This window comes from Pseudarthrobacter sp. CC4, assembly GCF_048957775.1.
In the GTDB taxonomy this organism is placed as follows: domain Bacteria; phylum Actinomycetota; class Actinomycetes; order Actinomycetales; family Micrococcaceae; genus Arthrobacter.
The window spans coordinates 1-57,671 of sequence record NZ_JARCCZ010000001.1 but is presented as its reverse complement, the minus strand read 5'-3'; the positions used below and the strand labels follow the sequence as shown (position 1 = coordinate 57,671).

The window sequence follows — 57,671 nt, the reverse complement described above, 5'->3', positions numbered from 1 at the left end:
CGCCGATGTCGAACACCACGCGGGCGGCGCGCATCCGCTGCATGTCCAGCATGCCCATGTGGTCGCCCGGGTCGCTCAAGTAGCCAAGTTCCTGCATCAGCTTCTCGGCGTACAGCGCCCAGCCTTCGCCGTGGCCCGAAGTCCAGCACACGTTGCGCCGCCACTTGTTCAGCAACTCGCGGCGGTAGGTGGCGGTGGCCACCTGGAGGTGGTGGCCCGGGACGCCCTCGTGGTAGACCGTGGTGGTTTCGGCCCAGGTGGTGAACGTGTCCTCACCGGCGGGGACTGACCACCACATGCGGCCCGGCCGGCTGAAGTCGTCGGACGGGCCGGTGTAGTAGATGCCGCCCTCGTCGGTGGGGGCAATGAGGCATTCCAGCGTCTTCATGACGTCGGGGATGTCGAAGTGGACGCCGGCAAGCTCGGCCACGGCTTTGTCGGAGAGTTCCTGCATCCACCGCCGCAGCGCGTCCTTGCCCTTCAGCTGGCGGGCGGGATCGTTGTCCAGGATCTCCTTGGCCTCGGCGATCGTTGCGCCGTCCTTGATGGTGTGGGCCACCTGTTCCTGCTCGGCGATGAGCCGGTCCAGTTCCTCCACGCCCCACGCGTAGGTCTCTTCGAGGTCCACGGCGGCGCCGAGGAAGGACCGGGAGGCGAGGGCGTAACGGGCCCGGCCCACGGCATCCTTTTCGGGCGCTGCGGGCAGCAGCTCTGCGCGGAGGAAGTCCGCCAGCCCGGCGTAGGCTGCCCTGGCGGCGGCAGCGCCGGCGTCGAGCTCTTCCCGGATGGCTGCGGGCAGCGGCCCGGCGGCAGTGGCTGCCCCCGCCGCCAGCTTCGCGAAGAAGCCATCGTCCGCGGCGTACTTCGTCACCTGCTCAATGACGATCTTCACCTGGCGGGCGGCGGCCACCCGGCCGGCGTCCTTCGCCTGCCGCAGGGATTCTGTATAACCGGCGATGGCGCCGGGTACGTTGGACGCGCGGCCGGCAATATGCCGCCAGTCCTGCTCGGTCTCCGTGGGCATAAGGTCGAAGATCGCCCGGATGTCCTGCGCGGGGGAGGCAATGTTGTTCAGGTCGGCGTAATCCCATCCCGAGGCGTGGATCAGCAGCTGCAGGCCCAGCCGCTCCCGCATGGCGTCCAGGGTGACCGCGTCAACGTCGTCCTCCGGCTCGAGGCCTTCGAGGTCAACCAGGGCCTTACGGGCAGCCTCCGCGAATTCGGCGATGCCTGCGGGGGAGAAGTCCTGGTATTCGGTTTCGTGTCCGGCAAGGCCAAGGGTGGTGGCGAAGGACGGATTGAGCCTGATGAGCGTCTCGGTGTAGTCGTCTGCGACGGCGTCAATCCGGGTGTGCGGGCGGGCGGCAGGAGAAGTGTCTGTAGTCACACTCCGAGACTAGCGCCCGGAATCCGGGAAGGCCTGCCTTTCAGCCGCGGCTTCGCTTCCACGCTCCGGGGCCGGGGGTGGGCTCCAGCCTCAGCTGCTGGCGGCGGACCCAGTGCCGCACCGGCGGCTTCTCCGTCTCCGCCTGTTCTGCACCGCCCAGGGAAAGTACGACGGCGGTCAGCGCCGCCAGTTCCTCGGCGGTGGGCTGCCCCTTGACGATGGACAGCAGGGGTTCAGCGGGTGCCTCGGTTTCGGCAGCCTTGGCCACCGGCTTTTCCGCGTTCACAGCGGGATGTTCCCATGCTTCTTGGCGGGGAGGCTGGCGCGCTTGTCGCGCAGGGCACGCAGGCCCTTGATGATCTGCAGCCGCGTCTCGGACGGGGCGATGACGGCGTCAACGTAGCCGAGCTCAGCCGCCTGGTAGGGATTGAGGAGCTCTTCCTCGTACTGCCGGATGACCTCGGCGCGCCGTGCTTCGACGTCGCCGCCGGCCTCCGCAACCGCCGCAAGGTCGCGGCGGTACAGGATGTTGACGGCACCCTGGGCACCCATCACGCCGATCTGGGCGGTTGGCCAGGCGAGGTTGAGGTCGGCGCCGAGCTTCTTGGAGCCCATCACGATGTAGGCGCCGCCGTAGGCCTTGCGGGTGATCACGGTGAGCTTGGGAACCGTGGCTTCGGCGTAGGCATACAGGAGCTTGGCGCCGCGGCGGATGATGCCCTGGAATTCCTGGTCCTTGCCGGGCAGGAAGCCGGGAACGTCCACCAGGGTAATGATGGGAATGTTGAACGCGTCGCAGTGGCGGACGAACCGGGCAGCCTTTTCCGAGGCGGCGATGTCCAGCGTGCCGGCGAACTGCAGGGGCTGGTTGGCGACGATGCCCACCGTGTGGCCCTCCACCCGGCCGTAGCCGATCATCACGTTCGGCGCGTAGAGGGCCTGCATCTCCAGGAAGTGGCCGTCGTCCACGATCTGCTCAACCACGGTGCGCATGTCGTAGGGCTGGTTGGCGGAATCGGGGACCAGCGCGTCCAGGGCGAGGTCGTCGTCGTCGAGCTCCAGTTCCTGCGTGTGCTCCAGGACGGGTGCCTCCGAAAGGTTGTTGGACGGCAGGAAGTCCAGCAGTTCGCGCACGAACTCGATCGCGTCCGCTTCGTCCGAGGCAAGGTAGGTGGAGGTGCCCGTGGTGGCATTGTGCTGCCGCGCACCGCCGAGGGTTTCCATGTCAACGTCCTCTCCGGTGACCGTCTTGATGACGTCCGGTCCGGTGATGAACATGTGGGAGGTCTTGTCCACCATCACCACGTAGTCGGTGAGCGCGGGGGAGTAAGCGGCGCCGCCTGCCGACGGGCCCATGATGAGCGAAATCTGCGGGACCACGCCGGACGCGTGGACGTTGTTCCGGAAGATGTCCGCAAACATGGCCAGCGAGGCAACGCCTTCCTGGATGCGTGCTCCGCCGCCGTCCAGGATGCCCACCACGGGGCAGCCGTTGCGCAGCGCAAACTCCTGCACCTTGACGATTTTTTCGCCGTTGACCTGGCTCAGCGACCCGCCGTAAACCGAGAAGTCCTGGCTGTACACGGCCACCAGGCGCCCGTCCACGGTGCCGTAACCGGAAACCAGTCCATCACCGAGCGGCTTCTTCTTCTCCATGCCGAACGCCGTGGAACGGTGTACAGCCAGGGCATCGAATTCAACGAAGGAGTCCTGGTCGAGGAGGAGCGCAATGCGCTCCCGGGCCGTGTTCTTGCCGCGCGCATGCTGCTTTTCGATTGCTTCGGGACCGGAGGGCTGTTCGGCACGCGCCTGGCGGTCGCGGAAATCGGCGATCTTTCCCGCTGTCGTTGTCAGATCGTGGCTCATCAAGTATCTCCGGCTCTGTAGCAGATTGATTCTGTGGTGCTGTGAATGCTGGCGGGCTGTGGCACTGAGGTTTAAGTAGCTTCCACACAACAGGCGAACCCTGCTGGCAAGTCTAGTGACGCTTCCGGCGGCTGCGGCTGTAGGGAACCTACAATTTTCTGCGCCGTCATCAGCAGTAGCGCAATGTTACTTGCCGGTAACTTAGTTGGGTTACAGTGGTGCCATGACTTCGAGCAATGACGCTTCGCGTGCCCTCGGCGGACCCTACCAGGCTGCCGGTTCACTCAAGGGAAGGACCATCCTCATCTCCGGCGGGAGCAGGGGTATCGGCCTGGCAATCGCCCTGCGCGCGGCGCAGGACGGCGCCAATATCGTGCTGATGGCCAAGACGGGGGAGCCGCACCCAAAACTGGCCGGGACTGTCCACACAGCTGCCCGGGAACTGGTGGAGGCGGGCGGACAGGCGCTTCCCCTGGTGGGTGACGTCCGGAATGACGACGACGTCGCGGGCGCCGTGGCGGCAGCAAGGGAACGGTTCGGGGGCATCGACGCCGTCATCAACAATGCTTCCGCCATCGACCTTTCCCGGACCGATGACGTGGACATGAAAAAGTATGACCTCATGCAGGACATCAATGTCCGCGGGACGTTCCTGATGTCCAAGCTGGCACTCCCGGCGCTCCGGGCCTCCGACCAGGGCCACATCCTTACGCTCTCCCCGCCACTGAACCTCGATCCCCGCTGGGCGGGAAAGCACCTTGCCTACACCATGGCAAAGTACGGGATGAGCCTTACAACCCTCGGCCTTGCAGAGGAGCTGAAGGCTGACGGAATCCGGGTTAATTCGCTCTGGCCGCGCACCCTCATTGATACCGCTGCCATCAGGAACATGCCGCACGGGGAAAGGATCGTCCAGGCCGCCAGGGGCGCGGAGATCATGGCGGACGCAGCCCATGCCGTGCTTACGGGCTCCAACCTCACGGACGGCGGCCGGCCAAGCGGCAACTTCTACACGGATGAGGAAGTGCTCGCGGCAGCCGGGGTCACCGACTTCCGGCCGTACAGCCTTGGCGCTCCCGAAGACCAGTTGGTGCCGGACATTTTCCTCTAGCCTCCGCTTCCCCTGGCCTCCGCCGTCGTCCTTCCGGTTCCCGCGGGCCGGCACGCCGGGCTGCCAGGACTAAGCCGGGTCGGTAGAGTTTAGCTATGGATGACGCACATGCCCCCGGCACGCCACTGGACCGGAGGGCCCTCGCGGACCAGCACTTTCTGTCCGCGGCCGGCATCCCGCGGCTCGACGTTGTTAACTCCACCGGCTCCACCAACGCCGATCTCCTTCGCTCTGTCACCGTGGAGCCTTCGGCCTGGCCGGACATGTCAGTGCTGACCGCGGAGTACCAGACGGCGGCCCGCGGCCGCCTGGACAGGCGCTGGGAAGCGGCGCCCCTGAGCTCTGTCTCCGTTTCCGTCGTTCTGCGGCCGGCCAACGCCGAAGGAAGGCCGCTTCCCACCCAGAGCTATTCCTGGCTTTCCCTCATCGGCGCCCTCGCGCTGCGGGAAACCCTCCTGGAAACGGCCGGCCTGCCTGCCGAGTTGAAGTGGCCCAACGACGTCCTGGTGCGCGGCAGGAAGATCGCGGGAATCCTGGCCCAGCTGGGCCCCATGGTGGACGGCTCCGCGCCCCCGGTCATCCTGGGAACCGGTTTGAATGTCACCCTCCAGGCGGCCGAACTCCCGGTCCCCACCGCCACGTCGGTGGTGCTGGAGTCACCGCGCACTGCGGACCGTACGGAGCTGCTGAAGAGCTACCTTCTGCACTTCGCCGTGCTCTACCGCGGCTTCTGCAACGCCGACGGCGACCCGGCGGCAGGCCTGGCCGGCGGCCCTTCGCTGCACAAGCGGGTGGAAGCCGTCCTGACCACCCTGGGCAAGCAGGTGCGGGCGCAGCTGCCGGGCGACCACGAAATTATCGGCCACGCGACCCGCCTCGACGAGTATGGTTCACTGCTGGTGGTGGACCGCGAGTCCAAGGAGCATGTGGTAACGGCCGGCGACGTTGTGCATTTGCGTCCGTGGCATTCCCCGGAGGGTTCCGGCCAGGGCGGTTATGCGTAAAGACCTCGTTCCGGGCGAGCAGGTGATTGTCACCACCCGCCCGCAGCCGAGGAAGCTGGCCGGGGCAGCTGCGGCCTTTATATTTTCACCGGCGCTTGCCGCGTTCGCTTCCGCCTGGGCAACCCGCGGGGAGGCGGCCAAGCTCATTCCCGCGCTGACTCCCCGGTGGACGCCGTGGCTGGTGGCCGGGTTTGCCTTGGCGGTGGCGGGGGTCTGGCTGGGTTATTGCCTGCCCCGGCTGCTGCGGTGGCAGGGCACCAGGTACACGCTCACCAGCCGGCGGCTCGTTGCCCGGTCCGGCATCCTGCGGCGACGGGACCAGCAGGTGAACCTGGCTTCGGTGCGCAATCTGACTGTCCATGAATCGGTACTTCAGCGCCTGTTGCGTTCCGGGAATATATCCTTGGAAACCGGGTACCAGGGCGTGGTGACATTCCAGGACGTGCCGGAGGTTGCCACGTTCCGGGATTTCATCCTTGATGCCATCGAGGAATTGCCCGACGAACATGACAGCCAGGCCGGCGGAGCAATGGACGATCCGGCCGGAGCTTTGCCCTGGGAATTGAGAGAAGGTGGACGGGATGAACGATGAGGACCAGCAGGAGCGCGTGGGCTCCACCACACCCCCGCCCGCGATGGAGTCCCACCCCGCCACCGGCACCATGTCTGCCGAGCGGCTCGCCATGAAGGCTTTGGAGGCCAGGCTGCTGGGCGGCGAACGCAAGCTCCGGCGCCGCGAAGTCGCCGCCGGCGCCGGGCTGTCCCTGCTGTCCGCACGCAAACTGTGGCGTGCCCTCGGCTTCCCCAACTTCGGCGACGAGGACGTCGCGTTCACTGAACGCGACCAGGCCGCGCTCTCCACCGTGGTGGACCTGGTCCGCTCGGGGAAACTGACCGAGGAAGCCGCCATCTCCGTCACCCGCTCCATCGGGCAGATGACGGACCGGATGGTGGTGTGGCAGATCGAAGCCCTGGTGGAGGACATGGTCCATGAGCAGGGTGTTACCGACGCCGTCGCCCGCAAGCGCCTGGTCAATGAGCTTCCCGCACTGGTGGACGCCCTGGAAGAAATGCTGGTCTACTCCTGGCGGCGCCAGCTCAACGCAGGCGTCCAGCGGCTCGCGGTCCGGGCCGAAGCGGGCCTGCAGGCGAGCGAAGAGGGCCGGGAAGGCGACGAGGACGATGCCCCGCTTCCGCTGGCGCGCGCCGTCGGCTTCGCGGACCTTGTTTCGTATACCAGCCTGTCCCGTCGCATGAACGAAAAAACCCTGGCCCGGCTGGTCCAGCGCTTCGAGAACAAGTGCGCGGAGATCATCTCCGTGGGCGGCGGCCGGTTGGTGAAGACCGTGGGCGACGAAGTCCTCTACATCGCCGAAACCCCGGCCGCCGGTGCCGAGATCTCCCTGGCTCTTGCCCAGGCCTTCACGGAAGACGAAATCCTTCCCGAAGCACGGGTGGCCATGGTGTGGGGAAGGATCCTGTCCCGGCTCGGCGACATCTATGGCCCCACCGTGAACCTGGCCGCCCGCCTCACCACCCTCGCGGATCCCGGCACGGTGCTGGTGGACTCGATGACCGCCTCGGCACTGGAACACGACGAACGGTTCGTGCTGGAACCGCAGCCGCCCGAAAACGTCCGCGGATTCGGCGAAATCCGGCCCGTGCGGCTTAGCCGCGGGCTCGGCAAAGGCTTGGTGCTGGACTAAGGCCTGGGAAAGGCCGGAGGTTTATCCATTTGTTAGCCAATAGGGCTATATTTGTTGTGCCCGGCTGTTAAAGCCGGAAGCCGGCCGTCGCCGGGGTCTACTTGGGGGAACCGATCCATGAATCTTCGCGGGAAAGCACGCGCAAAAGGCGCCGTATCCGCACCCGCGTTCCGCCACAGGCTCTTCCGTTCCCGCCTTTTCGGCAGCACCGCATTTGGGCTGGCGCTCATTGTGCTGGTGGTTGGCGCGGTGCTGTATCCGGGGTTCAAGACCACCGAGGTGGAGTTGAACGACGGCGGGGTGTGGGTGGTCTCGAAGTCGAAGAATGCGGTGGGCCGGCTTAACTACCCCTCCCGCGTTCTTGATGGGGCTGTGACGCCCGCTTCGACGACGTTCGACATCCTGCAGGATGCGGGGGATGTGTTCGTCGATGATGAGACCGGGTCAACACTGAACCAGGTGTCGCCGGCGAACATGCGGCTGGGCGGGGATAAGCAGTTGCCGGGATCGGCGGACGTGAGCTTCGGCTCGGAAGTCATCTCCGTGACGGACGCGGCGTCGGGCAAGGTGTGGGCTGTGTCGCCGTCCACGGTCAACGGTTTTGACGAGGAAGCGTCGGAGCCCGTGATGGTCGGTTCGGAGGGCATTGTCTCGGCGGTCGGGGATGATGACCGGATTTACTCGGCGGACCCCAAGTCCGGCGCGGTGACGGTGACGGCTGTTGACGCCAACGGCGAGGTGACGGCCTCGGAGTCGGAGACCTGGGCCGAGCTGAAGGGTTCGGGGGATCTGCAGATCACGGTGGTGGGGGACAAGCCGGTGCTTTTGGATGCGGCGGCCGGGAAGTTGTTCCTGCCCGGCGGGAAGCGGCTCCAGCTGGAAAATGCGCGGGAGGCGAAGCTGCAGCAGGGCGGCCCTGCCAGCGGTTTCGTGGCCATCGCCACGCGGAAGGCGTTGCTGAAGCAGCCCCTGGACGGATCCACGGCGAAGACGGTGGCGTTCGACGGCGAGGGCGTGCCGGCTGCCCCGGTCCAGTTGGGCGGGTGTGTGCATGCGGCGTGGTCCGGGGCTAACAAGTATGTGCGGGACTGTGTCAATGATGGTGATGACAAGAACGTTGACGTGCCCAAGGCGAGTGCCTCGCCGTCGTATGTCTTCCGGGTGAACCGGGACCTGGTGGTCCTGAATGACGTGAACTCCGGGAACGTGTGGCTAGTGAACCAGAACATGCAGCTGGTCAACAACTGGGACGACGTCATCCCGCCCAAGAACGAATCCGACGAGCAGGACCAGGAATCCGCGGACAACAACACCATCAACGTCCTGCCGGACCGCACCAAGCCCAACAGCGCTCCGGTTGCCAAGCCGGACACTTTCGGGGTCCGGGCCGGCAAGACCGCTGTGCTCCCCGTCCTGGACAACGACACTGATCCGGACGGCGACATCCTCACCGTGCGCGCCCCTGACCAGCTTAAGTCCGGCGTTCTCGCCCCGATTTACGGGTCCACCGGCTTCCAGGTCGCCATCCCTGCGGACAAAGCCGGTTCCGAGACCTTCAAATACTCAGTGGACGATGGCCGGGGCCTCACCGCCTCCTCCGACGTCACGCTCAACATCATCCCGGCAGGGGAGAACTCCGCCCCGCGGCAGAAGCCGAACCGCAACACCACGCTCGTTGTGCAGGCGGGCAAGATCGTCAGCCAGAACGTGCTTCCTGACTGGATGGATCCGGACGGCGACGATCTGTACGTGGTCAGCGCTGCGGGCAGCGATCCCCGCGACCAGGTCAAGGTCCGACCGGACGGCCTGCTGACCTTCCAGGACGCCGGAACGGAGCCCGGCCGCAAGGTGGTCACCCTGACCGTTTCCGACGGCCAGTCCACAACGGAAGGCAAGGTCACGGTAGACGTCCGCGCCCCCGGCGCCCTGCCCCCGATCGCCAACGCGGATCACGTGGTGGCCGTCGCAGGCGTCGACGCGGTGATAGCACCCCTCAAAAACGACTCGGACCCCCAGGGCGGCGCCCTCCGCCTGGCACAGGTCACCCCGGACGGCAACGCCACAGCAACCCTGCGGGCGGACCAGCAGACCTTTACGTTCAACTCCGCGGCCCAGGGACCGCACTACGTCACTTACCTGGTAACCAACGGGCCGGCCAGCGCCCAGCAGCTGGTCCGGGTGGACGTGGTGTCCGGCGACGGTGACGGCGCCCCCGTCGCGGTGCGCGACACAGCCCTGCTGCCAAGCGGCGGAACTGTGCTGGTGGACGTCCTGGGCAATGACTCGGACCCGTCCGGCGGGGTCCTGGTAGTCCAGTCCGTCACAGCTGCCGACGGGTTGCCGGTCAGCGTTTCAGTGCTGGACCACGCGGTCATCCGGATCACCGACATCCGGGCGCAAGGCCAGCTCAACGTCAAATACACAATCTCGAACGGCTTGGCCTCGGCCAGTGGCGACATCGCAGTGCTGGTGGTGCCCGCCCCGGCCAAGCTCCAGGCCCCCCAGGCGAAACCCGACGAAGTGTCCGTCCGGGTGGGCGACGTGGTGACCATCCCGGTCCTCGCGAACGACTCCGACCCCAACGGCGGGAAACTCACGCTTGAGCCCGAACTGGCGCAGAAGCCCGACGACACCGACGGACGGATGTTCCACGCCGGGGACACGTTGCGTTTTATCGCCGGAGACGTGCCCAAGACCGTCTACGCAATCTACAAAGTCACCAATGAATCCGGCCAGTCGGATTCGCAGCAGGTCACCATCCGCATCCGCGCCCGGGACGACGAGCGGAACACCCGTCCCGAGCCGAAGAACCTCACCGCCCGCGTGGTGTCTGGAATGGTGGTTCGGATCCCCGTCCCGCTGGACGGCATCGACTCCGACGGCGACTCCGTGCAGCTCATCGGGGTGGACAAAGCCCCCGCCATGGGAACAGCCGTGGCCAGGGACGGCTACCTCGAATTCACCGCCACGGGCACGGCGGCCGGCACCGATACCTTCACCTACCGGGTCAGGGACAGAATCGGCGCCGAGAACACCGGCACGGTCATTGCGGGCATCGCGCCACCCGAGGCCAACAACCAGAGACCCATCGCAGTGGACGATTCCGTGGATGTCCGTCCCGGACGCAAGATCGCCGTTGACGCGCTCAGCAACGACTCCGACCCGGACGGTGACCCGATCGGGCTCGTCAGTAACGCGTTTGAAGCCCGGCCGGAACTCGGTGTCGAAACCGCTGACGGCAGGGTGCTGCTTACTGCGCCCGGCAACGCGGGCAATGAGAACGTCAGCTACAAGATCCAGGATGACAAAAAAGCCCAGGGCAGTGCAGTGATCCGGGTCAGCATCTCTCCCGACGCCACGCTGAAGGCGCCGGTTGCGAAGGACGATGTGATCACCCCCGCCGAGACGCTGGGCAAGTCCGCTGTCGACGTGCCGGTGCTGAAGAACGATTCAGACCCCGACGGCGTGGCCGCCGAACTCAAGGTCAGCCTGCCGGACGGCAACCCGAACGCCCGCGTCGGCGGCGACGGCAACGTTGTGGTCGGCCTTGCCGCGGGGGACCAGCTGGTTCCATACACTGTCACCGACGTGGACGGCCAGAGCGCCACTGCTGTCATCTGGGTGCCCGGTCAGGGTGAACAGCACCCCAGCCTGGCCAGGACCGACGTTGTGGAAGTGATGGCCGGCAAGGAAATCACCTTCGCCCTGAGCGAATACGTGCGGGTCCGGGAGGGCCGATCTCCCCACATTACGCAGGCAGACAAGGTCCAGGTCCAGGGCGCTGACACCCAGGGCGTCATCGCCGGAAACGGCGACGCCCTGCGCTATGCGGCGCTCAAAGACTACGTCGGCCCCGGCTCCGTGACGTTCGAAGTGACAGACGGGTCGGGTCCGGAAGATCCGCAGGGCCTGAAATCCACCCTGACCATCATCACCCGGGTCATTCCGGACCCGGCCGCGAACCACGAGCCCACCTTCAGTGGAACCGACCTTGACGTGCCGAAGGCCGAAACTGCTGCCCTTGAACTGGGCACCCTGGCCAGGGACGTGGATGCCGGGGACCAGGAGAAGCTCAAATTTGAGTTTGACGGGACCACGCCGGAGGGCTTCACTGCCTCCCTCGAGGGGCAGACACTCAAGGTCAGTGCTGCAGCAGGCTCGCCCGCCGGACGGAAGGGAAACATCCCGCTGAAGGTCACCGACGGCCGATCCGAACCGGTCAAGGCCTCGGTAACAGCCACGGTAGTCGCCTCCAACCGGCCCCTCCCCACAGCCGGGGAAGACGTCATCGAAAAGGCCAACGCGGGCCGGGCCGAGACCATCAACGTCCTCGCCAATGATTTCAACCCCTTTGCCGACACCCCGCTGGAAATCGTTTCAGTGGCGGTGGAAACGGGGTCCGCAACAGGGCAGCCGGTGGTCGCCGGGGACTCGCTCACGGTGACTCCCGCAGAGGGATTCAAAGGCGTCATGGTGCTCCGTTACGTCATTTCGGACAAGACCGATGACCCTTCCCGCCATGCTGACGGCCGGGTGCGCATCACCGTCCGGGATAAGCCGGACCCGCCCTCGGCCCCCACCGCCACGGACGTGCGCAGCCGGACGGCTGTGCTCAAATGGGCGCCGCCGTCAGACAACGGCGCCACCATCACCGGCTACACCGTGCGCTCCAACACCGGATTTGAACAACAGTGCGCCACCACCACGTGCACTTTGAGCGGTCTGACCAACGACGTGAAGTACGTCTTCACTGTGACCGCCACCAATGAGGTGGGCGACTCCCAGGCGTCTGCGCAGTCCAACGAGATCCGGCCCGACGAAAAGCCGTCCCCGCCGGAGGCGCCCACGGTCAAAGCCGGCGACAAGAACATGGTGATCGACTGGCCCCCTGCCAGGACCGAGGGTTCGGCCGTCAAGAGCTACAACCTGGAGATCTCGCCACCGCCAGCCAGCGGCATCGCCGTGAAAAACGGGGTCACGGGCCTGACCTACACCTGGCCTGGCCTGACGAACGGCGTCCGCTACAAGGTGCGCGCCCAGGCGGTCAACGAGCTGGGCCCGTCCGACTGGGGCATCTACTCCTCCGAAGACAACCCTGCCGGCGTGCCCGCTGCGCCCGCGGCACCGACCTCCGCCGTGGCGTCTGCTGTGGGGAGCACCAACCAACTGCGCGTGAACTGGACCGAACCCGACACCAACGGTGACGCGATCAGAAACTACTACGTCACCATGAGCGGCGGCGGCGGCGCGCCGCAGACCCAGGCCATCCCGGGCACGGTACGGACGGCCAACTTCACGGCCAACAATTCCGAAGCCGAATACACCTTCACCGTCCAGGCGGAAAACAAGGCCGGCAAGGGCGCCGTCAGTCCCGCTTCGGCACCCCGGCGCGCCACCGGCAAGCTGGGCCAGGTCTCCGGAGTGACGGCCGCCGCGGCAGACACCGGCGGCGCTGGGCGACAGGTGACCATCAACTTCAAGGAACTAACGGCGGCTGAACGCAACGGGTCGGCGTATGGCGAGGTCAGCTACAGCTACAACGCCAGCACCGGGCAAACCGGTCCCATCAGGCCCGGGCAAACAGTGGGTGGCTTCACGAACGGTACGCCCACGTCCATCACGGTGGTGGCCAACTCAAGTGTGGCACCGAGTTCAGACGCCAGCACGGCCGCAACCACCACGCCGCACGGCGCACCCGGCACACCCTCTGCGACAGGGCAGAACGGCGGGCAAAACCAGAAGTCGCTGAGCTTCAGCTGGACCTCGCCGTCCACGGCCACCAACGATGTCGCCTACACGCAGATCAACATTGACGGCCGGGGCTGGGAAAGGGTGGCGGCTTCGGGAAGCCGGACAGTGAACACCGGCGGCTTCGACGAGCCCCACTCGATCCAGGTGCAGACCGTGAATTCCATAGGGAACGGCGGAGGCGTCGCCGAGGCGACCGCCAGGTCCGGGCCGGCCAAGACGGAGTGGGGCAACTCAATCGTTGGCTACCGGACGTGTACTGATGCGCCTGCCTCAGGCCAGACCTCGTGGCGGTCGCCGACGGGCGCGGAACACACCTGCGATGGTGTGGTCAGCGGCTATCCCTGGATCTACGGCTCCGGCCCAACCTTCACCGTCAACTGCTTTATGTGGCGGACCGTCCCCGACGCCCGGGGCACCTACAAGTGGTACCGCATCAGTTCGCATCCTGATGGGCGCTACGTTGGCCGCACCGTCCAGGTCGGCAACACCACCTTGGGTGAGCCTGAGGGACATGGAATCCCGCAATGCTAGAAGTAACGGGCAGCGCCACAGGTGGCACGGCGGGGGAGCGCTCCCCATCGCGGCCGCCGTCCTGCTTCGGTAGGCTAACCCGGGAACAGAGAGCCCTATACCGGGTCTTTGGACGGGCTGGCCTGGGGGCCGCCACAAATTTCAGGGGAAAAGTAAAGCTGTGACAACTCTGCTGGGGAAGCTTGGGCTGAAAAGACGCCACAAAAAACTCGTCACGGGCACTGCCTTCAGTGCCGTCGTCGCTGTCCTGGTCACCGGTGCCGTGCTGTATCCGGGGTTCAAGACCACCGAGGTGGAGTTGAACGACGGCGGGGTGTGGGTGGTCTCGAAGTCGAAGAATGCGGTGGGCCGGCTTAACTACCCCTCCCGCGTTCTTGATGGGGCTGTGACGCCCGCTTCGACGACGTTCGACATCCTGCAGGATGCGGGGGATGTGTTCGTCGATGATGAGACCGGGTCAACACTGAACCAGGTGTCGCCGGCGAACATGCGGCTGGGCGGGGATAAGCAGTTGCCGGGATCGGCGGACGTGAGCTTCGGCTCGGAAGTCATCTCCGTGACGGACGCGGCGTCGGGCAAGGTGTGGGCTGTGTCGCCGTCCACGGTCAACGGTTTTGACGAGGAAGCGTCGGAGCCCGTGATGGTCGGTTCGGAGGGCATTGTCTCGGCGGTCGGGGATGATGACCGGATTTACTCGGCGGACCCCAAGTCCGGCGCGGTGACGGTGACGGCTGTTGACGCCAACGGCGAGGTGACGGCCTCGGAGTCGGAGACCTGGGCCGAGCTGAAGGGTTCGGGGGATCTGCAGATCACGGTGGTGGGGGACAAGCCGGTGCTTTTGGATGCGGCGGCCGGGAAGTTGTTCCTGCCCGGCGGGAAGCGGCTCCAGCTGGAAAATGCGCGGGAGGCGAAGCTGCAGCAGGGCGGCCCTGCCAGCGGTTTCGTGGCCATCGCCACGCGGAAGGCGTTGCTGAAGCAGCCCCTGGACGGATCCACGGCGAAGACGGTGGCGTTCGACGGCGAGGGCGTGCCGGCTGCCCCGGTCCAGTTGGGCGGGTGTGTGCATGCGGCGTGGTCCGGGGCTAACAAGTATGTGCGGGACTGTGTCAATGATGGTGATGACAAGAACGTTGACGTGCCCAAGGCGAGTGCCTCGCCGTCGTATGTCTTCCGGGTGAACCGGGACCTGGTGGTCCTGAATGACGTGAACTCCGGGAACGTGTGGCTAGTGAACCAGAACATGCAGCTGGTCAACAACTGGGACGACGTCATCCCGCCCAAGAACGAATCCGACGAGCAGGACCAGGAATCCGCGGACAACAACACCATCAACGTCCTGCCGGACCGCACCAAGCCCAACCGTCCGCCGGAAACCAAGCCCGACGCCGTCGGCGTGCGCCCCGGCCGCACCACCATCCTCAGCGTCCTGGACAACGATTCGGACCCCGACGGCGATGTCCTCACTGCCGCCGTCGGGGATTCCGGACCCCAGGCCGGCAGCCTTGAGAACATCTACGGCGGCACGGCCTTCCAGATCTCCGTTCCGGCCGGCGCGAAGCCCGGTACGGAAACATTCAGCTACAGCGCCTCCGACGGCCGCGGCCTTTCCGCCACCGGGCAGGTCACCCTCAGCGTGGTGGCCCCCGAAGAGAACGAGCCACCCCGGTTCAAGCGCGGCGACAACACCACCATGCTCGTGGAACAGGGCAAAACCGTCAGCCAGAACATCCTTACCGACTGGATTGACCCCGACGGGGACGACCTGGTGCTCCTTGACGCCAAAGCGGACAACGACCAGGACCAGGTCAAAGTCCGCCGCGACGGCCTGCTGACCTTCCAGGACTCCGGTGCGACAGCCGGCAAGAAGGCCGTGGAGGTGACCATCTGGGACGGCAGGGCCACTGTCACCGGAAAAGTGGTGGTCAACGTCCAGCCGCCGGGAGCCCTTGCACCGGTGGTCAACGCCGACCACGTCACGGCAGTGGCAGGCCAGGACCTGGTCATCTCGCCGCTGAAGAACGACGTGGACCCCAACGGCGGCGCCCTCCGCCTTGCCCAGGTGGAGGCCAGCGGCCCCGCCGAGCTGGGTCCCGTGACCGACGGCGGCACCTTCACCTTCCGCAGCACCACCCCCGGCCCCGTCTACCTCACCTACATCGCCAGCAACGGGCCGCAAAGCAGCCAGGGGCTGATCCGCGTTGACGTTGAGTCCGGGGATGAAACCGGCAACCCCGTCGCCGTCCACGACGTTGCGCTCATGCCCACCGGCGGAAGCGTGCTGGTGGACCCGCTGGCCAACGACTCCGATCCCTCGGGGGGAGTCCTGGTGCTGCAGTCCGTGAAGCTGCCGGAAAATTCGACCGCATCCGTGAGCGTGATCAACCACAGCGTCCTGCGGATTACCGACATCCTCGGAACCAAGGACCCGGTCCTCTTCGAATACACCATGTCCAACGGCAAGAAGTCGGCCACCGGCAGCGTATCGGTGGTGCCCGTCCCGGCCCCCGCCGTCCTGGAAGCACCCCAGCCCAAACCCGACGAAGTGAACGTCCGGGTCAACGACGTCGTCACCATCCCGGTGCTCGAGAACGATACCCACCCGCAGGGCCAGGAGCTCACCGTGGACCCGGTTCTTCCGCAGGGCGTTGATCCCGTGGACGGCAAGAGCTTCGTCTCGGAGAACACGCTCCGGTTCATTGCCGGCCCGCAGCCCAAGACCGTCCGGGCCATCTACAACGCCGTGGATCCGCAGGGCCAAAAGAGCGCCGCAGCGGTGACCATCCACATCCTTCCCCTGGAGGGGGCCGAAAACTCACGCCCGCAGCCGCGCAATCTGACGGCACGCGTAGTGGCCGCCGGCACGGTCCGGATTCCCGTCCAGCTGGACGGCATCGATCCCGACGGCGACTCCGTCCAGCTGACCGGCATCGACAGTACGCCCGCGATGGGCATGGCCACCGTGGGCAGCAACTTCATCGACTTCACGGCTGCCGGCAACGGCGCCGGGACAGACACGTTCCGCTATAAGGTGGTGGACCGGCAGGGCGCCGTCAACACCGGAACCGTCACCGTGGGCATCGCCCCGCGCGGCGAGGTCAACCAGAAGCCCACTCCCGTGGACGACGAAGTGAGGGTTCGCCCCGGCCGCCAGATCGCCGTCGACGCCACCGGCAACGACACCGATCCCGACGGCGACCTCATCCGCATCCTCAGTGACGGCATCGAGGCCGACGCAGCGCTGCAGGCCACGGTAAGCAAAGCGAGCGGCCGGATCATCCTGCTGGCTCCAGCAGAAGCCGGAACCGTCAACGTGCGCTACACCATTGCAGACGACCGCGACGCCTCCGCCCAGGCCGCAATCCGCGTCGTGGTGGACAACGAGGTTCCCCTCAAGGCGCCCATCGCCCGTGATGACAGGGTGACGTCCGCGCAGACCATGGGCAAAACCGCAGTGGACGTCCCTGTCCTGAAGAACGACGAGGACCCGGACGGCGTAGGGGAAAACCTCAAGGTCAGCACCGAAGCCACCACCGCCCGGCCCGGGGCGGACGGCAACATGATCGTGGACCTGACTGAGCAGCCCCAGCTCATCCCCTACACCGTGGAGGATGTGGACGGCCAGAAGTCGACGGCGGTGATCTGGGTACCGGGCCTCGGCCAGCAGGTGCCCACCCTGGCCAAGGACGAAGTGCTTGAGGTAGTTGCCGGCCAGTCCGTGGATGTTGACCTGGATGAGTGGGTCAGGGTCCGGGAGGGCCGCTCGCCGCGGCTCACCCAGACGGACCGCATCAGGCTCATCGGCGCCGACGGCAGCGACCCCGTGACCGGCGACGGCACGGGACTTAAGTACACCGCCGGCGCGGACTACGTGGGACCGGGTTCCCTTACCTTCGAGGTGACCGACGGGACCGGCCCGGATGATCCGGCCGGCCTGAAGTCCACCCTCAGCATCCGCACCAAGGTGCTGCCGGATCCGAACAAGAACAACCCTCCGGAACTGCTGGGCGCAAACCTGGACGTGCCCAAGGGCGACTCCGCGAGCACCGACCTGGGCAAGCTGACGGCGGACCCTGACCGGGACGACGTCGAAAAGATGAAGTACGAGCTGGTGGGAGGATCGCCTGCCGGTTTCAACGCCGGCATCGACGGCAAGACCTTGAAGGTTTCCGCGGCAGACTCGAGCGGGGCCGGGACGACGGCCGCCGTCCAGGTCAAAGCCAGGGATCCCCGCGGGCTCGAAGCCACGGCCACCTACCAGCTGAAGGTGACGGCTTCCAACCGGCCGAAGCCGGTGGCGAACGACGACGTGCAGGACAACGTTGCCGCCGGTAAACCGGTGACGGTGAACGTGCTCGCCAACGATGCCAACCCGTTCCCGGAGACCGCACTCAAAATCATTGCGGCCGCTGCGGAAACCGGCAGCGGCAACGTGGACGTGAACGGCGATTCCATCACAGTCACCCCTGCGCCTGGATTCACCGGCACCATGGTGGTGTCCTACACAGTGGCCGACAAGACCGGCGATGACTCCCGCAATGCCACCGCCCGCGTCCGGCTGACAGTCAAGGACAAACCCCAAACCCCCACCACCCCGCAGGCGCAGAGCGTGGGGGACCAGACGGCACTCCTGACCTGGACGGCGCCGGCGGACCGCGGTTCAGCAATCACTAAATACACCGTGTACGGAGAGTCCGGCTTCCGGCAGGACTGCCCGGCCAACACCTGCACCCTCAACGGGCTGGCCAACAACACCAAGTACCACTTCCAGGTCACGGCCACGAACGAGTTCGGCGAGTCCGACCGCTCGCCTGCGTCCGCCGAGGTGCGACCTGATGTGAAGCCCGATACCCCGCTGGCACCGTCGCTGAAGTTCGGCGACAGGGAGCTGTCCGTCAACTGGACCGCTCCGGCCAGCAAGGGCTCACCGGTGAAGTCCTACGACCTGGAGATCTCGCCTCCTCCCGCCGGCCAGAACGCCCAGATCCAAAACCTGACGGGCGTCAGCTACGTCTGGAAGGGCCTGCAGAACGGCGTCTCCTACAAGGTCCGGGTCCTGGCGCGCAATGACGCCAAGGAACCCTCCGAGTGGAGCCCCTATTCAGCAGCCATGGTTCCGGCAGGCGTACCGGCCACGCCCGCGGCCCCCGCCGCCACAGACGCAGGTTCGGTGGGTTCGCAAAGCCAGCTGAAGGTGAGCTGGACCGCGCCGAACAACAACGGCGATGCAGTCTCCGCCTACACCCTGACCACCCTCCGCGGCGGTGCCGTGGTGTCCAGCCAGCAGGTGGCCGGAACCACCCAGAACGTCACCGTGGACAACTCGGAAACGAACTACACGTTTACGGTGTCAGCCACCAACAAGGCGGGTACCAGCGGGACGAGCCCCCAGTCGGCTGCCATCCGCGCTGCCGGCAAGCCCGGCCAGGTCAGCGGTGGAACGGTGGCGGAAACGGGGAACAGCGGGCAGCTCAAGGTCACCTTCACGCCCCTGACGGAAGCCCAGCGCAACGGCTCCACGGCGAGCGAGATCGCCTACTCCTACCGGGCTTCAAACGGCCAGGCCGGGCCCATCAGTGCCCCCGGCGGCAACATCAACGGCCTGCCGAACGGCCAGGACATCACCATCAACATCATTGCCACGTCCACCAAGAACAACGTGTCCGGTGACGCCAAGGCCATCGGAGCCGGCAACCCGTACGGACCGGCCAATGCACCCAACGTGAACGGGGGCACATCACCGAAGGGCGATGGCCAGGTGCACTGGACCTGGAACAACCCGAACACCAACGGCCGTCCGCTGAGCCATTACGAGGTCAGCATGGACGGCGGAGCCTGGCAGAACGTCAACAAGGCCAACAGCTTCGATGCCGGCGCCGGCGGATGGAGCCAGAGCCATAGACTGCGGGTCCGTGCCGTGACGGTGGTGGACGGCGCCATCGGCGGGCCAGCGACCTCCACATCCGGCGCCGACCCGACGCCTCCTCCGGCACCCACAAAGGTCCGGGTCGAGGCTTCGACCGTCAACAGCTGCCCCGGAAAGCCGGGCGTTCCAGACCGATACAGCAATGTCAACGGCGATGCCCGTTGCGGTTCCAGCGACGCCAACTGGGTGTCCTTCTCGGACGGCTGGATCGACAGCGCCTGCTGGATGAACATCTACGGTTCGCCAGAGTCGGATCCCGGCTACTACAAGTGGTACCGCATGGATGGCGGCCCCTGGCCCGGCTGGTACGTCAAGCGCGCCACGATCGATATCAGCGGTCCGGACGTTCCCCGATGCTGACCGTTCAAGCCCACCCCCCGTTTCCGCCCCGCCTAACCAGCAGCCTCACCAAAGGACGTACATCATGACCATGACCATCGAGCAGGCCGCGTGGTTTGCAGACACCTTCGAGAAACTCGTTGCCAATGTGGGGCAGGCCGTCCTGGGCAAGGAGCACGTCATCCGGCTCACCTTCACCGCCATGCTCGCCGAAGGCCATGTGCTGTTCGAGGACGCCCCCGGCACCGGTAAGACCTCCTTGGCCCGGGCCCTGGCCGCCACGGTGCAGGGGTCCAACAACCGCATCCAGTTCACCCCGGACCTGCTGCCCTCGGACGTCACCGGTGTGACCATCTACGACCAGAAGACGCAGAAGTTCGAGTTCCACAAGGGCCCGATCTTCAACAACATCGTCCTGGCGGACGAAATCAACCGTGCTTCGCCGAAGACCCAGTCGGCTCTGCTGGAGGTCATGGAGGAGTCCCGGGTCACGGTTGACGGCGTCACCTACGAGGCCGGGCGCCCGTTCATGGTGATGGCCACGCAGAACCCCATCGAGCAGGCAGGCACCTACCGCCTGCCGGAGGCACAGCTGGACCGCTTCCTGATCAAGACCTCCATCGGCTACCCGGACCACGCCTCCACGGTCCGGCTGCTGGGCGGCTCCAACCTGAAGGACCGGTCGCAGGATCTCTCCGCCGTCATCACCACCCAGGCTGTGGCCGACATGGCAGACCTCGCCGCCACGGTGCACGTGGACACGGCCGTGCTCGAGTACATCTCGCGGCTCTGCGAGGAGACCCGCAACGCCCCCGAAACCCGACTGGGCGTCTCGGTCCGCGGGGCCCTGGCCATGGTCCGTGCAGCAAAGGTCTGGGCGGCCGGGCAGGGGCGGAACTTCGTGCTGCCGGATGACATCAAGGAACTGGCCCCGGTGGTGTGGACCCACCGTTTCGTCATGGATCCGGAGGCAGAGTTCTCCGGAGCCACTCCGGAAGCCGTGCTGACGCGGATCCTGGCGGATGTCGCGGCTCCCCAGCAGCGCACCAACGCTTGACGGTCCCGGCACGGACCCCACCACGTCCACGCAACAACGAAGGCACACATATGTCCACCGGCACCCCGTTGACCCGGCTCGCGGAGCGTCTCAAGCAACCCTTCCACAGGGATGGCCGGCCCACGCAGCTGCACCCGTCGGCAGTCTGGGCCGAGGCGCGGAACACTGCAGCCATGGCGCTGGCGCCAGCCTGGCGTACCGTCCGGACTGCATGGCTAAAGTACGCCTGGCCCGTGCTGTCCGTGGTCAGCGTCCTGGGCTGGTCCGTCCTGGCTGCCGCCATCCTGCTCTGGACCACCGGGCAGGCGTTCGGCTGGCAGGAGTCGAAGGCTGCGGCCATCGCGGCGTTCGTGATGTTCCTGATTGCCATCGCCTTTGTCCTGGGCCGCTCTTCCTATGGAGTGATCCTGGACCTCGCCCGCACCCGGGTGGCCGTGGGGGACAGTGCCGTTGGCAGCATCGCCGTGTCCAACACATCAGCCCGGCCCCTGCTGCCGGCAGCACTGGAACTTCCGGTGGGCAGCGTCACGGCTGTGTTCCACCTGCCCCGCATGAAGCCGCAGCAGGTGCACGAGGACCTCTTCACCATTCCCACCGCCCGCCGTGCCGTGATCGTCGTCGGACCTGTCCGGTCGGTCCGGGCAGACCCGCTGCACCTGCTGCGCCGCCAGGTCCTGTGGACCGAACCGGAAGACCTTTTCGTCCATCCGCGCACGGTGGCCCTGGCCGGTTCGGCCGCCGGCTTTATCCGCGACCTGGAAGGAATGCCCACCACGGACCTGTCCAGTGCGGACGTGTCCTTCCATGCGCTTCGCGACTACGTGCCGGGGGATGACCGCCGGCACATCCACTGGAAAACCACCGCGCGGACCAACAAGCTCATGGTGCGCCAATTCGAGGAAACACGCCGGGCCCACCTGGCCATCTCGCTGTCCATCAACACGGACGAATACGCCTCCGAATCCGAATTCGAAATGGCCATCTCCGCAGCCGCATCGATCGGCCGGCAGGCCATCCGCGAGCAGCGTGAGCTGGACGTCCTGACCCAGAAAGGCCCGCTCCGCTGTGAAACCGGGCGGAACATGCTCGATGACATGACCAGGATTGTGGGAGCTCCCATGCGGCGGACCGCCGTCGACCTCGCCAGGACCCTTGCGGACACCGTCCCCAACGCCTCCGTGGTTTTCCTCGTGGTAGGCAGCAACGTGACGGCCACCCAGCTGCGCTCCGCGGCCGCGTCCGTGCCGCCCGGCGTCCGCAGCCTCGCGGTGCGGGTGGAAGCCGGCGCTTCGCCCGGCCGCGCCAACATCGCAGACCTCACCGTGCTGACGCTCGGCGACCTGAACGACCTTGCCATTGTGCTGAGAAAGGCCGCAGCATGACCTCCACGGAAGGCCTGCGCCCGCGCAGCACGCGCCCGCGCAGCGAACCAACCGGCACCAACCGCGGTGCGTCCGGCAGCGGCCGTAACCAGGCCTCCGCCTTCGCCGACGGCCAGCCGGCCTGGCACTTCGTGCTCGACGCCGGCGCGCTGACGGTCCTGCTGGGGCTTGGCCTGCTCGGCTTCGGCCTCAGCTTCGGCGGCGACCCGTACTACCTGTTCTCCGGCTTCGGCGGCATCCTCCTGGGCCTGGCCATCGGCGCGCTCAACGCGCACCTGCGGCTCGGACTGCTCATCACCACTGCGGTTGCCCTTGGCGCCTACCTGGTCCTCGGCACGTTGCTGGCGGTGCCCGACGCGGCAATCGCAGGTTTTGTCCCCACCCTTGACTCACTCCGGACCCTCCTCCTGGGGGTGGTGTTCGCCTGGAAGGACATGCTGACGGTCGGTGTCCCCGTGGGCACGGCAGGCGGCGTGCTGATTGTTCCCTTCCTGAGCTCCCTGGTCACCGCCCTGGCGGCCGGTGTCCTGACGTGGCGCCTTCGAAGCCCCTACTTTCCGCTCCTGCCGGTGCTGGTCCTGTTCGTTACCGGGATCGCCTTCAGCACCAACGCCGCCTTCCTCACCCTCGAACGCGGCATCGGCCTGACGGTCCTGGGCATCGCCTGGGCCACCTTCCGCCGGGACGCCCTCAGGAAGAACTCCACGCGAAAGGTATCCGTCAACAATCCGCAGACGGATACCGCCACCGCGCAGCGGGCGAAGATCCGGAGGCTGGGAATGGCCGCCGGCGTCATCGCCGTCAGCGTGGCCGTTACGGCGCTTTCGGCGCCGCTGGTTACCGCGGGCAATGACCGGAAGGTCCTCCGGAACGTGGTGGTCCCGCCGTTCGACCCCAAGGACTACATCACGCCGCTGGCCAGCTTCCGCACGTTCGTCAAGGACAAGAAGGACGACACCCTCTTTGTGGTCAAGGGCCTTCCCCGTGATGGCCGGGTCCGGCTGGGGGCCCTGGACGCCTTCAACGGAACCAACTACACCATGGACCCCAACGGCTCGGGAAACTTCAGCAAGGTCGGCGATACCGAATCGATCAACACCCTGGCGGACACCTCCGGTGTTGTTCCCACCAAGGACTACGCCATCAGCATCACGGTTGAGGACTACCAGGGATTCTTCGTGCCCGGCGGGCGTAAAACCACGGGGCTGAGCTTTGATGACAGCGCCTCGGCCGCGGCGTCCGGCCTCTACTTCAATGCCGGCACGGATACCGCCGTCACCACCAACGGGCTCTCCCGCGGAGATTCCTACAAGGTCCAGGTTTCGGATCCCGTGAAACTCGAACACGGGCAGCTGGCGCAGTACGACTTCGCGAAACTGTCCCTGCCCGACGCCACGGAAGTGCCCCCGGTGGTGGGGTCGCAGGCCAATGACCTGTCCACTGACGCCCCCACCGCCATCGACCGGGTCCGGCAGATTGAGGCGCATTTCCAGAAGACCGGGGCATTCAGCAACGGGCTGGTCAGCGAAGGCCAGCTCCCCAGTGTGTCCGGCCACGGTTCTGCCCGGATCAGGAATCTCCTCACGGCCAAGCAGATGCTGGGCGACGACGAGCAGTACGCGGTGGCCATGTCCCTCATGCTCCGCCACCTGGGCATCCCGTCCCGCGTGGTGATGGGCTTCTACCCCGAACCCACCAGTCCGGAAAACGGGGCAGGCGAAGTCAAGATCACCGGCAAGGACGTGCACGCCTGGGTGGAAGTGGCCTTTGAACGGGTGGGCTGGGTGAGTTTCGATCCGACGCCGCCCAAAGATAACATTCCCATCCCGCCGGACCCGGAAAACAAATCCAAGCCCAAGCCGCAGGTGCTGCAGCCGCCGCCCCCGCCGCAGGAACCCGCGGACCTGCCGCCGGACTCGTCGCCCGATGCACTGGATGCGGACCAGAAGAAAAACAACCCGTGGCTCTTCTGGGGCGCCCTGTTGGGCGCGCTGGGCATCGCCCTGATACCGCTGTCCGTCCTTGCGCTGCCGCTGCTGCTGGTCGTCCTGTTGAAATCACGACGGCGGAAGTCGCGGTTCAGCGAAGGCCATCCTGCGCAGCGCGTAGGGGGCGGCTGGAGCGAGGTGGTCAGCCTCGCCACGGACATGGGGGCCGCCGTCGACACCCGGGCCACCCGCCGCGAAAGCGCCGCGGTCCTGGCCGAGGCGTTTCCGGCCGCGGGCGGTACCACCACGATGCTGGCCCGCCGCGCGGATGCGTCGATCTTCGGTGCCGGCCAGCCCAGCGAGGACGAGGTGCGGGAGTACTGGACCATCGTGGACAGCTCGCTGAAGGAGATGACCTCCACGGCAGGTTTCTGGCAGCGGCAGCAGGCAAGGTTCTCCCCGCGGTCGCTGCTTGCTGACGCGCGCGGCGCCCTGGCCCGCCGCAGCCCGCTGGCCCAGCGTGGCCGGCTGGCTTTGCCGGCCCTGTCGGCACTCAGGCCGTCCACCCGCCGTCGTACTGGCGCGGACGGCGAACACTCCGCAACGCCTGCACCGGAAGCAACGGCGGTGCAGGCAATGCCGCTGCAGGACCGGCAGGCGCCGGAACCGCCAAGGCAAGGACCTCCGGCGCCGTGACCGCGGAACTCCAGACATGCCCCCGCTGCCAGCGCTCCATCCGGGCCGGTGCGGCCTTCTGCACCTCCTGCGGAGCGCCCCTGCCCAACAGGGCGGCGCGCAGCAACCGCAACCTGCACACCGGCGGCCATGCCGGCAGTGACCCGCCGCCCGGAGCTGTGACTGCCCACCGTGCAGCGATTCCCGGTACTATCCCGGTAGTACAAAGCCCCCCGGCGCTTCAGGCCGCGGGGTTCGCAAACGCAGGCACGGGGCGGGGGCGCGCCGGCGGTTTCACCGCGCAGTCGGGGGCCGTCCCAGGGGGAGGAACGGGAATGGCAGTGAACCTTCAGCTTGTGCCGGCCACGGCCGGCAAGCGGCTTGGCGCTGCCGTCATTGACTGGCTGCCGCCGCTAACCGTGCTGGTGCTGACGCTCACCGTTGGCTTTGCCGGGATTACCCGCACCCGCAACGGCCAGTACATCACCTATGACACCGCCTCCCTGGTGCTGTTCGGCAGCATCGGGCTGGGCCTGACGCTGGTGTACCTGTTCGTGGTCATGGGGATTGAAGCGAGGACAGGCAAGACACCCGGCAACCTGCTCATGGGCATCCGCAGCGCGGACAACGACGGCTACGCGCCGGGCGCCGGCGCCGTCTTCCTCCGCGGCCTCTTTACCGGTGCCGGCATGCTGGTGGCGCTGCTGGCGGCGGTCCTGGTGGTGGTGTTCAAGTGGTTCGGACCGGCCCTGTTCATCCTTGCGCCGCTGCTTCTTGCGGGTGCCGCCTGGGCCGTGCTGGTGGTGGTGTCCAATACCTGGGACCGGAACGGCCGCCTGCGGGGATGGCAGGACAAAGCCGCCAAGGCCCTCGTTTTCGATGTGAAGGCCGGGCGCGACCCCATCACCACCGGCGGCATCCAGGGCCCGTACAGCTTCGCGCCGCTGGACCTGCCGCCGGTGCAGCAGGTGCTGTCGCCGGTGGCGGGCATTCCCGCCGCGTCCCCGCCGGTGCAGCCTTCCCCGCCGGTGCAGCCTTCCCCGCCCGTTCAGGCGCCCTCGCAGACGTCGCCGTCCCAGACCATGCCCTACACGGCACCTGGGTCCTTCGCGCCGCCGTCCGCCGCGCCGCCGGGTACGTCTGCCGCCGCCGGTGGACCCGCTGGTGCGTCCGTGCCGATGCGCGGCGCGCAGCACCACGTGGACGACGACGTTGAACGCACCCAGGTGCGCCCGCAGGCAGGCGGGCCTGCACCCGTCGCCGTCCTCCGGATCCGCCTGGACGACGGGCGCGACTTCCAGTTGGACCGCAGCGTCCTGGTGGGCCGCAATCCCGTGGGCCAGTCCGGTGAACAGCATGCCCAGCTCCTGGCCGTCGACGATCCCGGCCGGTCCATCTCGAAAACCCACCTCCACCTGCTGACCGACGGCGCGGGGATCTGGGTGACGGACAGGAACTCCACGAACGGCAGCGCCGTGACCACCCCGAACGGCGCCAGGACGCCACTTGCGCCGGGTGTCCCAACTTTTGTTACGCCCGGATCCAGTGTCCACTTCGGAGACCGGACCTTTTACCTAGGACAGGCATGAACCAACAGCCCGCCAGCGTTCCCTCCACCGTCCAGCCGGGCCTCAGCCTGAGCTACGGCTATGGCACGGACCGGGGACTCCGCCGGGAGCTGAACGAAGATTCCTACCTTGCTTCCGATCCTGTGTTCGCCGTTGCGGACGGGATGGGCGGCCACGAAGCAGGCGAAGTGGCAAGCGGCATGTGCGTGCGGGCCCTGGCAGGGATTCCGCAGCTCGCAACGGGGGAACGCACCGTCACGGCCGCGGCGCTCCAGCAGTACCTGCTCCGGGCGGACTCGTCCATCCGGGAGGCTACGGGTGCCAGGGCGGGGACCACCCTGACCGGTGCAGTGGTGGTGGAACAAATGGGCCTGCCCTACTGGCTGGTCATGAACATCGGCGATTCCCGTACGTACCGCCTCAGCCAGGGGCGGTTTGAGCAGGTCAGCGTGGACCACTCCGAGGTGCAGGAACTTGTGGATGCGGGCGAGATCACCGCCGAGCAGGCCACCGTCCATCCTCGGCGCCACGTTGTCACCCGCGCCCTGGGCACCGGGGACGAGACCGAGGCCGACTACTGGCTGCTCCCCGTGGAGGAAGGCGACCGTGTCCTGGTCTGCTCGGACGGACTCACCGGCGAAGTGGCGGACGAGGACATCCTCCGCATCATCAGCACGGTGGGCCACCCGCAGGACGCCGCCGATGCCCTGATCCAGGCTGCGCTGCGGAACGGCGGCAGCGACAACATCACGGTGATTGTGGTTGATGCCCGGAACGTCCTGAACGACGCCGGCGCCGCCACCACCGCGCCGCGGCACGGTCCGGACGCAGAAGAGGCAGACACGCTGCCCCGCTCCCATGGGAGCCAGGCTGTAACGCAGCCCTTGCCCCAACAAGATGGCGGACCTTCGGCGCACGAGAGCGGGGAACCCCACGATGACCGGCACTAGCTACGTCCCGGGCACCTGGCTGGGCATCCTCCGCTCGCGCACCGCCGTCCTCCTCGGCCCGGACACGACGCAGGCCACGGCGGGTGCGGTATGGGAACTCCTGGAAAGCAAGCCGGCGGTCCACGAAGTACTCCATGCCATCACCGGCAGCTCTGGCGGCTCACTCACCCGGATCCCGCCATTTGGCATCCTCGATTTCTCCGGTCCTTTGCGGGTGTTCCTCCGCGGCGACCTCGACCTCGCCGTGGAACTCCCGGACGGCCGGGTGGAACTGGACGGGCGGGATGTCACCACCTGGAACGAGCGCCGGTTTGCCCTGTCCGGAGCCTGCCGGATCAGCATCCCGGCCGGCGGTTCCGGAGACCAGCCGGAGTTGCCGCTGGGGGAGGGTGTGGTCCTGCTGCAGTCCCTGGTCCTCGGGCTTGGCCCTGCCCGGCCGGAACTGGCGCCGGCGCCGGCGGCTGCAGTGGCGGTCGATTCCGCAGGCGTAGCGGAACGGCGCGAGGCGGCGCCGGGAACGGACGAGCCGCGCGAGATAACAATCGTCCCGGAGCCGGAGCCGGAGCCGGAGCCGGAAGCCTCAGCCGAGACTGTTCTCGCCGTGCCCGACGATGACGCGCAGGTCGATGCGTACATAAGTGCGTACGTAGATGAGGGCGACGTCCAACCGGCAGGGGCCGGGCCCGGGATGGAGGCGGGCGCAGGCACAGAGCCGTCCGCCCAAGCCGAAACAGCTGAATACCAGCCGGCGCAAGTGGCAATCATGGTGAGCGACCAGACGAGCTCCTACGACCACCTGTGGGAGCGGACGGTCATCCGGAGTATCGAAGACGCCGCAGTGCGCGAGGAAGCGGAGGTTGCCGATGCCGGAAACTTCACAGACTCCGCCGGCGCCGGGACTGCCGACGCCGTGCCTGGAGCGGAAGAACACAACGCGCCCGTAGTCCTCGATCCTGGCGGAGATGCGAAGGAGGCAGTAACGGAAGCCCCGTCCGTCGTCGAACACGCGCCTGGCGTGGCGGCGGCGCCCGCCGTCGGACACGCGCCTGGCGTGGCGGCACCCGCCGTCGAACACCCGCCGGCAGTGCAACAGCCCGCCGGGGTACTCATCGATTCTGTGCCGTGGAAAAAGGTCCCCGGCACCGCCGCCGCCGCGGCCGATGCCGCGCCAGGGCCTGCACCCGTGCCGCCCACCGTCCCCGCGACCCCGCCTGCAAACGCGGCCTTCGACAACGACCATGACGGACAGACGGTCATGAAGGGCAGCATCGGAGCTTCACCGGCGCAACCCGCCCCTGCGGCGGTTGCGGACCCGCAGGCCGGGCCGACCGTCCTGGCCCGGGTCTGCAGCCAGGGTCACGCGAATCCCCCCACCCGCGCGCAGTGTGCCGCCTGCGGGGCAGGGCTTCATCCGGACGCCGTGCAGGTGCCCCGGCCACGGCTGGGACGGGTGCGCCTGTCCACCGGGGAGCTGCTGGACCTTGACCAGTCATTGGTCATCGGCAGGCAACCCTCCGTGTCCCGGGTCCAGGGCGGCGTCATGCCCCGGCTGGTCCAGGTGCCGAGCCTGGAAGGCGACATATCCCGGTCCCACGTGGAGGTTCGGCTGGAGGGATGGCACGTCATGCTGTGCGACCTCAAGGCCACGAACGGAACCGTCCTGGTGCGTGAAGGCCAGCCGCCCCGCCGCCTGGCGCAGAACGAGATGGCCATCCTGCTGGACGGGGACATCGCTGAACTGGGCGACAACATCTCGCTGCGTTTTGAGGAGATTCCTTGAGTTCCAAACGGCCTGTAGCGCCGCCGCCCCGCATCCAGGGGTTCACGTACATCAGCCTGCTCGGTTCCGGCGGCTTTTCCGACGTCTACCTGTATGAACAGGACAGGCCGCGCCGCAAGGTGGCCGTCAAGGTCCTACTCTCGGACCTGAAGACGGAGGGCGCCCGCCGCCGCTTCGAGTCCGAGGCCAACCTCATGGCGCAGCTGTCCTCGCACCCGTACATCGTCACCATCTTTGAAGCGGAGGTGACCGACGACGGGCACTCCTACCTGGCCATGGAGTACTGCTCCCGGCCAAGCCTGGACGTGCGGTACCGCAGGCAGCGGTTTAGCGTGGATGAAGTCCTGGCCGTCGGCATCCAGGTGGCGTCCGCCGTCGAGACCGCCCACCGCGCCGGCATCGCCCACCGCGACATCAAGCCTGCCAACATCCTGGTCACCGACTACAACCGGCCCGCCCTCACCGACTTCGGCATCTCCGGCACCCTCGCCGGCGACAGCGACGACGACTCGGGCATGTCCATCCCGTGGTCCCCGCCCGAACAGTTCACCGATGGCGCCGTGGACGGGGTGATGGTGGATGTGTGGGCCCTCGGAGCCACGCTCTACACCCTGCTCGCCGGCCGCTCGCCGTTCGTCATGCCGGGCGCGGACAATTCACAGCGTGAGCTGATCAACCGGATCAGCAACACGCCGCTGCCGCGCCTGGGCCGCGCGGACGTTCCCGAGTCCCTGGAACAGGCCCTTTCGACGGCGATGGCCAAGTCGCCGCAGTCCCGCTATTCCTCAGCGCACGCCTTCGCCCTGGCCCTGCAGCGCATCCAGGCGGAGCTTAACCTCTCCGTCACGCCCTTTGAGGTGCTTGAGGAGCCGCAGCACGAGGACAGCCGGCCGGATGACGGCTTCGAAGAAACCCGGGTCCGGAGCATCGCCGCGATCGATCCGGAGCGGACGGGCAGCGCGCCCACCTTCCCCGCACGCACGTGGCCGCAGGCCGCTGGCGGGCAGGCAGGTGGCGGGCAGGCCGCTGGCGGACAAGCTCCCGCAGCGGATGCCGCGCCGTCGCGGTTTGCGCAGCCCGCGCCCGCCGTGCACAGCAGCCCCTCCACTCCTGCACCGGCGGCGCAGCCGCAGGAGTGGGCCCACGCCACCGTCCTGCGCGGTGCCGCCGCGCCGGCGCGCCCTGGCGAGCAGGCACCGGGAGGCAATCTTCAAGAGGGTGCGGACGTCCCGGACACTACCGTCCACCGGCCGGCAAGACGCGACGAGCCGGCAGGCGTGCCGCTACCCGCCACGGACCACGGCAAACGCAATCTCTGGCTGGCAATCTCGGGCGGCACCCTGCTGGCCCTTGCCGCCGTGGTGGGCCTGGTGGTGGCCAACGCCTCGCCCGAAAAACCCGCTGCGGTGGAGACCCAGCAGGCCAGCAAGCCGCCGGCCGACGCATTGGACAACGGAACGGTGCCGGACGTGGAAGGCCTCAAGGGAACGGTGTCCGCGGACGGCAACGCCTCCTTCACGTGGCTGAACCCGCAGCCCAAAGAGGGTGACACCTACAAGTGGCGGGTGTACAGCATCGGGGGCGGCGGCGAATACCAGTCTGTCGAACAGCCTCCCGTCCGCGTCACGGCAAACCCGTCCGGCCAGACCTGCATCCAGGTGATGATCGTTCGCTCGGACGGAGCCTTCTCGCCGCTGGAGGAAGGCTCGATCGCTTGCGCCGGCACATGACCGCGGAGCGCCCTGCAACCAGCTCCATGACAAGCCCAGTTCCGCCTAACGAGGAGGCACAGAAAATGGGGGATCTAGCAATAGATTTCTGTGGTGAATGGTACGAGCCATCGGACGAGGACGTCTTCAATATCGGCCGCGAAGGCGACCTCGAAGTTGACGACAATCCCTACCTTCACCGTCAGTTCCTGCAGGTGGCCCGCTATGACGGGATCTGGTGGCTCAGCAACGTGGGCAGCATGCTCTCGGCCACGGTTGCCGACGCCACCGGCGGGATGCAGGCCTGGCTGTCACCCGGAGCCCGGATCCCGCTGGTCTTCAGCCACACGAACATCATTTTCACGGCAGGGCCCACCACCTACGAGTTTGCCGTGCACCTCAAGACCCCCTCCTTCCGGCAGGAGGCGCGCGACGGCGACAGCAACGGCGACACCACCATCGGCCCGGTGGTGTTCACCGACTCCCAGAAGGCCCTCATCGTGGCGCTCGCAGAACCCATGCTCCGGCGGGAAGGTACGGGGTTCAGCGCCATCCCCTCCTCGGCGGCTGCCGCGAAGACGCTGGGATGGGCGCTGACCCGCTTCAACCGGAAGCTCGACAATGTGTGCGACAAGCTCGACCGCGTGGGCGTGGCCGGACTGCGGGGCGGCGGCGGCAAACTCGCCACCAACCGCCGCGCCCGGCTTGTGGAGCACGCGGTCACCTCACACCTGGTGACCCCGGATGACCTGCACCTGATCGAGAAGATGAGGGGCGTGGACGAGGGATGAGAATCCGTGTGACCCTCCGCCGGGACCCTGCCGAAACGAAGGATCTGGCCGTTACCGTGGACGGCCTGGCCACCGTGGCCGATACCGCCGCCATGCTCTGGGCCGCGGATCCGGGGCGCAAGGGCACCCCGGTGCCGGACAACCTCTCCCTGCGCATCGAAGAGGCGTTTGTCGGCGCCGGCCTGAGCGGAACCATGCTCACCCGGACGGACAACCTCCTCGAGTCCGGCCTCCGGCCGGGTTCTGTTGTGTCCCTGGCCCAGGTGAGCGCGCAGTTCGATGTGCCGGGTGCCAGCCGCGGTCCTGCGGCCGCCACCCTCCGCGTCCTTTCGGGGCCCGACGCCGGCCGCGAGTTTTCCCTGCCCGTCGGCACCAGTTACATCGGCAGGGACCGGGACGTGGACATCCGCCTCTCGGACCCCCTGACATCCAAGCGCCACGCCCGCATCACGGTGGGTGAGGGCGTGGAAATCGTGGACACCAATTCGGCCAACGGGCTGCTGATGGACGGACTCCCCGTCACCCGCGCCACCCTGAATTCCTCGGACGCGGTCACGCTGGGGGACACCACCGTGACCGTGGTGCCGCTGGGGCACAACCAGGCGGCAGCACCGACGTCGCCCCTGGTGAACTTCAACCGGTCACCGCGCGTGGTTCCCCGCTTCGAGGAACCCAAACGCGTGCTCCCTGCCGGACCCAAGCGTCCCGAGGACCACCCGTTCCCGTACATCATGATGATCGCCCCGCTGCTGATGGGTGCGGTGATCTTCGCGGTGACCGGCAACGCGCTCTCGGTGCTGTTCATGATGATGATGCCGCTCTTCATCGTGGGCCACTACGTGGACCAGAAGATGCGGAGCAGGGGGCAGCAGAAGGAGCAGCTCAAGCACTTCCGCGCCGCCATGGCCGCCTTCCGGAAGGACCTCACGGAACTGCAGCAGGTTGAACGTGCCGTCCGCCTCCAGGAAGCGCCGTCGGTCAGCGACACCGTGGACGCCATCTACAAGCTCGGTCCGCTGTTGTGGACGCACCGTCCGGAGCACACCGGATTCCTGGGCCTTCGGTTCGGCCTGGGCACGTCACCCTCCCGGGTCCTGTTGGAGGAACCGCCAAGCAACGACACCGAGGCGCAGTACGCGCAGGAGATCCAGGACTGCCTAAAGCAGTTCCGCGACATCGAGGGCGTTCCCGTCGTATCCCAGCTGCGCACCTCCGGGTCCCTGGGTGTTGCCGGTGCCCGCGGCCTGGTGGACGACGTCGCCCGGGGCATGGTGCTGCAGCTCGCGGGCCTCCACTCGCCCGCGGAAGTTGTCATCGCGGCCATCACGTCCGCGCAGTCCCGGGAACGCTGGAACTGGCTGCAATGGCTGCCGCACGTGGGTTCGGGGCACAGCCCCCTTGCCGGCGACCACCTGGCCGCCGGTTCGGCCGGCGGCTCCTCGCTGCTGGCCCGGCTCGAGGACCTGCTCGATGCCAGGGAGGCCGCGGCGAAGCGCTCCGGACCGGACCTCCGCCCCGGGCTGGACCCGGCCAAGCACGACGTGGACCAGCCTGTGCTGCCCGCGGTCCTGGTGATCGTGGAAGACGACGCGCCGGTGGACCGCGGCAGGCTCACCCGGCTCGCGGAGCGGGGACCGGACTCCGGTGTCCATGTGGTCTGGGTGGCCACCGACATCCAGTCGCTTCCCGCTGCCTGCCGGGACTTCATGGTGGTGGACGGGGAACACGGCACCACCACCGGGCAGGTCCGCCTTGGCAGGCACACGTACCCTGTCAGCTGCGAAAGCGTCGACGCCGAACTGGCCGCCCAACTTGCCCGGATGCTGGCCCCGGTCATGGATGTGGGCAAACCCGTGAACGACGATTCCGACCTTCCACGGGCCGTCTCCTACGCCACGCTGATCGGCAAGGACTTCCTGGACAACCCCCAGGCCGTGGCCGAGCGCTGGACGGAAAACAACTCCGTGCACGCCAGCGCCGTGGCCAACCGGAAGGACAACGGCACCCTCCGGGCCCTGGTGGGTTCCAAAGGCATTGAACCCCTGTACCTGGACCTGAAGAACGAGGGCCCGCACGCCCTGGTGGGCGGCACCACGGGTGCCGGCAAGTCCGAATTCCTGCAGTCCTGGGTGATGGGCATGGCCGCCGCCTACAGCCCGGACCGGGTGAGTTTCCTGTTCGTGGACTACAAGGGCGGGGCTGCGTTCGCCGACTGCATCAACCTGCCCCACACCGTCGGGCTGGTCACCGACCTTTCGCCGCACCTGGTCCGGCGCGCCCTCACCTCACTGCGCGCCGAACTCCACTACCGGGAGCACCTGCTGAACCGGAAGAAGGCCAAGGACCTGCTGGCCCTTCAGCGGGAAGCAGACCCGGACGCGCCGCCCTACCTGGTGATCGTCGTCGACGAATTCGCCGCGCTGGCCAACGAGGTACCCGAATTCGTTGACGGAGTGGTGGACGTTGCAGCCCGCGGGCGCTCGCTGGGCCTGCACCTCATCCTGGCCACCCAGCGCCCGGCCGGCGTCATCAAGGACAGCCTCCGCGCCAACACCAACCTCAGGGTGGCCCTGCGGATGGCTGATGAGGACGACGCCACGGACATCCTCGGCGTCCCCGATGCCGCCTACTTCGATCCGGCCATCCCCGGCCGCGGTGCAGCCAAGACCGGCCCGGGACGGATCCAGGGCTTCCAGACCGGCTACGCCGGCGGATGGACCACGGAGAAACCGCAGCGGCCCCAGATCGACGTCGTGGAAATGGCCTTCGGCTCCGGCCCGGCCTGGGAGGCCCCGGCTACGGAGAAACCGGAAGCGGCCGGGCCCGCCGGCCCCAACGACATCGCCAGGATGACCTCCACCATCGTCCGCGCAGCGGATGCCCTGTCCATCAACGCCCCCCGCAAGCCGTGGCTGGACGAACTCGCCAAGACTTACGACTTCTCCAGGCTGCCCAACCCCCGTACCGACGAACAGCTGCTCCTCGGCGTGGCCGACGACCCTTCCCGCCAGGCGCAGCCCACCGTGTTCTACGAGCCGGACAAGGACGGCAACATGGCCATCTACGGCACCGGCGGTTCGGGGAAGTCGGCCGCCCTGCGCGGCATCGCGATAGCGGCCGCGGTGACGCCCCGCGGCGGGCCGGTCCACGTGTACGGGATCGACTGCGGCTCCTCCGGGCTGAGCATGCTGGAGGAGCTTCCGCACGTGGGCGAGGTCATTAACGGCGACGACGTTGAACGGGTGGGGCGGCTGCTGCGCCTGCTGGGGGACATCGCCGAGCAGCGGTCGGCCCGGTTTGCCGAGGTGCGCGCGTCCACCATTGTCGAGTACCGCAAGCTGGCCGGCAGGCCCGATGAAAAGCGCATCTTTGTACTGGTGGACGGCATGTCCGCGTTCCGGGAGGCCTACGAACACAGCAGGCTGTCCGGGCTGTGGGACATCTTCCTGCAGCTGGCGACGGACGGGCGCACCCTGGGCATCCACCTTGTGGTGACCGGAGACCGGCCCAACGCCGTGCCCGCCTCGCTGCTCGCTTCCATCCAGCGCCGCCTGGTGCTCCGCCTGTCCTCCGAGGACGACTACATTTCCATGGACGTGCCCCGGGACGTCCTCACCGCCGCCTCGCCGCCCGGGCGGGGACTCCTGGACGGGCTGGAAGTCCAGCTGGCAGTCCTTGGCGGCAACTCCAACCTGGCGCTGCAGGCACGTGAGGTGCACAAGCTCAGCGAAGCCATGCTCCGCCAGGGGCTGGATGCCGCACCCGGCATCGAAAGGCTTCCGGACCAGGTGGACCTGGATGTCCTGCCGTCCGGCAGCACCGGACTTCCGGTCATTGGCGTCGACGATGAAACGCTGCGGCCGGCCGAGATCATGGCGCGGGGCCCGCTGCTCCTGGCAGGCCCGCCAGGTGCGGGCCGCACCGTGGCGCTGGTGACGCTGGCCTACGCCCTGCGGCGGTCCAACCCGGACACCGAGCTGATCTACCTGGCAGCCCGGCGCTCCGCCGTCGCCTCCCTGCCTATCTGGAACCGCTCCGTGGTGGGAGCGGACGATCTCGCTGCGGTTGTGGAGGACCTGGTTGAACATTCGTCCGGAAACCCCGGCTCCCTGGCCATCTTCATTGAGGGCCTGACCGAGTTCACGGATACCCTGGCCGAATCGGGCGTGGCGCAGCTGGTGACCGCGTCCATCAAAGCCGACCAGTGGGTGGTGGGGGAGTCCGAAACCTCCACCTGGTCCTCGGCCTGGTCCCTCGCGCAGCCATTCAAATCCGGCCGGCGCGGACTGTTGCTGAACCCGGGCGACATCGAAGGCGACAGCCTGCTCAACACCTCCCTGGGCCGGGTCAGCCCGGACTTCATCCCGGGCCGCGGCTACGTGGTGGGACGCGGCAAGGCACGGAAAATCCAGGTGGCGCTGCCCCCGGAAAGCAGGGACTGACGCACGTGCCACACGGTACGCCGCAGGTCCCGGTGATTTGCGGCTGATTTGCGGCGCCAGGCGAGGGTGTAGAAGACTACCGGGGACACCAGAAAGCCGCAGCGGGGGGACTGCGCGCATCGAAAGGTAGCAAATGTTCCCGTCCCTACCAGTATTCCGCGCTGCCTCGGCGACGGCATCGGCCGCTGTCCTGGCCAGCACCCTGTGTCTCCTCCCGGCCAGCCCGGCGACCGCAGACTCCCCGGAACCCGCACCGGCGTCCACAACGTCTCCTGGCCTGTGCCTCGTGTTCTGCGCGCCAGAGCCTGCGGACAATCCGAATCCCGCGGACCCCACCCGGACCCAGAAGCCCAAGGAACCCGAAAGGCCGCCCGTTCCGCCGGCCGATCCAGCGCCGGCCCCTCCGGGTCAGCCCGCCCCTTCGGTCGCGCCTCCGGCCGAACCTGAGCCCTTGCAGGCAGCCCCGTCTGCGGAACCCGAAGGATCAGCCACCCCTTCGGCCACGGCAACGGGACCCGCGGCGTCCCCACCGCCCACAGGCGCATCAAGCGGTCAGGACTGGAATACGCCCGTCACCAGGTCCGCCAAGGCCACGCGGGTTGCGGCAGTCGCGCCCGACGGGGATTCCGGTGGCGGCCCCGCCCTCCTGCCAGTCATTGCCGGCATCTTACTGCTGGCCGCCGCCGCAGCATCCTTCGCCTGGTGGGGCAGGAACCGCCTCCGGTCGCACTGATCAGGGCCCCGCTCACCTGCCTTGATGGCAAGATAGGTCTGTGAGTACAGGACCAGGCCCCGCAGAAATGACCGCCACCCGCACCACGGAACCCGTTGAGCCGAACGCCGTCCCCAGCGAATCCGTCCGCGAGGAGTACGAGAACCTGGTGGACCTGGTCAGGAAGTACCGGTTCGCGTACTACCAGGAAGACGCCCCGCTGGTTTCGGATGCTGAATTCGACGAGCTCTTCCGCCGGCTGGAGGAAATTGAGGCGCTCCACCCCGAACTCGTGGCCAACGATTCGCCCACCCAGGAGGTGGGCGGGGAAGTTTCCGCAGCCTTCGCCGCCGTGCAGCACCTCCAGCGGATGTACAGCCTCGAGGACGTTTTCTCCCTCGAGGAGCTGGAGGCCTGGCTGAAAAAAGCCGACGCCGGCATCGCCAAGCTCGGCGACGGGACACCGGCCGCGGCCTGGCTGACGGAACTCAAGATCGACGGCCTCGCGGTCAACCTGCTCTACCGCGACGGGAAGCTGGTGCGTGCCGCCACCCGGGGCGATGGAACCACCGGCGAGGACATCACCCACAACGTCCTGACCATCAAGGAAATCCCGCAGGAGCTCCGGGGCGGGGGGTTCCCGGCAGAAATGGAAGTCCGGGGCGAGGTGTTCATCCCCTCCAAGGAATTCGCCGAGTTCAACGAGGCGCTGATCGAAGCGGGCAAGGCACCCCTGGCCAACCCCCGCAACGCCGCTGCAGGCTCGCTCCGGCAGAAGGACCCGGCAGAAACAGCCAAGCGCCCCCTGAAGATGTTCGTCCACGGCATCGGTGCACGCGAGGGCCTTGAGGCCCGCAGCCAGTCCGAGACCTATGACCTGCTGAAGGAGTGGGGCCTTCCCGTCAGCCCCTACTCCGAGGTGCTGGGGAGCCTGGACGAGGTCCTGGAATTCATCAAACGGTACGGGGACAAACGCCACAAGCTGCTGCACGAGATCGACGGCATCGTCATCAAGGTCGATGACTTCGCCACCCAGCGGGCCCTCGGCTACACCACCCGGGTGCCGCGGTGGGCCGTCGCCTACAAATACCCGCCGGAGGAGGTGCACACCAAGCTGCTGGATATCCAGGTCAACGTGGGGCGCACGGGCCGCGTGACGCCCTTTGGCCTCATGGAGCCCGTCAAGGTGGCGGGCTCCACGGTGGAAATGGCCACCCTCCACAACCAGGACGTGGTCAAGGCCAAAGGCGTGAAGATCGGCGACATCGTGATCCTGCGGAAGGCGGGCGACGTCATTCCGGAGATCGTGGGCCCCGTCCTTGCCCTCCGCGACCAGCAGGACCCGCCGGTCCGCGACTTCGTGATGCCCACCGAATGCCCCTCCTGCGGCACACCGTTGGCTCCGGCCAAGGAGGGGGACGTGGACATCCGCTGCCCCAACGCCAAATCGTGCCCGTCGCAGCTGCGGGAGCGGGTATTCCACCTGGCCGGCCGCGGAGCCTTCGACATCGAGGCCCTCGGCTGGGAGGCTGCCATAGCACTGACCCAGCCGGCCGAACCCGAGGTTCCGCCGCTTACCTCGGAAGCTGCGCTGTTCGACCTCACCCCCGAAGACCTGGCCGGCGTCCGGATCCGGCGCGAGAAACGCTCCAAGGGCGTCCCCACCGGTGACTACGAACTGGTGCCGTACTTCTACAGCAAGGGCACGGCTAAGTCTCCGTCCAAGCCCACGGCCACCACCGAGAAACTGTTCAAGGAACTGGAGAAGGCCAAGGCCCAGCCACTGTGGCGGGTGCTGGTGGCCCTGTCCATCCGGCACGTGGGCCCGCGGGCCTCGCGTGCCTTGGCGACGGCGTTCGGCAGCATGGACGCCATCCGGCAGGCGTCGGAGGAAGACCTGGCCCACGTTGACGGCGTGGGCCCCACCATTGCCGCGGCGCTGAAGGAATGGTTCGCGGAGGACTGGCACCAGGAGATCGTTGACCGCTGGGCGGCCGCCGGGGTCCGGATGGAGGACGAACGCGACGAGTCCATGCCGCGGACCCTGGAGGGACTGACCGTGGTGGTCACCGGTTCCCTGCCGAACTTCAGCCGCGACGAGGCCAAGGAAGCAATCCTGGTCAGGGGAGGCAAGGCAGCGGGTTCGGTGTCCAGGAACACCAGCTACCTGGTGGCCGGGGAAAGCGCCGGCACCAAACTGGACAAGGCCGAGCAGCTGGGCGTCCCCGTGCTGGACGAGGACGGCTTCCGCCGGCTCCTGGCCGGCGGCCCGGCAGCGCTGGCCACCAGCCCGGAGGACAACGGAGCGGAACCGGGCGCGGAGGCGGCTGAGGCGGTCCCGGCCGACGCGGAGGCATCCCGATGACCAGCCCTACGGAACTGCTGGAGATCGCCAAGGCTGCAGCGGCGGCGGGCGCCCGGGTCCTGGCAGGCAGGAACGCCGGGGAACTCCAGGCCAGCAACAAGGGGGACGCCGGCGATTGGGTCACCTCGTTCGACGTCGCCGCCGAGCATGCGGTGCGGGACGTCATCTCTGCCGCACGGCCGGGGGACAGCATCACCGGTGAGGAACACGGAACCACCAGGCCGGACGTACCCACGGGCTACCGCTGGTCCATCGACCCGCTGGACGGAACCACCAACTTCATCCGCAACATCGTCTACTACGCCACCTCCGTTGCTGTGGCCGATGCCGACGGCGTCTGGCTGGCCGGCGTCGTCAACGCCCCGGCGCTGGGCCGCACCTACTACGCCGCCCGGGGCCACGGCGCCTGGCTTGAGGAAGGCGGCAGGGCCACCCGGCTGGACGGGCCCGTCCCCGGCCGGAAGGGGCAGATCCTGGCCACGGGCTTCAGCTACGATCCCGCCGTCCGCGCCGAGCAGGCCGCCTTCCTGGCCGAACTGCTGGACGGGTTCGCGGATGTCCGGCGGCTGGGCTCCGCGGCCCTGGACCTGTGCCTCGTTGCGGACGGCACCCACGACGCCTACGGTGAGCGCGGCCTCAACGAGCACGACTTCTCCGCGGGGGCACTGATCGCGGAAGAGGCCGGCTGCTGGGTCCGGCGTCCCCGCCTGGCCAGTCCGCTGGAGGGCGGGCCCGCCGATGCCGACCGGCTCGACGCCTGGACCTGCGCCGGCGGGCTCGAGCTCTCCGGCAAGTTTCCGCTCTGACTGATAGTTCGATCACGGAAACCGGGCTTTCGAGGAGCGTTATGGGGCAGTACCACTAGCATTGACGGGTGCAGCCCCAGATAACCGTCCGTCCCGCCGTCGCAACGGATTACGACGCCGTTGCCCGCATCACGCGTGATTCCTACCTCGCGGCGGGCTACTTCGAGGACGCCGACCACCCCTATATGCGCCAAGTCCAGGACGTTGCGCTGAGGGCCGCGAACGCCACCATTTGGGTGGCCGAGCGGGACGGCAGGGTGGTTGGTTCGGTGACGCTGGCGCGCGCCGGGGAACCGTACGCGGACATCGCCCTTGACGACGAGCTGGAGTTCCGGATGCTGGTGGTGGACCCGGCCGTGCAGCGCACCGGCGCGGGCAAGGCCATGGTGGACGCCATCCTGGCCTACGCCAGGCAGTTGGACGGTATCCGGGCCGTCGCACTCACCACCGGGCAAACCTGGGAAAGCGCCCACGGCCTCTACCGCAAGACGGGCTTCTCCCGTGTGCCCGAGCGCGACTGGCTGGTCCCCGGAACCGACATAAAACTGCTGGTTTACCGGCTGGACCTGTAGCAGCCCTACAGTGGTGCCGACCCAATCCAGTATTGAAAGGCCCACCATGCGCAAAACCTTCGGCACCGGCTCCGTCTGGGAACAGACCCTCGGCTACTCACGCGCCGTCCAGGTGGACAACACCCTCTACATCTCCGCCACCGCGGCAAGCGGCGAAGACGGGATCGTGGGGGAGGACTTCTACACCCAGACCCAGTACATCCTGCAGAAACTCGGCAAGGTCCTGGCCGACGCCGGCTTCAGCTTCGAGGACGTCGTCCAGTCCAAGCTGTACCTGACCGACATCAGCAAATGGGAGGAAGCCGGCCGCGCCCACGGCGAGGTGTTCGGCGAGATCCGCCCCACGCTGTCCCTGGTGCACGTCCTCCCGTTCCTGGACCCGAAGATGCTCGTGGAAATCGAGCTCGTTGCCCAGAAGAGCGCAAGCTAGCCCCCCGGCAGCCGGCTCAGGACGTTGCGGGCAGGCCGTAGCGGTGCTCCGGCCTGCCCGTCGTCCCGTACCGCAACTGGATGTCCACGGCGCCGTCGTCCGCCAGTGCGGACAGGTACCGCTGGGCCGTGGCGCGCGAAACGCCCACCCGGCCGGCCACCTCGGCCGCCGAGTACTGTTCCCCGGGCACCAGCGATTCCAGCACCGCGGCCTCCGTGGCTGAACGCGGTTTTGGCGACGCCGCGACGTCGCCCGGGATCAGGGCGCGCTTGGCACGCTCCACCGCGTCCTGGTCCAGCGCCCCGGGCTGCCCCAGCAGGCGCCGGTACCGGGCATAGGAGCGCAGCTGCCGGGACAGGGCCTCCGACGTGAACGGTTTCAGCAGGTAGCCCAAGGCTCCGCGGCGGAACGCGGTCCGGACGGAGGCGGCATCGGAGGCCGCGCTCAGCATGATGGTGTCCACGTCCAGCTGCTGGAGCAGGTCCAGGCCGGAGGCGTCCGGCAGGTAGACGTCCAGCAGCACCAGGTCCGGCCGCAGGCTGTGGATGGACTGCAGGGCCAGCGACACAGTGCCCACCGGCGCCAGCGCCAGGAACCCCGCCACGGAATCCACGTAGGCAGCGTGCAGCTTTGCCACGTGGAAGTCGTCGTCAACGATCAGCACCCGAAAATCTTCAGGCATTGGTGTCCTTTCCGTTTGCCCCCGTGGTGTTCCTGCCGGCCACGCCTGCGGTTGTCCGCGGCAGGGTGGCCATGAAGACTGCGCCGGGTCCACCCTTTGTGCCCGGATCCAGTATTTTGACGTCTCCGCCGCGGCGCCTCGCCAACTGGCGTGCCAAAGCCAGTCCAAAACCGTGGCCGCCGCCGCGGCCGTTGCGGGGGCCGGGTCCGGACGCCGTGCTGAACCCTTCGGCGAAGAAGGCCTCCTGGTCCGTTTCCTCCGCCAGCCCGTCACCTGAGTCGGCGACGACGATGTGCAGGGTGCCGCCGTCGTCGTCCGGCTCATCCAGCACCTCCAGCTCAACCCAGCGGTCCACCGACGTGCCGGCCACCGCAGCGTTGACCGCGTTGTCGATCAGGTTGCCCAGCACGGTGGTGACGTCCTGGGGCTCCGCCACCTGCCCGCGGACCAGGGTCTCCGGACCGATCCGCAGCGCCACGCCGCGCTCGTCCGCCTCCACGCCCTTGGCCCCCACGAACGCCTGCAGGTAGGGGTCCTGGAGCAGCTCCGCCTGGTCCACCGGGAACTTCAGCGGCCCGGTGGCCGCCAGCCGGGCCAGGTACTCGCGGGCCTGCTGGTGCTGGCCGATGCTCATGAAGCCGGCAATGGTATGCAGCTGGTTGGCGAACTCGTGGCGCTGGGCCCGCAACGCCGTGGACATGGTTCCCACGGCGTCCAGCTGCCTGGTGAGCTGCTGCAGTTCCGTGCGGTCCCGGAGCATCACCACCCAGCCCAGGTCCTCCCGCCGGTGCAGGGCCTTGCGCGCATTGGCCACCAGCACCCGCCCGCCCGCCACGAGCTCAAGTGCCTCCGGGCCGCCGGAACCGGTCCGGGTCAGGGATTTCAGCTGGTCCGGAACCGGCGCCTGCTCCCAGCGGCTTCCGGCCAGGTCCGGCAACCCCAGCAGCCGCTGTGCTGCGGAGTTGAATACGCTGATCCGGCCGTCGGCCGAAACACCGATGACGCCGTCGTCCACGCCTTCGAGCACAGCCACCTGGTCGTGGACCAGCGTGCTGATCTCTTCAGGTTCCAGCCCCAGCGTGAGCCGCTGCAGCCGGCGGCGCAGCAGGAACGAACCCAGCACGCCCGCGAGCAGCGCGCCGGCCGCCGTGACGGCCACCGGGCCGATGTCGCGTGCCAGGCTCTGTCCCACGGTTTCCATGGAGTAGCCCACGCTGACCTCACCCACCACGGTGGTGCCGTCCGAAGCGTAGACGGGAACCTTCGCCCCCGCGGAGGGCCCCAGCGTTCCAGTGTTCCGGGTGGTGACCTCCCGGCCTGCCAATGCCTCGGACGGATCGGTGCTGACCTTTTCACCGAGCCGCTCCGGGTCCGGGTGGGCCAGCCGGAGGCCGGTCTCATCGGTGATCACCACGAAGAGGGCGCCGGTCCGGGCGCGCGCAGCTTCGGCTGCCTCCATGAGCGGCCCGGCGGCCAGCTGCGACGGCGGGGGAGTGCCGGGCTGTTGGCTGATTGCCAGCACGTCCGCCCGCACCGAGGCGTCCGAGGCCAGTGTCCGCGCCAGGGTCAGCGCCTGGTTTTCAGCTTCGCTGCCCGCGCGGTCATAGGTCAGCCAGGCATGGACGGCTGCGCTGAACAGGACAACCAGGAGCACCACGGACAGTTGCAGCAGGAGCGTCTGGGTGGAGAACCGCAGCGGCGGCCGGGGCGCGGAACGCTGCATGATCCTCCTTGACTGGGCTGTGGCGGGTTTGAACGGCCGGGGCGGGGGCCACATACAGGCCGAACCGACGTGAGCACAATGAGCAAAATGCTCCCAATAAGCAGTATGCCAATCAATTGAGCCAAAGGCACTGCCGTGACGGCGGCCACCCTACAGTCTGTAGCACGCGTCACACCGCTGTGCCGCTGTTCACAAGAAGGAGCCGGCTGTGCTGGTATTACTTGGATTCGCCATGATCGCGGTATTCATGGTGCTGATCATGACGAAGAAGTTGACGCCAGTGCTGGCGTTGATCATCGTCCCCACTGTTTTCGGTCTTTTCGCCGGCGCCGGCCTGGGCATCGGCGACATGGTGATGGACTCCATGAAGTCCATGACCTCCACCGCGGCCCTGCTCATGTTCGCCATCATCTACTTTGGGCTGATGATCGACGTCGGGCTGTTCGATCCGCTGGTCCGGTTCATCCTCCGCAAGCTGGGCAATGACCCCGCCAAGGTTGTCCTGGGAACCGCCATCCTCGCCGCAGCTGTGTCCCTTGACGGCGACGGCTCCACCACCTTCATCCTCACCACCGCAGCCATGCTGCCGATCTACCTCCGGCTGAAGATGAGCCCCGTGGTCCTCACCTGTGTGGCGGGCCTGGCCAACGGCACCATGAACATCGTGCCGTGGGGCGGCCCCACCGCCCGCGCCGCAAGCGCACTGAAGATCGACGTCAACGACGTCTTCGTCCCCATGATCCCGTCCCTCCTTGCGGGCATCGCCGTGGTCATGGCCTTCGCCTGGGTCCTGGGACTGCAGGAGCGCAACCGCCTCCGCGCCACGGCGCCGGAAATCTGGGCTGTGCCTGAAACCGCTGAAGGGTTCGACGGCGGCACGCATCCTTCCGGCCCTGCCGGTTCGTCCGGAACCGGCCGCGGACGCAAGGGGACCAGCCCCGGCGGAGCAGCCCCCGCCGTCGACGGTTCCGCCGGCTCCTCCGTGGCCGTCCTGGAACGCAGCGAAAGTGCCGTGGACGCACAGGAGGCGCAGGACGCACAGGACGCCGGGCTGGCTGACACGGCCCTGGACCCCAACCGCTCCACGCTCCGGCCCAAACTGTTCTGGTTCAACCTGGCCCTCACGGTGGCCGTGATGGGCATGCTCATCGCCGATCTCGTGCCCCTGCCTTACGTCTTCATGGTCGGCTCTGCCATCGCCCTGCTGGTGAACTTCCCCCGCGTCAAGGACCAGGCCACGCAGATCGTGGCCCACGCGCCGTCGATCGTTGCCGTGGTCAGCATGGTCATGGCCGCGGCCGTGCTTACCGGTGTCCTGACCGGGACCGGCATGGTTGAAGCGATGTCCGCGTGGCTGGTGCAGATCATCCCTTCCAGCATGGGCCCGCTGATGGCCGTGATCACCGGCGTCCTGAGCATCCCCATGACGTTCTTCATGAGCAACGATGCCTTCTACTTCGGCGTCCTGCCCGTGCTCAGCGAAACCGCAGGCCACTATGGAATCAGCGCCGCCGAAATGGCCCGGGCCTCCATCACCGGCCAGCCGTTCCACATGCAGAGCCCGCTGGTTCCCGCCATCCTGCTCCTGGTCTCGCTGGCGAAGGTGGACCTTGGCGACCACCACAAGAAAGTCCTTTGGCGCAGCGCCGTAGTGTCCCTGGTCATGCTGGGAATTGGCATGCTGACTGGAGCCATCGGAATCGGTTAGTCTGTAGCTGCCGTGCTGCCGCCATTCGTGGCGGGACCCGGCAAGAAGGTGCCCGTCTGACGCCCGCTGGGGGTCGTCAGACGGGCATCATCGTTTCCCCACTAGAATGGGTCGGAAATCAATTCAAACTTTGCAGGGGAGATCCATGGCTGCGATCAACCGTGACGACGTCGCGCACCTCGCGCGGCTCGCTCACATTGAGATGAGTGACCAAGAGCTGGACAGGATGGCCGGCGAACTCGCCGTCATCGTTGATTCGGTCAAATCCGTCAGTCAGGCCGCCGGCGACGACGTCCCGGCCACCTCACACCCCATTCCGCTGAGCAACGTGTTCCGCGAAGACGTTGTGGGCCACACCTTCACGGCGGAGCAGGCACTCTCCGGGGCGCCGGACTCCGACGACAACCGTTTCAAGGTCCCGGCAATCCTGGATGAGGCATAAACCCATGACTGACACGAACAAACTCATCCGCCTCTCCGCCGCCGAGCTTGCCGAAAAGCTGGCCGCCAGCGAGGTCACCTCCGTGGAGGTCACCCAGGCTTACCTGGACCGGATCGCGGAGGTGGACGGCGGCGAACGCGGCGTCAACGCGTTCCTCCACGTCAATGCAGAGGAGGCGCTCGCCGTCGCCGCCGAGGTGGACGCCATCCGCGCCGCCGGCGGTGCGGAGGCCGAAGCGCTGCATGTCCTCGCGGGCGTGCCCATCGCCGTGAAGGACCTCATCGTCACCATCGGCCAGCCCACCACCGCGGGATCCAGGATCCTCGAAGGCTGGCACAGCCCGTACGACGCCACCGTCGTCGAGCGCCTGCGCGCCGCGAAGATGCCCATCCTGGGCAAGACCAACCTGGACGAGTTCGCCATGGGCTCCTCCACCGAGCACTCCGCCTACGGCCCCACCCGCAACCCCTGGGACCTGGACCGCATCCCCGGCGGGTCCGGCGGCGGGTCCGCTGCCGCCGTCGCCGCCTTTGAGGCGCCCCTCGCCCTCGGCACCGATACCGGCGGGTCCATCCGCCAGCCCGGCGCCGTCACCGGCACCGTGGGCGTGAAGCCCACGTACGGCAGCGTCTCGCGCTACGGGGCCATCGCCATGGCGTCCTCGCTGGACCAGATCGGGCCGGTTTCCCGGACCGTCCTGGACTCCGCGCTCCTGCACCAGGTCATCGGCGGACACGATCCCCGCGACTCCACCTCGCTGCCGGACCCGCTCGCCGACCTCGTCGCCGCTGCCAAGACCGGCAACGTTGAAGGCCTGCGGATCGGCATCATCAAGGAGCTGCACGGCGAGGGCTACCAGGCCGGCGTCGAAAACCGCTTCAATGACGCCCTGGAACTCCTCAAGGAGGCCGGCGCGCAGATCGTTGAGGTTTCGTGCCCCAACTTCCAGTACGCCCTGGGCGCCTACTACCTGATCATGCCCTCCGAAGCGTCCTCCAACCTCGCGAAGTTCGACGGCGTCCGGTACGGCCTGCGCGTCCTCCCGGAAGAGGGGCCCATGACCATCGAACGCGTCATGGGTGCCACCCGCGCCGCCGGTTTCGGCGATGAGGTGAAGCGCCGCATCATCCTGGGCACCTACGCCCTGTCCGCCGGCTACTACGACGCCTACTACGGCTCGGCGCAGAAGGTCCGGACCCTGGTGCAGCGCGACTTCGAGGCAGCGTTCACGGTGGCGGACGTGCTGATCTCGCCCACCGCCCCCACCACGGCCTTCCGCCTCGGCGAGAAGCTGGACGACCCCCTGGCCATGTACCTCAACGATGTCGCCACCATCCCGGCCAACCTGGCCGGCGTTCCCGGGCTCTCCCTGCCGGGCGGCCTGGCGGACGAGGACGGGCTGCCCGTGGGCATCCAGCTGCTGGCCCCTGCCCGCGAGGACGCCCGCCTGTACCGGGTGGGCGCCGTCCTGGAATCGCTGCTCGAGGCGAAATGGGGCGGTCCGCTGCTGGCCCAGGCCCCGGCGTTGGCCGCCTCGGTGGCCGGGCCTGTCGAAACCCTTGTTGGTAGCCAGGAGGCAAAATAATGAACACTGAAGCAATCCTGAGCTTCGAAGAGGCCATGGAGAAGTACGATCCCGTCCTGGGGTTCGAGGTCCACGTTGAACTCAACACCAAGACCAAGATGTTCTCCTCCGCCCCGAACGTTTTCGGCGACGAGCCAAACACCAACGTCAACGAGGTGGACCTTGGCTTGCCGGGCGTCCTGCCGGTGGTCAACAAAACGGCGGTGGAATCCTCCATCAAGATCGGCCTTGCCCTGAACTGCAAGATCGCCGAGAGCTGCCGGTTTGCCCGGAAGAACTACTTCTACCCGGACACCCCCAAGAACTTCCAGACGTCCCAGTACGACGAGCCCATCGCGTACGACGGCTACCTGGACGTCGAGCTCTCGGACGGCACCGTGTTCCGCGTGGAAATCGAGCGCGCGCACATGGAGGAGGACGCCGGAAAGCTGACCCACATGGGCGGGGCCACCGGCCGCATCCACGGCGCCGATTTCTCCCTGGTGGACTACAACCGCGCCGGCGTTCCGCTGGTGGAGATCGTCACCAAGCCCATCGAGGGCGCCGGCTCCCGCGCACCGGAGCTGGCCAAGGCCTATGTGGCGGCAGTCCGCGAGATCGTCAAGAACCTGGGCGTGTCCGACGCGAAGATGGAACGCGGCAACGTCCGCTGCGACGCCAACGTGTCGCTGCGCCCGCACGGCCGCGAAAGGTTCGGCATCCGGTCCGAAACGAAGAACGTGAACTCGCTGCGCGCCGTCGAACACGCCGTCCGCTACGAGATCCAGCGCCACGCCGCCGTCCTGGACGCCGGCAACCCCGTGGTGCAGGAAACCCGCCACTGGCACGAGGACACCCGCACCACCACCTCGGGCCGGCCCAAGTCCGATGCCGACGACTACCGCTATTTCCCGGAACCGGACCTGGTTCCCGTGGTGGCTTCCCGCGAATGGGTTGAGGAACTCCGGGCAACCCTGCCCGAGCCGCCGGCCGCCCGCCGCAAGCGCCTCCAGGCCGACTGGGGCTACTCGGACCTGGAGTTCCGCGACGTGGTCAACGCCGGCGTCATGGACGAGATCGAGGAAACCATCGCCGCCGGGGCCTCGGCCTCCGTGGCCCGCAAATGGTGGATGGGCGAGATCGTGGGCCGGGCCAAGAACGCTGACGTGGACCCGGGCCAGCTAGGCGTGCAGCCCGCCACCATCGTGGAGCTTGCCCGCATGGTGGAGGAAGGCAAGATCAACAACAAGATGGCCTCGGAGGTGCTGGACGGTGTCCTCGCCGGCGAAGGCTCCCCGGCGGAGATCGTGGAGACGCGCGGCCTGGCCGTTGTTTCCGACGACGGGCCCCTGCTTGAGGCCATCGACGCCGCCCTGGCCGCGCAGCCCGACGTCGCGGACAAGATCCGCGGCGGCAAGGTCCAGGCCATCGGCGCGATCGTGGGCGGCGTCATGAAGGCCACCCGCGGCCAGGCCGACGCAGCCCGGGTCCGCGAGCTGATCCTGGAGAAGCTGGGCGTCACCGCCTAACCTCCTCCCATCCCAACCGGGTAGCGCGAAGTGTCGTTTTGAACGCTCATAACGACACTTGGCGCTACCCGGTTTTTCTTTAAGTACTCAGGTGCGTGCGCCGCGAAAGTACTTATGTTCACTGGCTGGACGCGGTCCTACACTGAAGCGCAGGACACCGGTGCGGGGAACAAACGGGCCGGTGCCGCCGGAGATGCTGTGTGGGAGGAATGGACATGTCCGTCAGGGATCCGCTGAAGATTCGCAAGGGCCTGCTCGCCGGAGCCGTGGCCCTGACCTTGACGGGGGCCGGGGTGGCCTTTGCCTGGGCCGCCGACTCGCCGCAGCCCTCCCCATCGCAGTCGGCGCCGGGGCAGGAGAACCGGCCGGCCAAACCGGACAAATCCCAGCGCCCGCAGCACCTGCACAGCGAGGGCGTGGTTAAGAAAGCGGACGGCACCTTTCAAACCGTCCTGGAACAGCGCGGCACGGTGGAGTCCGTCAGCGACACCTCGATCACCGTCAAGAGCGAGGACGGCTACTCGCAGACCTACGCGGTCAACGCGGAGACGAAGATCAAGAAGGTACCTGCCCCCGCCGCCGACGGCTCGTCGGCAACGCCCGACGGCGGCAAACGGCTTAAGCCAACGGACGGAACCATCGCGGACATCGCCGCCGGCGACACGGTCCGGATCTCCGGCGTCAGGAATGGGGACCAGGCCACGGCAGAGCGGATTGTTGAAGGTGCCGGTGAGGGTCCGGGACTCGGGCTGGGTCGGGGCCACGACAAGGGCCACGGCCACGAAAAAGGCCACGGTAAACGCCATGCAAAGTAGGTAGCAGCAAGTGTCGTTTTGACCCCTCAAAACGACACTTAGCGCTACCTAGTTGGGTCAGCCCTGCTCCACCAGCCCGGCCATGATCTCCTGCAGCGCCTCGGAGACGATCGTGACCGAACGGCGCTTCAGGTTCTCCGGCCGGGCCAAAAGGTCGATCCGGCGCCGGGTGCTGATACCGGCCAGCGGCCGGAGCACGATGTCCGGATTGAGCACCGGTCCCGCGGTATACCTCGGGAGCAGGCCCACCACGCCGCCGGCAGCAACCAGGGCCGCCACCGTGGAGTAGTCGTTGATCCGGTGGACGATGTTCGGCTCACGGCTGGAAACGGCGGCGACGGCGGACAGCACGTCGGCAGGAGAGTATCCGCTGTGGCTGGTCACCCAGGCCTCGCCGCCGACGTCGTCTGCCGTCACCGCAGCCTTGGCCGCGAGGGGATGCCCGGCCGGCAACGCCACGTCCAGCGGTTCGTGCGCCAGTGGTATCACGGTGACCCGCTCGGCCGGCCACCGCGGGCTGTGGTCCATCCTGTGGGCGAGCACCAGGTCATAGCGTGCGGTCAGGGCGGGAAAGTCCTGCTGGGCCACGTCCTCGTCCGAGAGTTCTATGCGCGGCTGGCCCGGTGCGTCAAGGATCCGCGCCAGCGGGGCGAACACCGCCTGGCCGGCACTGTGGAACCCGCAGAGGGTCACCCGTCCGGCGGAAGAGCCGTGATAGTTGCCGATGGCGTCCCGTGCGTCGGCCATGGCACTGACGACGGCGGCCCCGGCGTCGGCCAGCACCTGCCCTGCCTCGGTGAGGACCAGGTTGCGGCCCTCCTTGCGGGTGAGGGGAACGTCGATCTTCCGCTGCAGCAGCGCCAGTTGCTGGGACACGGCGGACGGGGTGACCATGAGGGTGTCGGCCACGGCCTTGACGCTTCCCAAGGCGCCGAGTTCCCGGAGGATTTCAAGCTGGTGGATCTCCATCCCGCCAGTCTACGCATTAGGAAAGCTGCATCGTCGATTGAGAATTTCGCTGTTGTGCTAAAGCTTTCTCCTCGCTCTAATGGGGAAGGCAGGACATGCCAAGGACAGACAAAGAGTGAGGAAGCCGATGAAGGCTTTGTACAAGGCCGGCCCGCAGGCCGGCTTCGAACTGGTGGAGCGCCCCGAACCCGAGGCAGGCCCCGCGGACGTGAAGATCCGGGTCATGACCACCGGGATCTGCGGCACGGACCTGCACATCCAGTCCTGGGACTCCTGGGCACAGGGGATCATTGAAGCCCCCCTCATCCCGGGCCATGAGTTCTACGGTGAAGTGGTGGAAATCGGCGAGGACGTCCGCGACGTCAAGGTGGGTGACCGGGTCTCCGGCGAAGGCCATGTTGTCTGCGGGATCTGCCGGAACTGCCGGGCAGGCAGGCGCCAGATGTGCATCCACACCGTGAGTGTAGGTGTGCAGCGGGACGGCGCTTTCGCGGAGTATGTGGTGATCCCGGAAACCAATGTCTGGGTCCACACCGACCCCTCGGTCACCCCGGAGCTGGGCGCCATCTTCGACCCCTTCGGCAATGCAACGCACACTGCCCTGAGCTTCCCGCTCGTGGGTGAGGACGTGCTCATCACCGGCGCCGGACCCATCGGCCTGATGGCCATCGCCGTCGCCCGCCACGCCGGCGCCCGCAAGATCGCCATCACCGACGTGTCCCGGCCCCGCCTGGACCTCGCGCGCCGGCTGGGTGCCGACCTGGCCATCGACGTCTCCACCACCCGTGTCCGGGATGCCCAGCGCAGCCTGGGCATGCGGGAGGGCTTTGACATCGGAATGGAAATGTCTGGCCACCCCGGCGCACTGCCCGAGATGATCGACAACATGAACCACGGCGGCCGGATCGCCATGCTGGGGCTGCCCAGCCAGGACATCATCATCGACTGGGGCAAGGTGGTCACCCACATGCTCACGCTCAAAGGCATCTACGGCCGCGAAATGTATGAGACCTGGTACGCCATGAGCGCCATGCTCAGCTCCAACCCCGTGCTGAACGCCGGAATTTCCGCCGTCGTCACTGACACCCTGCCTGCCGGCCAATGGGAAAAAGGCTTCGACCTTGCCCGCAGCGGCACAGGTGGCAAAGTTGTCCTCGACTGGACCCTACTCTAAGGAACGCCATGTACACCTCGATCAAGGACCAGCTGAGCACCGAGCTGGAGGACATCCGCAGCGCGGGCCTCTTCAAGACCGAACGCAGCATCAGGTCCCCGCAGTCCAGCCACATCACGGCCGGACAGATTGGGCAGCAGGGCGCGGACGTGCTCAACTTCTGCGCCAACAACTACCTCGGCCTGGCGGACCATCCGGAGATCATCCGCGCGGCCAAGGACGCCATGGATGAGCGCGGCTTCGGCATGGCCAGCGTGCGGTTCATCTGCGGCACCCAGGACCTGCACCTGGCACTTGAATCCCGCGTCTCCCGGTTCCTCGGCACTGAGGACACCATCCTGTTCTCCAGCTGCTTCGACGCCAACGGCGGGGTGTTCGAGTCCCTGTTCGGACCGCAGGATGCCATCATCTCCGATGCCCTGAACCACGCATCCATCATCGACGGCATCCGCCTCTGCAAGGCGCAGCGCTACCGCTACGCCAACCAGGACATGGCGGACCTGGAGGCCAAGCTTGTGGAGGCGTCCACACAGGACCAGCCCGCCCGCCGCAAGATCATCGTCACGGACGGGGTCTTTTCCATGGACGGGTTCCTGGCCCCGCTTGAGGCCATCTGCGACCTCGCCGAGAAGTACGACGCCATGGTGATGGTTGACGACTCGCACGCCGTCGGCTTCATGGGGCCAACCGGTGCCGGCACGCCGGAACATGCAGGCGTTTCGCACCGCGTCGACATCTACACCGGCACGTTCGGCAAGGCGCTGGGCGGAGCATCCGGGGGCTATGTATCCGGCCGCGCGGAAGTGGTGGCGATGCTCCGGCAGAAGGCCCGCCCGTACCTCTTCTCCAACTCGGTGGCCCCCGCAATCGTCGCCGCCACCATCAAGGCCCTGGACCTGGTGGAGAACTCGGCGGACCTGCGGCGCACGCTCTTCGAAAACGCCGCCCTGTTCCGCCGCCGGATGACGGAGGAGGGCTTCGACCTCCTGCCCGGCGAACATGCCATTGTCCCGGTCATGTTCGGCGACGCCGTGATGGCTGCCAGGGTTGCCGACCGGATGCTGCAGCATGGCGTCTTTGTCACCGCATTCAGCTTTCCGGTGGTTCCGCGGGGTGCCGCGCGGATCCGGGTGCAGCTTTCAGCTGCGCACTCAGCGGACGACGTCGAAGCCTGCGTGCGTGCCTTCGTCGCCAGCCGGGCGGAAGTGGCAGGCTAAGACAGGAAGCGCCGGCACCGACTCTGCGAGGATGGAGAAATGGCAGCACATTACGATGTCCTGATCGTGGGCGGCGGCATTGCCGGACTGTCCCTGGCGTCCGCGCTGGCGGGCAGTTGCAGCGTGGCGCTGGTGGAGGCCGAGCAGGAGCTGGCGTACCACACGTCCTCCCGCTCGGCCCGCCAGTTCATCCCCAGCTACGGCCCGCCGGTTGTCCAGGCACTGACCGTCCGGACTCTTGAGCTGCTTGCCGCCCGCGATGCGCAGTTGCCTGAACCCATCCTGACGCCGCGCAGCTTCATGCTGATCGGCTCCGAGGAAGCAGTGGCTTCTGAAGCGAGCGGACTCATGCGGTTCATCACCCCCGCTGAGGCTCTGGAGCTTTGCCCGGCACTGGTCCCCGGCACATTCCAGGCCGCCGGACTGGATGAAGGGTCCTTCGGCTGTGATGCGCCACGGCTCCTGGAGGACCACCGGCAGCGCGCTGCGGCGGCCGGAGCGGACATCATCACGGGCGCCAGGGTGCACACCGCCCAGCGCCTCGGCTCCGGCTGGCAGGTGGGGGCCGGGACGGAGGGCTTCCAGGCGGGCGTCCTGGTCAACGCCGCCGGCGCCTGGGCGGACGAACTCGCCGTCATCAGCGGCGTGGAGAAGCTGGGGCTGCAGCCGTACCGGCGCACCGCGGCGATTGCCGCCGTCGAACATCCCCTGCCTGAACGCTGCCCCATGGTGGCGGCCGCGGACAGCACGTTCTATTTCCGCCGGGACGGCGACGACGTCCTCATCTCGCCGTCTGAATCGGAGCCGAGCGGACCGGAGGACGCCCGTCCCCGGCCGGGGGACATTGAGCGGCTGGTGGGCAGGCTGAACCAGGTGACAACCCTCGGAATCAAGGACATCCGCCGGGCGTGGACAGGATTGCGGACGGAAGCGGCCGACGGCGTCCCCGTGGCGGGGTTCGACGCCGAAGCGCCCGGCTTCTACTGGCTGGCCGGCCAGGGCGGCTACGGTTTCCAGACCTCTTCGGCCATGGCTGAGCTCGCGGCCGCCCAGATCCTGGCCGGCCAGGGCGGTGCGGCTGCCGCAGCCGGCACGGATGGTCCGGCATCCCGGACAGCGCAGGCACTGGCGGCCACCCGCTGGTCCGTCCGGCGCTGAAGAATGGCTGTATGAGTACGCTGATCACCAATATTGCCGAGCTGATGACGCAGGACCTGGAGCACCGGGTCCTGAAGGATGCAGCAGTGGTGGTCGAGGGTGAGCGGATCTCCTGGATCGGTGCCGCAGCCGATGCGCCGGCCGCGGACGACGCCGTTGATGCCGGCGGCCGGGCCCTGCTTCCCGGCTGGGTGGATTCCCATACCCATCTGCTGTTTGCCGGTGACCGGACGGCAGAGTTCGAGGCGCGGATGGCGGGGGAGTCCTACTCGGCCGGCGGGATTGCGGTGACCATGAAGGCCACCCGTGCCACCTCCGACTTCGACCTCACCCGCCTGGCGCTGGGCCGCGTGGCCGAGGCTGTCTCGCAGGGGACCACCTACCTTGAGACGAAGACCGGCTACGGCCTCGACGTCGAACACGAGGCCCGGAGTGCCCGCATCGCCTCCACTGTGGCGGACCAGGCCACGTACCTTGGGGCGCACCTGGTGCCTTCCGGGCAGGACCCGGAAGCCTACACGGACCTGGTCTGCGGCCCCATGCTCACCGCCGTCCGGCCCTACGTGCAGTGGGCCGATGTCTTCTGCGAGGAAGGGGCGTTCACGGCCGGGCAGTCCCGCCGGGTCCTGGAGGCCTGCCGTGACGCCGGGCTGGGGCTGCGGGTCCACGGAAACCAGCTCGGTGAAGGCCCGGGCGTGCAGCTCGCGGTTGAATTCGAAGCCGCCAGCGTGGACCACGTGAACTACCTCGCGGACAAGGATGTGGACGCACTGGCCGGAACCTGGGCCGGCTGGGATGCCGGCAGCGGAACGGGGCCGCGCGGAACCGTGGCAACATGCCTGCCTGCCTGCGACCTCTCCACGCGCCAGCCGCTTGCGCCCGCGCGGGTGCTGCTGGACAGGGGCATCCAGGTGGCGCTCGCCTCCAACTGCAATCCGGGCACGTCCTACACAAGCTCCATGGCATTCTGCGTCACCACCGCGGTGCTGCAGATGCGGCTCAGCGTCCATGAAGCCGTCCGTGCTGCGACGTACGGCGGCGCCCTGGCCCTCCACAAGGACAACGGCAACGACGCCGACGGCGAGCGTGCGGTGGGCTCGATCGCCGTCGGACACCGTGCGGACCTGCACCTGCTGAATGCGCCCTCGGCCACCCACCTTGCCTACCGGCCGGGCATGCCCCTGACGTACGCTGTATGGCGGGCCGGCCGGCGGGAACGGTAGCTCGTGGCCACTTAAGTGACGTTATTTGATCATTAGGGTTCTGTTATGATCAAGAAACGTCATCATAGCCGGTGGCGGGAGCTTTTGGAGGCCTTGCATGACCCGCACCGACCGTTTGACGGCAATCCTTGACCTTCTGGCCAAGTCCGGCCAGGTGGAGGTCGACGAGATCGTGAGTACCCTGAATGTCTCGCCGGCCACCGCGCGGCGGGACCTCGATAGTCTCGCTAAGCGCCGGCTGCTCACCAGGACCCGCGGCGGTGCCACCACGGGAGCCCTCGCCTATGACCTGCCGGGCCGGTACAACCGTGACGACCATGCCGAGGCCAAGGAACAGATTGCCCAGGCCGCGTCCGCGCTGATTGCACCCGGGGCCGTGATCGGCCTCTGCGGCGGCACCACCAGCACCGCCCTGGCGCAGATCCTGGCCACCCGTGAGGACCTCAACGCGCCGTCCAACCAGCCCACCCTGACGGTGGTGACCAACGCCATCAACATCGCCGGGCAGTTGGCGGTCCGGCCCAACATCAAGGTGATGGTCACCGGGGGAATCCTCAACCCGCGCTCCTACGAACTGGTGGGTCCGTACACGGACATCATCATGCAGAAGGTGGTGCTGGACATTGCCTTTATCGGCGTCAACGGCATCGATCCCGAAGTGGGGCCCACCAACACAGGGGAGGGCGAAGCTTCGGTCAACGCCCTGCTCGCCAGCAGGGCACGCGTCTCCTACGTGCTGGCTGACTCGTCCAAAGTGGGGGTGCGCGCCTTCGCAACCATGGACGGGTACAACTTCACCCGGCTGATCACCGATGCCGGAATTTCCGCCCGGGACAAGGCGGCATTCGAGGCCAACGGCACGGAAGTGATCGTCGCCGGCAGCTGAGGCACGGGGCCTGTGCGGCTTCCGGCCATGTGGCGCGGGCAGGACAGCGAGGGGTACGGGACACTGAGGCGTAATCAGCCCGGATCCAGAAACTGAAGGCAAGATGGGAACATGCTGGTTCCCTCCCGCCGCCGACTGCGGCTCGAAGTCTGGATTGTCCTGGGCCTGTCCTTGGGGCAGTCTGCCGTGTACTCGGTTGTGCAGCTGCTGGACAAGATGACCCGCGCGCCGCTGGCGGAAGGCACCTCCACACTCAACCGCTCCCAGAGCACGCGCGAATACTTTGACCTCACGTACCAGCTGTTGGACATACTCTTCGCCCTGGTACCCGTGATGCTGGTGATCTTCTTCCTCAGCGACCAGCGGCAGGCCGCATCCGGCGACGGCACCAGCCCTGGTTCGGCCTTCCAGAAGCTGGGTTTCAACTTCGCCCGCCCTGGCCGGGACCTGTTGCAGGGCCTGGGGCTGGCGGCACTGATCGGCATCCCGTCCCTTGGCCTGTACGCCGCCGGCAGGGCGCTGGGAATCACCACGGCCATTATTCCCAGCGCGCTGGATGCGTACTGGTGGACGGTGCCGGTGCTGATCCTGTCCGCGATGCGCCACGCCGTGGTGGAGGAAGTCATCGTGGTGGGGTACCTGTTGAACCGCTTTGGAAAGTTCGGCTGGAGCATCCCGCTGTCCATCCTGGCGAGCTCGCTGCTGCGCGGCAGTTACCACCTGTACCAGGGGTTCGGGCCCTTTATCGGGAACTTTGTCATGGGCGTTCTTTTCGCGTGGCTGTACACCCGGACGCGGCGGGTGATGCCCCTGGTGATCGCCCATGCCCTGCTGGATATCGTCGCTTTTGTAGGCTTCAGCCTCTTCGGCAAGGCCGTGGGGTTGGGCTAGGTGCCTGGGCACACTAGATCCAGGACAAGCACGACGACGGCGGCACGCGGTCAGGCGGGCGGGGCGTGCAGGAGCCGTTCCAGGGCTTCTTCGCCGGGGGAGAGCCCGGTGTAGGCGAAGTCCGTACAGCCTGCGATTGATCCTTCCAGGCGTTTCACTTCCGCAGCCCGATCCGGCCAGTGGGGTGGTTCCCAGTCCTGGTGTTCGGTTGTGTAGTGGCGGCCGGTGGGTGAGGTCCAGCCGGGTGGTTCGGTTTTTGTTGCCGGGGTGGGTTTCCAGCCGCTGGTGTGGCGGAGTTTGTGGTGTTTCGGGCAGGGCTGGCCGAGGTTCGAGACTCCTGTGGTGCCGCCGTTGTGCCAGGCGAGGAGGTGGTCGGCTTCGTTGTCGAGGGAGTGGTTGCTGCAGCCGGGGAAGGGGCATTTTCCGTCCCTCAGCCTGAGCCAGTTCCGCATGGCCTTGGTCACCCGGTAGCTGGTGCGGCCGATTTCCAGCGGCGCCCCGTCCCGCGGGTCCACCAGGACGCGGTGGAACGAATCCGCCCCGGTCGCGACGAGGTCCCGGGCCATGGAGGGCGGGATGGGGCCGTACCCGTCCAGCATGGCGGGTTCCCCGGTGAGTCCCAGCAGGGAGAACACGGGCACGGTGACCAGTACCTCGGCCCGGACTGGCGCTTGGTTTGGACCGGTTCCCTCGCCGCCGTCGCCGGCACCGGGTGCACCGGTAACGCCGCTGGTGTTGCCGCTGTTGAGGAGCCCTTCGGTGAAACTATCCGCCCGGAGCTGGGTGAGGGTGCGGTGCTCGTTTGGTCCCTGCATGGTCCGGGAGAGCGCGGTGAGCTTGTTCCAGAGGGCCGTGGCCTGGTGGGCGGGCAGGTAGGCGGAGAGCCAGGCCATCCCGTCCTGGTC

At 67.4% G+C, this 57,671-nt stretch carries 37 protein-coding genes and 1 pseudogene (1 of these 38 running past the window's edge); 31 read left to right on the top strand and 7 right to left on the bottom strand.

Translation table 11 applies throughout. From position 1 onward, the window contains the following. The 3 genes in view from PV768_RS00190 to PV768_RS00180 are tightly spaced (at most 40 nt apart) and all read right to left on the bottom strand, a layout consistent with a single transcriptional unit that may run on beyond the window. Window positions 1-1,387, bottom strand: partial view of a DUF885 domain-containing protein gene (locus PV768_RS00190; protein ID WP_421091927.1) — the 5' portion only. Its footprint begins 299 nt before the window's first position; the window shows 1,387 of its 1,686 coding nt (coding positions 1-1,387); the start codon lies at window positions 1,385-1,387; the stop codon falls past the left edge of the window. 40 nt (window positions 1,388-1,427) lie between these two features. Continuing rightward, complete coding sequence (locus tag PV768_RS00185) at window positions 1,428-1,673, bottom strand: acyl-CoA carboxylase subunit epsilon (protein ID WP_321215779.1); 246 nt, start codon at window positions 1,671-1,673, stop codon at window positions 1,428-1,430. Then, a complete protein-coding gene (locus tag PV768_RS00180; protein ID WP_157238678.1) occupies window positions 1,670-3,253 on the bottom strand; it encodes an acyl-CoA carboxylase subunit beta in 1,584 nt (527 codons plus the stop codon). Before PV768_RS00180 ends, PV768_RS00185 begins: the two co-directional genes overlap by 4 nt. Window positions 3,254-3,476: 223 nt before the next feature. Here PV768_RS00180 and PV768_RS00175 point away from each other — a divergent pair, with 223 nt between their 5' ends. From PV768_RS00175 to PV768_RS00080, 20 genes and pseudogenes are all read left to right on the top strand, one after another. Next, entirely contained in the window at window positions 3,477-4,364 is an 888-nt protein-coding gene (locus PV768_RS00175; RefSeq protein WP_421091926.1) for an SDR family oxidoreductase, read from the top strand. Between the two features lie 95 nt (window positions 4,365-4,459). Next, window positions 4,460-5,368 (top strand): biotin--[acetyl-CoA-carboxylase] ligase, encoded by a 909-nt coding sequence (locus PV768_RS00170; RefSeq protein WP_421091925.1) that lies wholly within the window; start codon window positions 4,460-4,462, stop codon window positions 5,366-5,368. After that, window positions 5,361-5,960 carry a PH domain-containing protein gene (locus tag PV768_RS00165; RefSeq protein ID WP_157238675.1) on the top strand — a complete coding sequence of 200 codons (600 nt, stop codon included), beginning with the start codon at window positions 5,361-5,363 and terminating at the stop codon, window positions 5,958-5,960. Before PV768_RS00170 ends, PV768_RS00165 begins: the two co-directional genes overlap by 8 nt. Then, on the top strand, window positions 5,950-7,074 hold the full coding sequence (locus tag PV768_RS00160) for an adenylate/guanylate cyclase domain-containing protein (RefSeq protein WP_421091924.1): 1,125 nt from the start codon (window positions 5,950-5,952) through the stop codon (window positions 7,072-7,074). The genes PV768_RS00165 and PV768_RS00160 overlap by 11 nt, the downstream gene beginning before the upstream one ends. A gap of 117 nt (window positions 7,075-7,191) precedes the next feature. After that, on the top strand, window positions 7,192-13,356 hold the full coding sequence (locus PV768_RS00155) for an Ig-like domain-containing protein (protein WP_421091923.1): 6,165 nt from the start codon (window positions 7,192-7,194) through the stop codon (window positions 13,354-13,356). Window positions 13,357-13,516: 160 nt separating this feature from the next. Continuing rightward, entirely contained in the window at window positions 13,517-19,639 is a 6,123-nt protein-coding gene (locus PV768_RS00150; protein ID WP_421091922.1) for an Ig-like domain-containing protein, read from the top strand. A 64-nt stretch (window positions 19,640-19,703) separates the two neighbouring features. Continuing rightward, window positions 19,704-20,675, top strand: coding sequence for an AAA family ATPase (locus tag PV768_RS00145; protein ID WP_157238672.1), 972 nt, complete (start codon window positions 19,704-19,706; stop codon window positions 20,673-20,675). A gap of 50 nt (window positions 20,676-20,725) precedes the next feature. Further along, a complete protein-coding gene (locus PV768_RS00140) occupies window positions 20,726-22,057 on the top strand; it encodes a DUF58 domain-containing protein (RefSeq protein ID WP_421091921.1) in 1,332 nt (443 codons plus the stop codon). Beyond that, the gene (locus PV768_RS00135) at window positions 22,054-24,681 is read left to right on the top strand and encodes a transglutaminaseTgpA domain-containing protein (RefSeq protein WP_421091920.1); all 2,628 of its coding nucleotides are present in this window, start codon (window positions 22,054-22,056) and stop codon (window positions 24,679-24,681) included. The genes PV768_RS00140 and PV768_RS00135 overlap by 4 nt, the downstream gene beginning before the upstream one ends. After that, window positions 24,678-24,758, top strand: a pseudogene (locus PV768_RS00130) (zinc-ribbon domain-containing protein); the annotation flags it as partial. The gene PV768_RS00135 and the pseudogene PV768_RS00130, both read left to right, overlap by 4 nt. Before the next feature lie 237 nt (window positions 24,759-24,995). After that, window positions 24,996-26,249, top strand: a complete 1,254-nt coding sequence (locus PV768_RS00125) for an RDD family protein (RefSeq protein WP_421092014.1) — start codon at window positions 24,996-24,998, stop codon at window positions 26,247-26,249. Further along, the gene (locus tag PV768_RS00120) at window positions 26,246-27,178 is read left to right on the top strand and encodes a PP2C family protein-serine/threonine phosphatase (RefSeq protein ID WP_157238669.1); all 933 of its coding nucleotides are present in this window, start codon (window positions 26,246-26,248) and stop codon (window positions 27,176-27,178) included. The genes PV768_RS00125 and PV768_RS00120 overlap by 4 nt, the downstream gene beginning before the upstream one ends. Further along, a complete protein-coding gene (locus PV768_RS00115; protein WP_421091919.1) occupies window positions 27,165-28,958 on the top strand; it encodes a hypothetical protein in 1,794 nt (597 codons plus the stop codon). Before PV768_RS00120 ends, PV768_RS00115 begins: the two co-directional genes overlap by 14 nt. Beyond that, complete coding sequence (locus tag PV768_RS00110) at window positions 28,955-30,688, top strand: serine/threonine-protein kinase (protein ID WP_321215789.1); 1,734 nt, start codon at window positions 28,955-28,957, stop codon at window positions 30,686-30,688. Before PV768_RS00115 ends, PV768_RS00110 begins: the two co-directional genes overlap by 4 nt. Before the next feature lie 65 nt (window positions 30,689-30,753). Next, entirely contained in the window at window positions 30,754-31,458 is a 705-nt protein-coding gene (locus tag PV768_RS00105; protein ID WP_157238666.1) for a hypothetical protein, read from the top strand. Next, window positions 31,455-35,900, top strand: a complete 4,446-nt coding sequence (locus PV768_RS00100) for an FtsK/SpoIIIE domain-containing protein (RefSeq protein ID WP_421091918.1) — start codon at window positions 31,455-31,457, stop codon at window positions 35,898-35,900. Before PV768_RS00105 ends, PV768_RS00100 begins: the two co-directional genes overlap by 4 nt. Before the next feature lie 800 nt (window positions 35,901-36,700). Continuing rightward, the gene (ligA, locus tag PV768_RS00095) at window positions 36,701-38,977 is read left to right on the top strand and encodes an NAD-dependent DNA ligase LigA (RefSeq protein ID WP_421092013.1); all 2,277 of its coding nucleotides are present in this window, start codon (window positions 36,701-36,703) and stop codon (window positions 38,975-38,977) included. Next, window positions 38,974-39,783, top strand: coding sequence for an inositol monophosphatase family protein (locus PV768_RS00090; RefSeq protein ID WP_323057657.1), 810 nt, complete (start codon window positions 38,974-38,976; stop codon window positions 39,781-39,783). Before ligA ends, PV768_RS00090 begins: the two co-directional genes overlap by 4 nt. A gap of 68 nt (window positions 39,784-39,851) precedes the next feature. Next, window positions 39,852-40,355: a GNAT family N-acetyltransferase gene (locus PV768_RS00085; RefSeq protein ID WP_321215792.1), complete on the top strand. Its 504-nt coding sequence runs from the start codon at window positions 39,852-39,854 to the stop codon at window positions 40,353-40,355. A gap of 46 nt (window positions 40,356-40,401) precedes the next feature. Then, window positions 40,402-40,785, top strand: a complete 384-nt coding sequence (locus PV768_RS00080) for a RidA family protein (RefSeq protein ID WP_157238663.1) — start codon at window positions 40,402-40,404, stop codon at window positions 40,783-40,785. A gap of 16 nt (window positions 40,786-40,801) precedes the next feature. Here the strand turns inward: PV768_RS00080 and PV768_RS00075 are convergent, their stop codons facing one another. Both PV768_RS00075 and PV768_RS00070 read right to left on the bottom strand, forming a co-directional pair. Then, window positions 40,802-41,467 carry a response regulator gene (locus PV768_RS00075; RefSeq protein ID WP_157238662.1) on the bottom strand — a complete coding sequence of 222 codons (666 nt, stop codon included), beginning with the start codon at window positions 41,465-41,467 and terminating at the stop codon, window positions 40,802-40,804. After that, on the bottom strand, window positions 41,460-43,190 hold the full coding sequence (locus tag PV768_RS00070; protein ID WP_421091917.1) for an ATP-binding protein: 1,731 nt from the start codon (window positions 43,188-43,190) through the stop codon (window positions 41,460-41,462). The genes PV768_RS00075 and PV768_RS00070 overlap by 8 nt, the downstream gene beginning before the upstream one ends. A gap of 208 nt (window positions 43,191-43,398) precedes the next feature. On the opposite strand from PV768_RS00070, the gene PV768_RS00065 reads away from it, so the two are divergent. The 5 genes from PV768_RS00065 (at window position 43,399) to PV768_RS00045 (ending at window position 49,248) form a co-directional block, all read left to right on the top strand. After that, complete coding sequence (locus PV768_RS00065) at window positions 43,399-44,898, top strand: CitMHS family transporter (protein ID WP_421091916.1); 1,500 nt, start codon at window positions 43,399-43,401, stop codon at window positions 44,896-44,898. A 145-nt stretch (window positions 44,899-45,043) separates the two neighbouring features. Then, window positions 45,044-45,340, top strand: coding sequence for an Asp-tRNA(Asn)/Glu-tRNA(Gln) amidotransferase subunit GatC (gatC, locus tag PV768_RS00060; RefSeq protein WP_059319419.1), 297 nt, complete (start codon window positions 45,044-45,046; stop codon window positions 45,338-45,340). 4 nt (window positions 45,341-45,344) lie between these two features. Beyond that, window positions 45,345-46,925, top strand: coding sequence for an Asp-tRNA(Asn)/Glu-tRNA(Gln) amidotransferase subunit GatA (gene gatA, locus PV768_RS00055; RefSeq protein WP_421091915.1), 1,581 nt, complete (start codon window positions 45,345-45,347; stop codon window positions 46,923-46,925). After that, entirely contained in the window at window positions 46,925-48,433 is a 1,509-nt protein-coding gene (gatB, locus tag PV768_RS00050) for an Asp-tRNA(Asn)/Glu-tRNA(Gln) amidotransferase subunit GatB (RefSeq protein ID WP_321215795.1), read from the top strand. The genes gatA and gatB overlap by 1 nt, the downstream gene beginning before the upstream one ends. A 215-nt stretch (window positions 48,434-48,648) precedes the next feature. Then, window positions 48,649-49,248 (top strand): DUF5666 domain-containing protein, encoded by a 600-nt coding sequence (locus PV768_RS00045; protein ID WP_421091914.1) that lies wholly within the window; start codon window positions 48,649-48,651, stop codon window positions 49,246-49,248. 57 nt (window positions 49,249-49,305) lie between these two features. Here the strand turns inward: PV768_RS00045 and PV768_RS00040 are convergent, their stop codons facing one another. After that, on the bottom strand, window positions 49,306-50,217 hold the full coding sequence (locus PV768_RS00040) for a LysR family transcriptional regulator (RefSeq protein WP_157238657.1): 912 nt from the start codon (window positions 50,215-50,217) through the stop codon (window positions 49,306-49,308). A 127-nt stretch (window positions 50,218-50,344) separates the two neighbouring features. Between PV768_RS00040 and tdh the strand changes: the two genes are divergently transcribed. The 6 genes from tdh (at window position 50,345) to PV768_RS00010 (ending at window position 56,766) form a co-directional block, all read left to right on the top strand. Further along, entirely contained in the window at window positions 50,345-51,391 is a 1,047-nt protein-coding gene (tdh, locus tag PV768_RS00035) for an L-threonine 3-dehydrogenase (RefSeq protein ID WP_421091913.1), read from the top strand. Between the two features lie 8 nt (window positions 51,392-51,399). Then, on the top strand, window positions 51,400-52,608 hold the full coding sequence (locus PV768_RS00030) for a glycine C-acetyltransferase (protein WP_421091912.1): 1,209 nt from the start codon (window positions 51,400-51,402) through the stop codon (window positions 52,606-52,608). 39 nt (window positions 52,609-52,647) lie between these two features. Further along, on the top strand, window positions 52,648-53,766 hold the full coding sequence (locus PV768_RS00025; RefSeq protein ID WP_421091911.1) for an NAD(P)/FAD-dependent oxidoreductase: 1,119 nt from the start codon (window positions 52,648-52,650) through the stop codon (window positions 53,764-53,766). Between the two features lie 11 nt (window positions 53,767-53,777). Continuing rightward, window positions 53,778-54,989, top strand: a complete 1,212-nt coding sequence (gene hutI, locus PV768_RS00020; RefSeq protein ID WP_421091910.1) for an imidazolonepropionase — start codon at window positions 53,778-53,780, stop codon at window positions 54,987-54,989. A 97-nt stretch (window positions 54,990-55,086) separates the two neighbouring features. Further along, the gene (locus PV768_RS00015; protein WP_157238652.1) at window positions 55,087-55,875 is read left to right on the top strand and encodes a DeoR/GlpR family DNA-binding transcription regulator; all 789 of its coding nucleotides are present in this window, start codon (window positions 55,087-55,089) and stop codon (window positions 55,873-55,875) included. A gap of 111 nt (window positions 55,876-55,986) precedes the next feature. After that, complete coding sequence (locus PV768_RS00010) at window positions 55,987-56,766, top strand: CPBP family intramembrane glutamic endopeptidase (RefSeq protein ID WP_421091909.1); 780 nt, start codon at window positions 55,987-55,989, stop codon at window positions 56,764-56,766. Window positions 56,767-56,816: 50 nt separating this feature from the next. Here the strand turns inward: PV768_RS00010 and PV768_RS00005 are convergent. After that, window positions 56,817-57,671 (bottom strand): DUF222 domain-containing protein (locus tag PV768_RS00005; protein WP_421091908.1); only part of this gene is annotated, 855 nt, incomplete at its 5' end.

Excerpts from the sequence above, each read along its gene's own strand:
- PV768_RS00180 (WP_157238678.1), bottom strand. The coding sequence starts at position 3,253 with ATGAGCCACGATCTGACAACGACAGCGGGAAAGATCGCCGATTTCCGC.
- PV768_RS00175 (WP_421091926.1), top strand. The coding sequence starts at position 3,477 with ATGACTTCGAGCAATGACGCTTCGCGTGCCCTCGGCGGACCCTACCAG.
- PV768_RS00170 (WP_421091925.1), top strand. The coding sequence starts at position 4,460 with ATGGATGACGCACATGCCCCCGGCACGCCACTGGACCGGAGGGCCCTC.
- PV768_RS00165 (WP_157238675.1), top strand. The coding sequence starts at position 5,361 with ATGCGTAAAGACCTCGTTCCGGGCGAGCAGGTGATTGTCACCACCCGC.
- PV768_RS00160 (WP_421091924.1), top strand. The coding sequence starts at position 5,950 with ATGAACGATGAGGACCAGCAGGAGCGCGTGGGCTCCACCACACCCCCG.
- PV768_RS00155 (WP_421091923.1), top strand. The coding sequence starts at position 7,192 with ATGAATCTTCGCGGGAAAGCACGCGCAAAAGGCGCCGTATCCGCACCC.
- PV768_RS00145 (WP_157238672.1), top strand. The coding sequence starts at position 19,704 with ATGACCATGACCATCGAGCAGGCCGCGTGGTTTGCAGACACCTTCGAG.
- PV768_RS00140 (WP_421091921.1), top strand. The coding sequence starts at position 20,726 with ATGTCCACCGGCACCCCGTTGACCCGGCTCGCGGAGCGTCTCAAGCAA.
- PV768_RS00135 (WP_421091920.1), top strand. The coding sequence starts at position 22,054 with ATGACCTCCACGGAAGGCCTGCGCCCGCGCAGCACGCGCCCGCGCAGC.
- PV768_RS00125 (WP_421092014.1), top strand. The coding sequence starts at position 24,996 with ATGGCAGTGAACCTTCAGCTTGTGCCGGCCACGGCCGGCAAGCGGCTT.
- PV768_RS00120 (WP_157238669.1), top strand. The coding sequence starts at position 26,246 with ATGAACCAACAGCCCGCCAGCGTTCCCTCCACCGTCCAGCCGGGCCTC.
- PV768_RS00115 (WP_421091919.1), top strand. The coding sequence starts at position 27,165 with ATGACCGGCACTAGCTACGTCCCGGGCACCTGGCTGGGCATCCTCCGC.
- PV768_RS00105 (WP_157238666.1), top strand. The coding sequence starts at position 30,754 with ATGGGGGATCTAGCAATAGATTTCTGTGGTGAATGGTACGAGCCATCG.
- PV768_RS00100 (WP_421091918.1), top strand. The coding sequence starts at position 31,455 with ATGAGAATCCGTGTGACCCTCCGCCGGGACCCTGCCGAAACGAAGGAT.
- ligA (WP_421092013.1), top strand. The coding sequence starts at position 36,701 with ATGACCGCCACCCGCACCACGGAACCCGTTGAGCCGAACGCCGTCCCC.
- PV768_RS00090 (WP_323057657.1), top strand. The coding sequence starts at position 38,974 with ATGACCAGCCCTACGGAACTGCTGGAGATCGCCAAGGCTGCAGCGGCG.
- PV768_RS00080 (WP_157238663.1), top strand. The coding sequence starts at position 40,402 with ATGCGCAAAACCTTCGGCACCGGCTCCGTCTGGGAACAGACCCTCGGC.
- PV768_RS00075 (WP_157238662.1), bottom strand. The coding sequence starts at position 41,467 with ATGCCTGAAGATTTTCGGGTGCTGATCGTTGACGACGACTTCCACGTG.
- PV768_RS00070 (WP_421091917.1), bottom strand. The coding sequence starts at position 43,190 with ATGCAGCGTTCCGCGCCCCGGCCGCCGCTGCGGTTCTCCACCCAGACG.
- gatC (WP_059319419.1), top strand. The coding sequence starts at position 45,044 with ATGGCTGCGATCAACCGTGACGACGTCGCGCACCTCGCGCGGCTCGCT.
- gatA (WP_421091915.1), top strand. The coding sequence starts at position 45,345 with ATGACTGACACGAACAAACTCATCCGCCTCTCCGCCGCCGAGCTTGCC.
- gatB (WP_321215795.1), top strand. The coding sequence starts at position 46,925 with ATGAACACTGAAGCAATCCTGAGCTTCGAAGAGGCCATGGAGAAGTAC.
- PV768_RS00045 (WP_421091914.1), top strand. The coding sequence starts at position 48,649 with ATGTCCGTCAGGGATCCGCTGAAGATTCGCAAGGGCCTGCTCGCCGGA.
- PV768_RS00040 (WP_157238657.1), bottom strand. The coding sequence starts at position 50,217 with ATGGAGATCCACCAGCTTGAAATCCTCCGGGAACTCGGCGCCTTGGGA.
- tdh (WP_421091913.1), top strand. The coding sequence starts at position 50,345 with ATGAAGGCTTTGTACAAGGCCGGCCCGCAGGCCGGCTTCGAACTGGTG.
- PV768_RS00030 (WP_421091912.1), top strand. The coding sequence starts at position 51,400 with ATGTACACCTCGATCAAGGACCAGCTGAGCACCGAGCTGGAGGACATC.
- PV768_RS00025 (WP_421091911.1), top strand. The coding sequence starts at position 52,648 with ATGGCAGCACATTACGATGTCCTGATCGTGGGCGGCGGCATTGCCGGA.
- hutI (WP_421091910.1), top strand. The coding sequence starts at position 53,778 with ATGAGTACGCTGATCACCAATATTGCCGAGCTGATGACGCAGGACCTG.
- PV768_RS00015 (WP_157238652.1), top strand. The coding sequence starts at position 55,087 with ATGACCCGCACCGACCGTTTGACGGCAATCCTTGACCTTCTGGCCAAG.
- PV768_RS00010 (WP_421091909.1), top strand. The coding sequence starts at position 55,987 with ATGCTGGTTCCCTCCCGCCGCCGACTGCGGCTCGAAGTCTGGATTGTC.